At 58.1% G+C, this 55130-nt stretch carries 57 protein-coding genes and 1 pseudogene (1 of these 58 running past the window's edge); 27 read left to right on the forward strand and 31 right to left on the reverse strand.

What is annotated here, in order from left to right:
- Nucleotides 1–248: the 3' portion of an intermembrane transport protein PqiB gene (gene pqiB, locus ACTG2G_RS07835; protein ID WP_005335774.1), read on the forward strand. 1402 nt of this gene lie to the left of the window's left edge; only the last 248 of its 1650 coding nucleotides appear in the window; its start codon lies off the left edge, out of view; it ends in the stop codon at nt 246–248.
- On the forward strand, nt 245–814 hold the full coding sequence (locus tag ACTG2G_RS07840; protein ID WP_139410114.1) for a PqiC family protein: 570 nt from the start codon (nt 245–247) through the stop codon (nt 812–814). Before pqiB ends, ACTG2G_RS07840 begins: the two co-directional genes overlap by 4 nt.
- 78 nt (nt 815–892) lie before the next feature.
- On the opposite strand, the gene rlmD is transcribed toward ACTG2G_RS07840, so the two are convergent.
- Complete coding sequence (rlmD, locus tag ACTG2G_RS07845) at nt 893–2245, reverse strand: 23S rRNA (uracil(1939)-C(5))-methyltransferase RlmD (RefSeq protein ID WP_421386904.1); 1353 nt, start codon at nt 2243–2245, stop codon at nt 893–895.
- Nucleotides 2246–2520: 275 nt separating this feature from the next.
- On the opposite strand from rlmD, the gene ACTG2G_RS07850 reads away from it, so the two are divergent.
- Nucleotides 2521–4245 (forward strand): proline--tRNA ligase, encoded by a 1725-nt coding sequence (locus ACTG2G_RS07850; protein ID WP_421386902.1) that lies wholly within the window; start codon nt 2521–2523, stop codon nt 4243–4245.
- A gap of 92 nt (nt 4246–4337) precedes the next feature.
- Here the strand turns inward: ACTG2G_RS07850 and ACTG2G_RS07855 are convergent, their stop codons facing one another.
- The 3 genes from ACTG2G_RS07855 to ACTG2G_RS07865 form a co-directional block, all read right to left on the reverse strand.
- Nucleotides 4338–5018: an SDR family oxidoreductase gene (locus tag ACTG2G_RS07855; protein ID WP_252655803.1), complete on the reverse strand. Its 681-nt coding sequence runs from the start codon at nt 5016–5018 to the stop codon at nt 4338–4340.
- Nucleotides 5019–5049: 31 nt separating this feature from the next.
- On the reverse strand, nt 5050–5682 hold the full coding sequence (locus ACTG2G_RS07860; protein ID WP_252655804.1) for a TIGR04219 family outer membrane beta-barrel protein: 633 nt from the start codon (nt 5680–5682) through the stop codon (nt 5050–5052).
- Between the two features lie 95 nt (nt 5683–5777).
- A complete protein-coding gene (locus ACTG2G_RS07865) occupies nt 5778–6227 on the reverse strand; it encodes a copper chaperone PCu(A)C (RefSeq protein ID WP_005335782.1) in 450 nt (149 codons plus the stop codon).
- Nucleotides 6228–6317: 90 nt separating this feature from the next.
- Here ACTG2G_RS07865 and ACTG2G_RS07870 point away from each other — a divergent pair, with 90 nt between their 5' ends.
- A complete protein-coding gene (locus ACTG2G_RS07870; protein WP_439985345.1) occupies nt 6318–7067 on the forward strand; it encodes an enoyl-CoA hydratase-related protein in 750 nt (249 codons plus the stop codon).
- Nucleotides 7068–7084: 17 nt separating this feature from the next.
- On the opposite strand, the gene ACTG2G_RS07875 is transcribed toward ACTG2G_RS07870, so the two are convergent.
- Nucleotides 7085–7513 (reverse strand): DUF2753 family protein, encoded by a 429-nt coding sequence (locus ACTG2G_RS07875; RefSeq protein ID WP_005335785.1) that lies wholly within the window; start codon nt 7511–7513, stop codon nt 7085–7087.
- 285 nt (nt 7514–7798) lie between these two features.
- Here ACTG2G_RS07875 and ACTG2G_RS07880 point away from each other — a divergent pair.
- Nucleotides 7799–8457 (forward strand): annotated as a pseudogene (locus ACTG2G_RS07880) (CatB-related O-acetyltransferase).
- Between the two features lie 94 nt (nt 8458–8551).
- Here the strand turns inward: ACTG2G_RS07880 and ACTG2G_RS07885 are convergent.
- The gene (locus ACTG2G_RS07885; RefSeq protein WP_439985346.1) at nt 8552–9259 is read right to left on the reverse strand and encodes a ParB-like protein; all 708 of its coding nucleotides are present in this window, start codon (nt 9257–9259) and stop codon (nt 8552–8554) included.
- 184 nt (nt 9260–9443) lie between these two features.
- Here ACTG2G_RS07885 and ACTG2G_RS07890 point away from each other — a divergent pair, with 184 nt between their 5' ends.
- The 3 genes from ACTG2G_RS07890 (at nt 9444) to ACTG2G_RS07900 (ending at nt 13162) form a co-directional block, all read left to right on the forward strand.
- Nucleotides 9444–11048 carry a peptide ABC transporter substrate-binding protein gene (locus tag ACTG2G_RS07890; RefSeq protein ID WP_323876111.1) on the forward strand — a complete coding sequence of 535 codons (1605 nt, stop codon included), beginning with the start codon at nt 9444–9446 and terminating at the stop codon, nt 11046–11048.
- Between the two features lie 117 nt (nt 11049–11165).
- Nucleotides 11166–11465, forward strand: a complete 300-nt coding sequence (locus ACTG2G_RS07895) for a hypothetical protein (RefSeq protein WP_439985347.1) — start codon at nt 11166–11168, stop codon at nt 11463–11465.
- A gap of 137 nt (nt 11466–11602) precedes the next feature.
- Nucleotides 11603–13162, forward strand: coding sequence for a methyl-accepting chemotaxis protein (locus ACTG2G_RS07900; protein WP_439985348.1), 1560 nt, complete (start codon nt 11603–11605; stop codon nt 13160–13162).
- Nucleotides 13163–13225: 63 nt separating this feature from the next.
- Here ACTG2G_RS07900 and dusA read toward each other — a convergent pair whose 3' ends face one another.
- Nucleotides 13226–14212, reverse strand: coding sequence for a tRNA dihydrouridine(20/20a) synthase DusA (gene dusA, locus ACTG2G_RS07905; RefSeq protein ID WP_124928509.1), 987 nt, complete (start codon nt 14210–14212; stop codon nt 13226–13228).
- A 137-nt stretch (nt 14213–14349) separates the two neighbouring features.
- Here dusA and zur point away from each other — a divergent pair, with 137 nt between their 5' ends.
- From zur to ACTG2G_RS07920, 3 genes are read left to right on the forward strand one after another with little or no spacing between them, the layout of a single operon-like run.
- Nucleotides 14350–14808, forward strand: a complete 459-nt coding sequence (zur, locus tag ACTG2G_RS07910; RefSeq protein WP_005335805.1) for a zinc uptake transcriptional repressor Zur — start codon at nt 14350–14352, stop codon at nt 14806–14808.
- A complete protein-coding gene (locus ACTG2G_RS07915; RefSeq protein WP_005343179.1) occupies nt 14798–15259 on the forward strand; it encodes a chemotaxis protein CheX in 462 nt (153 codons plus the stop codon). The genes zur and ACTG2G_RS07915 overlap by 11 nt, the downstream gene beginning before the upstream one ends.
- A 4-nt stretch (nt 15260–15263) precedes the next feature.
- The gene (locus tag ACTG2G_RS07920) at nt 15264–15494 is read left to right on the forward strand and encodes a hypothetical protein (RefSeq protein WP_005335809.1); all 231 of its coding nucleotides are present in this window, start codon (nt 15264–15266) and stop codon (nt 15492–15494) included.
- Between the two features lie 73 nt (nt 15495–15567).
- Here the strand turns inward: ACTG2G_RS07920 and brnQ (ACTG2G_RS07925) are convergent, their stop codons facing one another.
- The 3 genes from brnQ (ACTG2G_RS07925) to ACTG2G_RS07935 all read right to left on the reverse strand — a co-directional run bounded on the left by brnQ (ACTG2G_RS07925) (nt 15568) and on the right by ACTG2G_RS07935 (nt 19501).
- Nucleotides 15568–16845: a branched-chain amino acid transport system II carrier protein gene (brnQ, locus tag ACTG2G_RS07925; protein WP_421386913.1), complete on the reverse strand. Its 1278-nt coding sequence runs from the start codon at nt 16843–16845 to the stop codon at nt 15568–15570.
- 449 nt (nt 16846–17294) lie between these two features.
- Nucleotides 17295–18599 (reverse strand): branched-chain amino acid transport system II carrier protein, encoded by a 1305-nt coding sequence (gene brnQ / locus ACTG2G_RS07930; protein ID WP_439985349.1) that lies wholly within the window; start codon nt 18597–18599, stop codon nt 17295–17297.
- Nucleotides 18600–18790: 191 nt separating this feature from the next.
- On the reverse strand, nt 18791–19501 hold the full coding sequence (locus ACTG2G_RS07935; RefSeq protein WP_439985350.1) for a tRNA1(Val) (adenine(37)-N6)-methyltransferase: 711 nt from the start codon (nt 19499–19501) through the stop codon (nt 18791–18793).
- Between the two features lie 119 nt (nt 19502–19620).
- Between ACTG2G_RS07935 and srmB the strand changes: the two genes are divergently transcribed.
- Entirely contained in the window at nt 19621–20844 is a 1224-nt protein-coding gene (gene srmB / locus ACTG2G_RS07940) for an ATP-dependent RNA helicase SrmB (protein WP_058059701.1), read from the forward strand.
- 72 nt (nt 20845–20916) lie between these two features.
- Here srmB and ACTG2G_RS07945 read toward each other — a convergent pair whose 3' ends face one another.
- The 3 genes from ACTG2G_RS07945 to rlmB form a co-directional block, all read right to left on the reverse strand.
- Complete coding sequence (locus tag ACTG2G_RS07945; protein WP_047434518.1) at nt 20917–21372, reverse strand: GNAT family N-acetyltransferase; 456 nt, start codon at nt 21370–21372, stop codon at nt 20917–20919.
- Nucleotides 21373–21561: 189 nt separating this feature from the next.
- Entirely contained in the window at nt 21562–22134 is a 573-nt protein-coding gene (locus ACTG2G_RS07950) for a Crp/Fnr family transcriptional regulator (protein WP_439985351.1), read from the reverse strand.
- A gap of 2 nt (nt 22135–22136) precedes the next feature.
- Nucleotides 22137–22886, reverse strand: a complete 750-nt coding sequence (gene rlmB / locus ACTG2G_RS07955; protein ID WP_201902524.1) for a 23S rRNA (guanosine(2251)-2'-O)-methyltransferase RlmB — start codon at nt 22884–22886, stop codon at nt 22137–22139.
- A gap of 900 nt (nt 22887–23786) precedes the next feature.
- Between rlmB and ACTG2G_RS07960 the strand changes: the two genes are divergently transcribed.
- The 3 genes from ACTG2G_RS07960 to ACTG2G_RS07970 all read left to right on the forward strand — a co-directional run bounded on the left by ACTG2G_RS07960 (nt 23787) and on the right by ACTG2G_RS07970 (nt 26396).
- Nucleotides 23787–24737 carry a hypothetical protein gene (locus ACTG2G_RS07960; protein ID WP_407957557.1) on the forward strand — a complete coding sequence of 317 codons (951 nt, stop codon included), beginning with the start codon at nt 23787–23789 and terminating at the stop codon, nt 24735–24737.
- Nucleotides 24738–24881: 144 nt separating this feature from the next.
- Entirely contained in the window at nt 24882–25676 is a 795-nt protein-coding gene (locus ACTG2G_RS07965) for a hypothetical protein (protein WP_407957558.1), read from the forward strand.
- An 81-nt stretch (nt 25677–25757) separates the two neighbouring features.
- Complete coding sequence (locus ACTG2G_RS07970) at nt 25758–26396, forward strand: hypothetical protein (protein ID WP_421330544.1); 639 nt, start codon at nt 25758–25760, stop codon at nt 26394–26396.
- A gap of 217 nt (nt 26397–26613) precedes the next feature.
- Here ACTG2G_RS07970 and rnr read toward each other — a convergent pair whose 3' ends face one another.
- Complete coding sequence (gene rnr / locus ACTG2G_RS07975) at nt 26614–29013, reverse strand: ribonuclease R (RefSeq protein WP_439985352.1); 2400 nt, start codon at nt 29011–29013, stop codon at nt 26614–26616.
- A gap of 134 nt (nt 29014–29147) precedes the next feature.
- Between rnr and ACTG2G_RS07980 the strand changes: the two genes are divergently transcribed.
- Complete coding sequence (locus ACTG2G_RS07980; RefSeq protein WP_019445736.1) at nt 29148–30170, forward strand: GGDEF domain-containing protein; 1023 nt, start codon at nt 29148–29150, stop codon at nt 30168–30170.
- Between the two features lie 131 nt (nt 30171–30301).
- On the opposite strand, the gene ompA is transcribed toward ACTG2G_RS07980, so the two are convergent.
- A complete protein-coding gene (gene ompA, locus ACTG2G_RS07985) occupies nt 30302–31336 on the reverse strand; it encodes a porin OmpA (RefSeq protein WP_108614112.1) in 1035 nt (344 codons plus the stop codon).
- Between the two features lie 265 nt (nt 31337–31601).
- Nucleotides 31602–32639 carry an SGNH/GDSL hydrolase family protein gene (locus ACTG2G_RS07990; RefSeq protein WP_421386894.1) on the reverse strand — a complete coding sequence of 346 codons (1038 nt, stop codon included), beginning with the start codon at nt 32637–32639 and terminating at the stop codon, nt 31602–31604.
- 254 nt (nt 32640–32893) lie between these two features.
- On the opposite strand from ACTG2G_RS07990, the gene ACTG2G_RS07995 reads away from it, so the two are divergent.
- Nucleotides 32894–33280 carry a YgiW/YdeI family stress tolerance OB fold protein gene (locus tag ACTG2G_RS07995; protein ID WP_005335826.1) on the forward strand — a complete coding sequence of 129 codons (387 nt, stop codon included), beginning with the start codon at nt 32894–32896 and terminating at the stop codon, nt 33278–33280.
- Between the two features lie 85 nt (nt 33281–33365).
- Here ACTG2G_RS07995 and mltC read toward each other — a convergent pair whose 3' ends face one another.
- The 3 genes from mltC to mutY all read right to left on the reverse strand — a co-directional run bounded on the left by mltC (nt 33366) and on the right by mutY (nt 35920).
- Nucleotides 33366–34469, reverse strand: coding sequence for a membrane-bound lytic murein transglycosylase MltC (gene mltC, locus ACTG2G_RS08000; protein ID WP_042052484.1), 1104 nt, complete (start codon nt 34467–34469; stop codon nt 33366–33368).
- Nucleotides 34470–34586: 117 nt separating this feature from the next.
- On the reverse strand, nt 34587–34859 hold the full coding sequence (locus ACTG2G_RS08005; RefSeq protein WP_058056466.1) for an oxidative damage protection protein: 273 nt from the start codon (nt 34857–34859) through the stop codon (nt 34587–34589).
- Between the two features lie 8 nt (nt 34860–34867).
- A complete protein-coding gene (gene mutY, locus ACTG2G_RS08010; RefSeq protein WP_421386892.1) occupies nt 34868–35920 on the reverse strand; it encodes an A/G-specific adenine glycosylase in 1053 nt (350 codons plus the stop codon).
- Between the two features lie 237 nt (nt 35921–36157).
- Here mutY and ACTG2G_RS08015 point away from each other — a divergent pair, with 237 nt between their 5' ends.
- Nucleotides 36158–37396, forward strand: a complete 1239-nt coding sequence (locus ACTG2G_RS08015) for a multifunctional CCA addition/repair protein (RefSeq protein WP_421386891.1) — start codon at nt 36158–36160, stop codon at nt 37394–37396.
- 118 nt (nt 37397–37514) lie between these two features.
- On the opposite strand, the gene ACTG2G_RS08020 is transcribed toward ACTG2G_RS08015, so the two are convergent.
- Both ACTG2G_RS08020 and ACTG2G_RS08025 read right to left on the reverse strand, forming a co-directional pair.
- The gene (locus ACTG2G_RS08020; protein ID WP_421386890.1) at nt 37515–39113 is read right to left on the reverse strand and encodes a BCCT family transporter; all 1599 of its coding nucleotides are present in this window, start codon (nt 39111–39113) and stop codon (nt 37515–37517) included.
- 9 nt (nt 39114–39122) lie between these two features.
- The gene (locus ACTG2G_RS08025; protein WP_005335836.1) at nt 39123–39650 is read right to left on the reverse strand and encodes a hypothetical protein; all 528 of its coding nucleotides are present in this window, start codon (nt 39648–39650) and stop codon (nt 39123–39125) included.
- Nucleotides 39651–39813: 163 nt separating this feature from the next.
- Here ACTG2G_RS08025 and ACTG2G_RS08030 point away from each other — a divergent pair, with 163 nt between their 5' ends.
- Nucleotides 39814–40293 carry a MarR family winged helix-turn-helix transcriptional regulator gene (locus ACTG2G_RS08030; RefSeq protein ID WP_421386889.1) on the forward strand — a complete coding sequence of 160 codons (480 nt, stop codon included), beginning with the start codon at nt 39814–39816 and terminating at the stop codon, nt 40291–40293.
- Between the two features lie 71 nt (nt 40294–40364).
- Here ACTG2G_RS08030 and ACTG2G_RS08035 read toward each other — a convergent pair whose 3' ends face one another.
- A complete protein-coding gene (locus ACTG2G_RS08035; RefSeq protein ID WP_005335839.1) occupies nt 40365–40946 on the reverse strand; it encodes a YjaG family protein in 582 nt (193 codons plus the stop codon).
- Nucleotides 40947–41108: 162 nt separating this feature from the next.
- On the opposite strand from ACTG2G_RS08035, the gene ACTG2G_RS08040 reads away from it, so the two are divergent.
- The gene (locus tag ACTG2G_RS08040) at nt 41109–42053 is read left to right on the forward strand and encodes a D-2-hydroxyacid dehydrogenase (RefSeq protein ID WP_421386887.1); all 945 of its coding nucleotides are present in this window, start codon (nt 41109–41111) and stop codon (nt 42051–42053) included.
- A 71-nt stretch (nt 42054–42124) separates the two neighbouring features.
- Here ACTG2G_RS08040 and mepM read toward each other — a convergent pair whose 3' ends face one another.
- Nucleotides 42125–43462: a murein DD-endopeptidase MepM gene (mepM, locus tag ACTG2G_RS08045; RefSeq protein ID WP_005354854.1), complete on the reverse strand. Its 1338-nt coding sequence runs from the start codon at nt 43460–43462 to the stop codon at nt 42125–42127.
- Nucleotides 43463–43722: 260 nt separating this feature from the next.
- Here mepM and ACTG2G_RS08050 point away from each other — a divergent pair, with 260 nt between their 5' ends.
- Both ACTG2G_RS08050 and ACTG2G_RS08055 read left to right on the forward strand, forming a co-directional pair.
- Nucleotides 43723–45021, forward strand: coding sequence for a LapD/MoxY N-terminal periplasmic domain-containing protein (locus ACTG2G_RS08050; protein WP_429205540.1), 1299 nt, complete (start codon nt 43723–43725; stop codon nt 45019–45021).
- Nucleotides 45018–45959, forward strand: coding sequence for a TAXI family TRAP transporter solute-binding subunit (locus ACTG2G_RS08055; RefSeq protein ID WP_429205538.1), 942 nt, complete (start codon nt 45018–45020; stop codon nt 45957–45959). The genes ACTG2G_RS08050 and ACTG2G_RS08055 overlap by 4 nt, the downstream gene beginning before the upstream one ends.
- Here ACTG2G_RS08055 and ACTG2G_RS08060 read toward each other — a convergent pair.
- Both ACTG2G_RS08060 and znuA read right to left on the reverse strand, forming a co-directional pair.
- On the reverse strand, nt 45954–46628 hold the full coding sequence (locus tag ACTG2G_RS08060; protein WP_005335848.1) for a transglutaminase-like cysteine peptidase: 675 nt from the start codon (nt 46626–46628) through the stop codon (nt 45954–45956). The two genes, ACTG2G_RS08055 and ACTG2G_RS08060, sit on opposite strands and share 6 nt — an antisense overlap.
- Before the next feature lie 67 nt (nt 46629–46695).
- Entirely contained in the window at nt 46696–47634 is a 939-nt protein-coding gene (gene znuA, locus ACTG2G_RS08065; RefSeq protein ID WP_429205536.1) for a zinc ABC transporter substrate-binding protein ZnuA, read from the reverse strand.
- Nucleotides 47635–47727: 93 nt separating this feature from the next.
- Here znuA and znuC point away from each other — a divergent pair, with 93 nt between their 5' ends.
- The gene (gene znuC, locus ACTG2G_RS08070; RefSeq protein ID WP_005354861.1) at nt 47728–48504 is read left to right on the forward strand and encodes a zinc ABC transporter ATP-binding protein ZnuC; all 777 of its coding nucleotides are present in this window, start codon (nt 47728–47730) and stop codon (nt 48502–48504) included.
- A 21-nt stretch (nt 48505–48525) separates the two neighbouring features.
- Nucleotides 48526–49305 (forward strand): zinc ABC transporter permease subunit ZnuB, encoded by a 780-nt coding sequence (gene znuB / locus ACTG2G_RS08075; protein ID WP_005354863.1) that lies wholly within the window; start codon nt 48526–48528, stop codon nt 49303–49305.
- 9 nt (nt 49306–49314) lie between these two features.
- On the opposite strand, the gene ACTG2G_RS08080 is transcribed toward znuB, so the two are convergent.
- Nucleotides 49315–50205 (reverse strand): LysR substrate-binding domain-containing protein, encoded by an 891-nt coding sequence (locus tag ACTG2G_RS08080; protein WP_107682801.1) that lies wholly within the window; start codon nt 50203–50205, stop codon nt 49315–49317.
- 91 nt (nt 50206–50296) lie between these two features.
- Here ACTG2G_RS08080 and ACTG2G_RS08085 point away from each other — a divergent pair, with 91 nt between their 5' ends.
- Nucleotides 50297–51154: a DMT family transporter gene (locus ACTG2G_RS08085; RefSeq protein ID WP_307896215.1), complete on the forward strand. Its 858-nt coding sequence runs from the start codon at nt 50297–50299 to the stop codon at nt 51152–51154.
- Between the two features lie 3 nt (nt 51155–51157).
- Here ACTG2G_RS08085 and ACTG2G_RS08090 read toward each other — a convergent pair whose 3' ends face one another.
- On the reverse strand, nt 51158–51745 hold the full coding sequence (locus tag ACTG2G_RS08090; RefSeq protein ID WP_421279988.1) for a uracil-DNA glycosylase family protein: 588 nt from the start codon (nt 51743–51745) through the stop codon (nt 51158–51160).
- Between the two features lie 99 nt (nt 51746–51844).
- Between ACTG2G_RS08090 and rarD the strand changes: the two genes are divergently transcribed.
- Nucleotides 51845–52735 (forward strand): EamA family transporter RarD, encoded by an 891-nt coding sequence (gene rarD / locus ACTG2G_RS08095; protein WP_042052465.1) that lies wholly within the window; start codon nt 51845–51847, stop codon nt 52733–52735.
- On the opposite strand, the gene ACTG2G_RS08100 is transcribed toward rarD, so the two are convergent.
- Complete coding sequence (locus ACTG2G_RS08100) at nt 52717–53451, reverse strand: substrate-binding periplasmic protein (RefSeq protein ID WP_108541231.1); 735 nt, start codon at nt 53449–53451, stop codon at nt 52717–52719. The two genes, rarD and ACTG2G_RS08100, sit on opposite strands and share 19 nt — an antisense overlap.
- 44 nt (nt 53452–53495) lie before the next feature.
- Between ACTG2G_RS08100 and ACTG2G_RS08105 the strand changes: the two genes are divergently transcribed.
- Nucleotides 53496–53840, forward strand: coding sequence for a GIY-YIG nuclease family protein (locus ACTG2G_RS08105; RefSeq protein ID WP_139735541.1), 345 nt, complete (start codon nt 53496–53498; stop codon nt 53838–53840).
- 90 nt (nt 53841–53930) lie between these two features.
- On the opposite strand, the gene pspG is transcribed toward ACTG2G_RS08105, so the two are convergent.
- Genes pspG through pspA form a run of 3 tightly spaced genes read right to left on the reverse strand, consistent with a single transcriptional unit; the run spans nt 53931 to nt 55069 of the window.
- Nucleotides 53931–54149: an envelope stress response protein PspG gene (pspG, locus tag ACTG2G_RS08110; RefSeq protein ID WP_005335871.1), complete on the reverse strand. Its 219-nt coding sequence runs from the start codon at nt 54147–54149 to the stop codon at nt 53931–53933.
- A 48-nt stretch (nt 54150–54197) separates the two neighbouring features.
- Complete coding sequence (locus ACTG2G_RS08115) at nt 54198–54404, reverse strand: PspC domain-containing protein (protein WP_005335873.1); 207 nt, start codon at nt 54402–54404, stop codon at nt 54198–54200.
- Between the two features lie 2 nt (nt 54405–54406).
- Nucleotides 54407–55069, reverse strand: coding sequence for a phage shock protein PspA (gene pspA, locus ACTG2G_RS08120; protein WP_439971253.1), 663 nt, complete (start codon nt 55067–55069; stop codon nt 54407–54409).
- Between the last annotated feature and the right edge of the window lie 61 nt (nt 55070–55130).

Consider the following 55130-nt stretch of genomic DNA (forward strand, 5'->3'; position numbering starts at 1 on the left):
CCGCCAAGGATTCCACCCAGCAGCTGCCGGCCTCGCTCAACGAGAGCCTCAAGCAGTTGCAGGAGACCTTGCAGGCCTATGATGCCCAATCGCAGACCAATCAGGACCTGCGCCAGTCGGTGCAGACCCTCAATCAGTTGATGCGCGAACTGCAGCCGCTGGTGCACTCCCTCAACGAGCAGCCCAGCTCGCTGATCTTCGATCGCGCGCATCCATCGGACCCTGAGCCCAAGCGAGGCAAACAATGAAAAAAGAGATCCTGACGCTGGCCCTGCTGGGCCTGCTGGCGGGTTGCAGCAGCCAACCAAGCCTGCACTACTACTCGCTCGATGCCAATAGTCAGCAACCCGTGACGGCCCCGGCCCAACCGCAGCACCAGCTGGTGCTGCGCCCGGTGGCGCTGGCCAGCCAGCTCGACCGGATCAGCCTGGTCTATCAGCTGGAAGGGCAAGAGCTGCACTTCACCGAATACCATCGCTGGGCCGGTGCGCTGGACGATCAACTCAACCAGCTCACCCTCAATGGCCTCTCCACCCGCCTGCCGGGCTGGGTGGTACGGCAGGATGGCGCCCGCAAGGGGCCGGTGCTGACCATTCTGGTGGAGCGCTTTCAGGGCCGTCATGACGGCAGCGCCGTGCTGAGCGGCCGCTGGCGCCTGCTGGCGGAAGATGGCACCGTGTTGCGCGATGCCCCCTTCCGTCAGGAGCGGGTGCTGCCGGCCGATGGCTATAACGCGCTGGTGAACGAACTGGGTCAGGGCTGGCAACAGCTGCTCGACCAGATCGCCGCCGAGGTGCGCCAGAGCGCCAGCTAATCGCCCATCCGCCGATTGCAGAGATAAAAAAACGACGCCAGCTGGCGTCGTTTTTTATGGGCAAGAGTCGGGAGCGACTTATGCCTTGGCAGGCAGGCTCAGGCGGGCAACCGCTTCCACATGCATGGAGTGCGGGAACATATCGACCGGTTGCACTTCGTCCAGCACGAAGCCCTGCTTGACCAGCCAGGCAAGGTCGCGGGCCAAAGTCTGCGGGTTGCAGGAGACATAGACCAGACGACGGGGCGCCATGGCGACCAGGGTCTGCAATACGGCCTTGTCACAGCCTTTGCGGGGCGGATCCATCACCACCACGTCAGCGGTCACGCCCTGGGCGTGCAGCTCGGGCATCAGCTGCTCCGCCTTGCCGACGTGGAATTCGGTGTGCTCGATGCCGTTGAGGGCAGCGTTGCGGCGAGCATCGCTGATGGCGCTCTCCACCGACTCGATCCCCACCACCTTGGCAGCCTTACCAGCCAGGAACAGGGAGATGGTGCCGATACCGCAATAGATGTCGAACACCGTCTCGTTGCCGGTCAGCTCGGCATACTCGAGGGCGCTGGAGTAGAGCACATCGGTCTGGGTCGGGTTGTTCTGAAAGAAGGAGAGCGGCGAGATCTCGAACTCGAGCTCATGGATCTTGTCGCGGATCACCCCTTCGCCGAGCAGCACACGGTTGGTGGCGCCCAGAATGCGGTTGGTACGCTCGTTGTTGATGTTCTGCACCAGAGTAGTAACCGGCAGATCGCTCAGAGCAGCCAACAGTTCGGCTTCGAACGGCAGCTCCTCGCCCAGGGTCACCAGCACCACCATCAGCTCGCCGCTCTTGAAGCCCTTGCGGGTCATCAGGTTGCGCACACAGCCGCTGTGGTTTACTTCGTCATAGGCTTTGATCTCGTGCGCGCGCATCCAGTTGCGCACCCGTGCGTTGAGCTCGACATGCAGCGGATCCTGCACCGCACAGTCATCGGCGGTGATGAGATCGTGGGAGTGCTTGCGATAAAAACCGATCTCGGCACCGGCATCGCAGCCACGCACCGCATATTGCGCCTTGTTGCGATAGGCGAACGGACTCTCCATGCCGAGGATGGGATTGACCACGGCATCACCCAGCCCGACCTGCTCCAGTGCGCTCTGCACCAGTGCCTGCTTGAGCTTGAGCTGGGCCGGATAGGCCAGCGGACGTACCTGACAGCCACCACACTCGGTGTTGGGGCAGAAATCGGCAACCCGATCGGCAGAGGGCTGGAGCAGCTCGGCAACCTTGCCGTGCAGATAGTTCGGCTTGACCTCGGTCAGCTCCACCAGCGCCTGCTCACCGGGCAGCAGACCTTCGACAAACAGGGGGCGATCGAACAGGCGTCCTTTGCCATCTCCTTTGTCGGTCAGTTCCAGGATCTCGATCTGGTGTTGATGTCCCACTAACGGCATGAGCGGCTCCAAAAGTACTAAAAATGGGGGGGTGATGAACGCGGAAAAACCATGCCCATCGAGAAAAGGTGGCAGAGTTTAGCGGAGATCCGGCCAAATTGCAGGCATAAAAAGCCTGCGTGTTGCAATGGTCATTGCCCCTGGCCATCTGCCGGGCGTTGCCACCTTTCGGGCTGCGGCAAATTTAGCCCTTGGGCCGCAACGCCCAGCCTGCTAAAATTCCGCCCTTGAAATTATCCTGGGCCCCGCGCCCGTTCTAGCTAAGGTCTACCGCGATGCGTACCAGCCAATATCTGCTTTCCACTCTCAAGGAAACCCCCTCCGACGCTGAAGTTGTCAGCCACCAGCTGATGCTGCGCGCCGGGATGATCCGTAAACTGGCCTCCGGCATGTATGCCTGGTTGCCAACCGGTCTTCGGGTACTGAAGAAAATCGAGCACATTGTTCGCGAAGAGATGAACAATGCTGGTGCCGTCGAAGTCTCTATGCCGGTGGTTCAACCCGCCGAGCTGTGGCAGGAGTCTGGCCGCTGGGATGACTACGGTCCCGAGCTGTGCCGTCTGACCGACCGCCACAACCGTCCCTTCGTGCTGGGCCCGACTCACGAAGAGGTGATCACTGCGCTGGTGCGTTACGAAGTGAACAGCTACAAGCAGCTGCCGCTCAACCTCTACCAGATCCAGACCAAGTTCCGCGACGAAGTACGCCCTCGTTTCGGCGTGATGCGTGGCCGCGAATTCCTGATGAAGGATGCCTACTCCTTCCACATCGACAAAGCGTCTCTGGTCGATACCTACGAGAAGATGCACGCCGCCTACTGCAAGGCGTTCACCCGCATGGGCCTGAACTTCCGTCCGGTGCAGGCCGATACCGGCTCCATCGGTGGTACCGGTTCCCACGAATTCCAGGTGCTGGCCGAGAGCGGTGAAGATCTGATCGCCTTCTCCGATAGCTCCGATTACGCCGCCAACATCGAGATGGCCGAAGCGCTGGCCCCGGCTGGTGAGCGCGCTGCCGCCACCGCAGCCCTGACCAAGGTTGCCACCACGAACGTCCACACCATCGACGAAGTGGCTACCTTCCTGAAGGTGGCGCCGACCGCCATCGCCAAGACCCTGCTGGTACTGGCAGAGGAAGATGAGCACGGCAAGCAGGCCGTCATCGCGCTGGTACTGCGTGGCGACCACGAGCTGAACGAAATCAAGGCTGAGAAACTGGCTGGCGTTGCCAACCCGCTGACCTTCGCCAACGACGAGCAAATCAAAGCTGCCGCCGGTTGCGATGCAGGTTCCATCGGCCCGGTCGGCTTTGCCGGTCGCATCATCGTCGATCGCAGCGCCGCCCATCTGGCGGACTTCGTCTGCGGCGCCAACGAGACCGGCTTCCACCTGACCGGTGCCAACTGGGATCGCGACATCGCTTCTTACGAAGTTGCCGACCTGCGCAACGTGGTAGAAGGCGACCCGAGCCCGTGCGGCCAGGGTAAGCTGCTGCTCAAGCGCGGTATCGAAGTGGGCCACATCTTCCAGCTGGGTACCAAGTACTCCGAAGCGATGAAGGCGAGCGTGCTGAACGAAGCTGGCAAATCCGTCACCATGGAGATGGGTTGCTACGGTATCGGGGTTTCCCGTCTGGTGGCTGCCGCCATCGAGCAAAACAACGACCAATACGGCATCATCTGGCCGGATGCCATCGCCCCGTTCGAAGTGGCCATTGTGCCGATGAACATGCACAAATCCGAGCGTGTGGCCGAGCAGGCACAACAGTTCTACGCCGAGCTGAAAGCCGCTGGTGTGGACGTGCTGTTCGACGACCGTAAAGAGCGCCCGGGCGTGATGTTCGCCGACATGGAGCTGCTGGGCATCCCGCACGCCATCGTCATCGGCGATCGCGGTCTGGACAACGGCGTGGTGGAGTACAAGTGCCGCCGCACCGGCGAGAAGCAGGAAGTGGCCATCAGCGACATCATCGCCATGCTCAAAGCCAAGCTGGGCCGTTAATTCCGCCCTCTTCCCGATATAAAAAAGCGCGCCATTTGGCGCGCTTTTTGTTTCTGTATTCTGACGATGGCAACCGGATGGCGGGCTTCGCCTCAGGGATTGCGACCGATAAAGAGGTCGGTCACGTGGCAACTGCTTCTGGCTTCCAGTGCGTCGAGCATATAGGCCGCCGCATCTTCCGGGGTCATGAAGCCACTCGGGTCCACGTGATCCGAGTTGTCCCAGAATTCGCTGCGGATCCCGCTCGGGTAGAGGTTGACCAGCCGCAACGGCGAGCCTTTCAGCTCGGCGCGCAAGGATTCGAGAAAGCCGCGCATTCCCCATTTGGAGGCGCAGTAGAGGCTCTCGTTGGCCTTGCCCACCTGCGCGGCGGAGGAGAGCACATTGGCCAGCACTCCGCCTTTCTCCCCGATAAGCCGCACCGTCTGCTGAGCCACCAGAATGGTTGAGATGAGATTGCTCTCCACCACCCGGCGGATCTGCTCAGCGGTGTAGACACCGACCGGGCCAAACTCGCCCACCCCGGCGCAGTGGATCAGCATGTCGGGCAGCCCGCCCCACTCCACCGCTGCAGCGAAGGCGACGTCGACCTCTTCATGGTGCGCCAGATCGGCGGCAATGCCGATCACCGCGCTGCCGAGCAGTTGTTCCTGCTCCTGCAGTCGCTGATAACGGCGCCCCATCATGGAGACCTGATGGCCCCGCTCAACCAGTCCGATAGTCAGCGCCCGGCCGAGACCGGAGCCGGCACCTGTCACTATGATGTGGCCCATTATCGCTCCTCGTCATCAGTTGACGGTCAGATTAGAAAGTGAATTCGCCGCCCATGAACCAGCCATCGATACGCTGGTCAACGTTGTCGAAGTCGACCTTGGCTTCACGCCAGCCCGCACGCAGCTTGATCGGCATGGAGGAGAACTTGTAGGAACCACCCAGACGGTAGTCATAGTTGTCCGCATCGTGAGTGCGCAGATCGCCGAAGAAGGCGATGCCGGTGCCCGGGATCTTCACTTCGCTGCCGGCATAGGCCATCAGGGTATCTTCGTCATAACCCTTGCGACCGAAGTAGACCTGCTCGCCATCGTAGTGACGGCCGGTCATACCCAGATCGATCTTGAACAGATCGTTGTTGAACAGACGGTAGTAGAGGCTCAGATCGTAGGCGGTCAGATCGTTTTTGAAGTTACCGCCGGAGGTGCTGAAATCGGAGACTTCAAACTTGGCGTTCGGCAGGAAGATGATGCCGTGTTCCAGTTGCAGATAGCCGTTCCAGTTGTAGCTGTCGTCATAGCTGCCATCAGCACTGGTGCCATAAGCCTGACCACTGCCCTTGGCGGCCCATACGTCGGCACCGGCGGCAAAACGCCAGTCGTCAGCGGCCATGGCACTCTGGCTGCACAGAGCCAGCACAAAACCGGCAATCAGCGTCTTTTTCATTACGTCACTTCCTCTTGCATACATGGAAAAGAGCACTATTTTACTCGGTGCAGCCAAAATACCCAGCGTCAATCCTGAACAAACGACGACAAATGTCAGTGCTTCATATGCTTCATCTCTGCCATCGGCTCAATCGGCTTCACCGGCAGTGACAGATCCAGCTTCTGACCATCGTCCATGGTGAGGGTGAGCGGGAAAGGAGTCTGCTCGGAGAGCGTGCCCACCTCGAACAGCATGATGTGCAGGCTGCCCGGTTTCAGCACCGCCTCGCCCTTGGCCGGGATCTCGATATTCTCGACCTGGCGCATCTTCATCACGCCATTTTCGTGCAGATGAGTGTGCAGCTCGGCACGCCCCGCCGCAGCAGAAGCCGCCGCCACCAGCTTGACAGGCTGGTCGGCGTCATTCTTCAGCACCATAAAGGCGGCAGTGTTGGGGGAGCCCGGCGGCAACAGGCGAACATAACCGTCGACAGCCTCGACCTTGGCCAGTGCAGGCGCCGTCATACCCAGAACCAGCAGAGAATAAAACGCACGTTTAAACATGATTAAAATCCTTTTATGATGTTGTTAAACGGCGCCAAGGTTACCCCAGCAGCAACCTTTTTTGCACCTTTCAATAACAAGGATTTAGACATGGCCCCCATTCTCATTGCCGAGCAGCAGGATGGCTTGCTCACCCTGACCCTCAACCGCCCCGACAAACGCAACGCTCTCAATACCGAGCTCTATAAGCAACTGGTGGCAGTGCTGCGAGAGGCGGCAGCCGATGAGGAGGTGCATGTCCTGCTGTTGCAGGGGCAGCAGGATTGCTTTACCGCGGGCAATGATCTGGCCGACTTTATGGGCAAGAGCTCGCTGGAGCCCGACGACCCCATACTGCAGTTCCTCCACACCCTGGCCGATTTCCCCAAACCCGTGATCGCTGCCGTTGCAGGCCCGGCGGTGGGGATTGGCACCACCATTCTGCTGCACTGCGATCTGGTCTATCTGGCGGATAACGCCCGCTTGCAGCTTCCCTTTGTCGAGCTGGGGCTGGTGCCGGAGTTCGCCTCCAGCCTGCTGCTGCCGCGTCTGGTGGGGCACCTCAAGGCGGCCGAGCTGTTGCTGCTGGCCGAGGCGATTGATGCCGAGGAGGCGCTGCGGCTCGGGCTGGCCAACAAGGTGGTAGCGGCCGATGGATTGCTCTCCTTTGCCCGCGAGCAGGGACTGAAGCTGGCGGCCAAGCCGCCCAGAGCGCTGCAAAAGAGCAAGGCGCTGCTGAAACAGGAGCTCAAACAGGCGGTACACTTTGTCATCGATCTGGAGGCGCGCGCCTTCGCCCAGGCACTGCAAGGGGAAGAGGCGCAGCAGCGCATCGCCCAGAAACTCAAACGGCGGGGCTGAGCCTCGCCCACATCCGTTCAGTTGAGACGAAAACGGCCGATCAGCTCGCAACCCTGCACCTTGTCCTGCAACTGGATCAGCCGGGCAATTTCCGGATTGGGGTGGCGCTTGAGAAAGGCGAGCAGGGCACCACGACAGCAACCCAGCTCGCTGATCAGCGCCTCGCATTCCCGGTTCGGGCATTGTGGCACCAGCGCCGTCACCAGCTCGGAGGCAAGCTTCAGGTAGCGCAACTCGTAAGTCGGCTCATCCATCGCCCGCCAGAAGTCAGCCAGCCGGTGACAGGTGGCGACCCGCATGGTGGCCAGTTCGGTCAGCTCGACCTGGGTCATCTCGTAAACATCCCCCAGCGCCTGCTGATAAAAGCAGATCGCCGCCCCCAGCGAACCGGCCTGCCAGGCACGCTCCGCCTCCAGCATGTATCGTTGCCAACTTTGCGGTGTCATTTCGCTCTCCCGAGTCCGTCATGGTGGGAGTGTTATCATGGCTAATTGAGAATAAATATCAACCAGAGGGTTAGTGCAGGATCTCTGCGCAACCTTGGCAAACCCGGCGCCCGACCTTATGATCGTGCCCTTCCCCCCTTCTTTGGAGCACACCACAATGCGACCACGCCTCCCGCAGATGCTGGGCTGCTCCCTGCTCTGCGTGCCCCGCATGCTGGTCTGGATCTATTAGCTGCGCTCAAGCGAACGCAACCCATCCGATCCATTCAGCAAAGGAGTACCAGCATGAACACCTGCCAACACTGGTCGCAGGTCGAATACCTGCACCTGACGGTGACCAACCCCAATATCTGCCTCAAGGGGCAACACAGCTACTACTCGGGTGCCTGGGATGGCCCCTTCGAAGAGGTGGCAGTGCGCTACCTCCATGGCGATCCCTTCAGCCGCAGCCCGGAAACCGGCTGGGAGCCGCTCTGGCATATCGACCGGCTCCATATCGGCGACTATGTGCAGATTGCCGCCGGGGTGAAGATCATCATGGGGGGCACCACACCCACAACACGTCCTTCATCAGCACCTATCCGTTCGCCGATCTGGCGGCGCTCAAGCGCAGCTACCACCCCGCAGGTGATACCCGCATCGGCAACGATGTCTGGATCGGCATGGAGGCGATGATCATGCCCGGCGTCACCATTGGCGACGGCGCCATCATCGCCGCCCGCTCGCTGGTCAATCAGGATGTGCCGCCCTATGCCATGGTGGCGGGCACCCCGGCCAGGGTGGTGCGGATGCGCTTTGGCGAGGAGGAGATTGCCCGGCTACAGGCCCTCGCCTGGTGGGATTGGCCGGATCAACAGGTCAACGATCTGCTACCGCTGATCCAGCAAGGTGACGTCGCCCTGCTTGAGCAGGCGGCTGCCCACTGGGCGGAGCGCCATGAGTGACCACCGCTAACCAGTAGCTGACAGCAGAAGGGCGACCCCGGAGTCGCCCTCTGTTATCTCCGGCATGCTCTGGACGCAGTCATCGCACATCCACTCACTGCGCGCTTTTGGACTGGTTGAGGCTGCACTGCTTGCCGGGATAACCGGGTAGATCCTTGGCATCGCTGCCGCAGGCGAGCCGTTTGGCCTGTTGCAGGCGAGCCGCCAGATTGGCGCTGTCCACCGGCATCCACTGCATCTGCTTGCCGAGCCAGCTGGCCCAGGCAAACTCGACGAAATAGACCTGTTTGTCCTTGCGAAAGTAGCCCGCATTCTGCAGCAGTCCGGCGAGGGTGCGATAGGGGTAATCAGGCAGCTTGTCGATGCTGGTCGGCAACTGCTCCGGGGTCAGCGGTTGCCCCTTCTCATCCTTGAGCCAGGCCCAATGGTTGTTCTGCATCTGGCTCCAGAAGTTGGCTTTGTCCTGCAGACGGCCAATCACCTTGACCCGGGCATCCTTGACGCCCTGCTGCCACAACGCCTTGGTGAGATGGTGGCGGTCCACCAGCCAGTAGTTGCCATCCGGCGCAATCACCACGGGGATCTCTTTCTTTTTCATCAACTTGTCGAGCTGCTTTGCGCTCATGCCCGCCAATGTGGCCTGGGTCTCATCGACCTGGATCTGGCCGACGCCCCCCTGAGTCGGGTGCAAGGCATCGATGCCGATCTCGCACCAGTTGCCCACCGCCGTGTCGCTCTGGCACGGGGCCAACGCCCAGGCACCCTGGCTCAACACACAGGCCAGCAATAACCATGCTTTCATCGTTTGACACTCCTCACCACATTGAACTGCACAGACGCCGGGAACGCTCTTCTACCCCGATTGGGAGTGAGAGTCGAATGCTGGCGGTCAGACCAGCAAACGGGATATCATGATTTCCCATCTGTCGGCGATATTTTCTCGCCGAGTTTTCTCCCCGCTTCACACTATTTGAAGGATCCGACCCATGAAAGGATGGAGCCCCTTGCTGGCCCTGCTGGGCTGTGCTGCTGTCCAGGCTGCCGATATTCCCGCCGGAACACAACTCGCCGCCGAGCAGATTGTCGTTCGCCACCTCAAGGATGAACCTGCCAGCCTGAGCCCGCTCAAGCTGGTCGGCCTGCCGGAGTTGCAGGTACTGCGGGATCTGTTCGAGGGGCTGCTGACCCAGGGGCCGGATGGCAAACCGGTTGCCGGGGTGGCGGCCAGCTGGGAAAACAAGGGCAACCAGTTCTTTACCTTCCATCTGCGCCCGGATGCGCGCTGGTCCAACGGCGATCCGGTCAAGGCCGGCGACTTCGTCTACGGCTGGCGCAAGCTGGTCGACCCGAAAGAGGCGGCCACCTTCGCCTGGTTTGCCCAACTGGCCCGTTTCGACAAGGTGGACGAAATAGTCGCTGGCAAATTGCCTGCCAGCGAGCTGGGGGTCAAGGCCCTCGATGATCACACCCTGCAGGTGACCCTCTCCCAGCCGGTGCCCTACTTCCTGAACCTGCTGAGCCACCCCAGCCTGTCGCCGCTCCATCAGGCCAGCATCGAGCAGTACGGCAACCTGTGGACTCAACCCGGCAAACTGGTGGGCAACGGTGCCTTTGTGCTGAACAACCGGGTGGTCAACGAGAAGCTGGAGCTGACCCCCAACCCTTATTACTGGGATCGGGCCCATACCGTATTGACCAAGGTGATATTCATGCCGATCAATCAGGAGAGCGCGGCCACCAACCGCTATCTGGCGGGCGATCTGCATATCACCGAATCCTTCCCCAAGGAGCAGTACGACAAGCTGAAGCAGCAGATCCCGAATGAGGTCTACACCCCGGATCAGCTCGGTACCTACTACTACGCCTTCAATACCCGTCAGGCACCACTGAACGATGTGCGGGTGCGCAAGGCGCTCTCCTACACCATCGACCGCGCCCTGATCGCCGACAAGGTGCTCGGCACTGGCGAGAAACCGGCTTATCACTTCACTCCGGATGTGACCGCCAGCTTTACCCCGGCCGCCAACTTGCTCTCCACCAGCAGCCAGCCGGCGCTGGACAGCAAGGCCAAGGCCCTGCTCAAGGAGGCCGGTTACGGCCCGGACAAGCCGCTCAAGCTGACCCTGCTCTACAACACCGCGGAAATTCACAAGAAGATGGCGCTGGCCATCGCCAGCATGTGGAAGCAGAAGCTGGGCGCCGAGGTCGAGCTGACCAATCAGGAGTGGAAAACCTATCTCGACAGCCGCCAGAGCGGTCAGTTCGAGGTGATCCGCTCCTCCTGGGTTGCAGATTACAACGACCCGTCAGCGTTCCTTGGTCTGTGGGGCTCTCGTCACAGCGGCAATATGGCTGGCTTTGCCAATGCCCGTTATGACCAGCTACTGGCAGAGGCGGCCAGCACTCAGGATGCCGCCAGCCGCAGCAAGCTGTTTGGCGAGGCGGAGGCGCTCCTGCTGGATCAGGCCCCCATCGCCCCCATCTACCAGTACACCAATGCCCGCCTCATCAAGCCATGGCTCAAGGGCTACCCCATCAACAACCCGGAAGATGTGGCCTACAGCCGCCAACTCTACCTCGTCAAACACTGAGACCGGCCACAACGATGCGAGGCCCGCTGGGCCTCGCTATTGATACTGTTCACACCACGATTTCCAGCCTAAAATGCCGCCCCTTCTGTTCAATTAATCTCCAATAGCCAGTCAGACATGCGTTATTTGATACTGCTCTCGTTGTTGTGGGCCCTGCCTGCGCAGGCCAATAGCGAATCCCAATGCCAGCAAGAGTTTGTCGGCTGGATGCTGCACCAGCAGCAACAGTTCAGCGATCGCAAGTCTGACAAGATGGAGCGGCGCCGGGCCGAACGGGCCATCGAGTTGGCTCGTCAGGAGTACGACAAACAAGCCAGCTTCTGCAAAACCATGCAGCTTGTACATGACTACAAAGATGATGATCCTCGCCTCTCCCCAAGAAAGGGCGAAGTTCACGATTTCACACCGGCCAGCTGACCCTCACTTCATCAATTCATTGTGTTGATTAATTGACCCAAGCCAAGTTCGGGGCACTGAAGAGCCTTAGAATGATTAACTGAGAACGACAATAAAAAATATATTTATCAGTTATTTGGCTTTTTCAGGAACGACACATGACCAAACTCCATCAGGAGGGGGAGATACACTTCCCCGACAACATCGCACTCATCTCGACCACGGATCCCGCCAGTCATATTACCTATGCCAACCAGCACTTCTGTGATGTGGCCGGGTATGGTGCGGCCGAAATGGAAGGGGTGCCCCACAATCTGGTGCGACACCCCGACATGCCCAAGGTGGCCTTCGCCGACATGTGGCAGCGGCTGCGACAGGGCAAAAGCTGGATGGGGCTGGTCAAGAACCGCGCCAAAAGCGGTCAGTTCTATTGGGTAAACGCTTACGTCACCCCGATCCTCAATGCGCAGAAGGAGATCGTCGAGTTCCAGTCAGTGCGCACTAAACCCGCCGCCAGCGATGTGGCCTGGGCCGAGCAGCTCTATGGCCTGCTGCGCAGCGGCAAGGCGCTTCCCTGGCTGAGCCGCTTTCACATTGAACCGGGTCGGCTGACCCTCTGGCTCTCCGTTTCTGCCTTGTTCACCACCCTTGCTACCTTTGCCACCGGCAACCTGTTATGGCTGCTGCCCACCACCCTGTTGCTGTTGGCACAGGCAACCCACGGCTGGCGATTGCAGCAACGGCTGGCTCATCTGCTCACCCTTGCCGATCAAGACAAGGGAACCCGCCTCTGTCAGGTGCTCTACACCCGACGGCGCGACACCCTGGCGGCCGTCGAACTGGCCCTGCGGATGAAGCAGGCCGAGCTCAAGGCCGTGGTCGGGCGCAGCGCCGACACCAACCAGCAGATCCTGCAGGCAGCCGAAGATGACCGGGGCAATATCCAGACCATTGATACTCATCTGCAGCAGCAGCGTGCCCATAGCGAGCAGCTGGCGACCGCCATCACCGAGTTGAGCCACTCCATTCGCGATGTGGCCCACAGTGCCCATGAGGCAAGCAATCTGGTCATAGAGGTACAGCAGGTCTCTGACGAGGGGCTGCAAGCATTGGCGACCACCCGATCTGCCGTCAACCAACTCCATCAGGAGCTGGATGCCAACCACGCCGTGCTGGCCCAGCTCACCAGCGACAGCCAGAAGATCAACGGTATTCTGGAGGTGATCAGTCAAATCGCTGACCAGACCAACCTGCTCGCCCTCAATGCGGCCATCGAGGCCGCCCGGGCGGGCGAACAGGGGCGCGGTTTTGCCGTGGTGGCGGATGAAGTGAGGGCGCTGGCCCAGAAGACCCGTGCCTCGACTAGCGAGATCCACGAGATGATCCAGGCGCTGCAACAGACTACACGACAACTGTCGGACGGGATGACACAAGGGGCGCAGACCTCGGTGCGCTGCCAGCAGCACGCGGGCACCACCGCCGATGTGCTCACCCAGATCAACCGGATGTTGGGGCAGGTGACCCGCACCAGCGACGAAATCGCCCAGGCGGTAAGTCAGCAGGCCGACGTCACGGCGACCCTCGATGAAGGGGTACACCAGATCCACCAGCTGGCCAGCCACACCGCCGACAACAGCAGGCTGGCCCTCGATGGCATCACCCTGCTGGTAGAGCGGCTGCAGGATCTCTCACGGCTGATCAACCAGTTCAGATATTGAAGCGACAGCGATCAAAAAAGCGCGTCAACTGACGCGCTTTTTTCGCTTTGCCTGACAGGAGAGTTATTCGCCCTGCTCGCTGGCGGCAAACTCCGGCACCTTGGCCATGGCATCCAGCACCACCTGAATATCCGCCCCCGGTTTGCAGGCGTTCTCGCTCAGGTGACGGCGCCAGGCGCGAGCCCCCTGCATGTTCTGGAACAGCCCCAGCATGTGGCGGGTCATGTGGGAGAGGTAGTTGCCCTTGGCCAGCTCCTGCTCGATATAGGGCAGCATCATCCGCACCACCTCGTGGCGGCTCGGCACGGCGTTGTTCTGACCAAACACCAGATTGTCCACCTGCGCCAGAATGTAGGGGTTCTGATAGGCTTCGCGCCCCATCATGACGCCATCGACGTGTTGCAGGTGCTCGAGAGTCTGCTCCATGGAGGTGACACCGCCGTTGAGGGCGATGGTGAGATCCGGGTAATCCTGCTTGACCCGATAGACGCGAGGATAATCGAGGGGCGGGATCTCGCGGTTCTCCTTGGGGCTCAGGCCACTCAGCCACGCCTTGCGGGCATGGACGATGAAGGTGTCGCAACCAGCATCGCGCACCTGTTCGATAAAGGCCTGCAAAAACTCGTAAGAGTCCTGATCGTCGATACCGATACGGGTCTTCACCGTCACCGGAATATCGACCACATCGCGCATCGCCTTGACGCAGTCCGCCACCAGCGCCGGTTCACCCATCAGGCAGGCACCAAAACGACCGTTCTGCACCCGATCGGAGGGGCAGCCGACGTTGATGTTCACCTCGTCATAGCCGCGCTCCTCGGCCAGCTTGGCGCAGTGGGCCAAATCGGCGGGATTGCTGCCACCCAGCTGCAGGGAAATGGGATGCTCCTGCTCGCTGTAACCCAGATAATCACCCTTGCCGTGGATGATGGCGCCGGTGGTCACCATTTCGGTATAGAGCAAGGTCTGGCGGCTCATCAGTCGATGAAAGTAACGGCAATGCCGATCAGTCCAGTCCAGCATGGGGGCGATGGAAAAACGCTGCGCCTGCATAAAAATCATCCGGGTTGGCTAAAGAAAGGGGCGGATTTTATCACAACGTGAAGCAGCCCCAGAAAATGAATTTTGTCGCCGCGCCATGCGAGGCCCTGTGATAGTATCCGGCTAATAGAAAGGGTATCTGCGCGATCATGAATCAAGACCAACTTTTACAACGAGCCGAGCGACTCTGTATACAGCGAGGGATCCGCTTCACCCCGACCCGACGTCAGGTATTTCGCCTGCTGGCGGCACACGGCAACGCCATCAGCGCCTATGATTTGTTGGCCCAGCTGCAACAAACCGAAGCGAATGCCAAGCCGCCAACCGTCTACCGGGCACTCGATTTTTTGCTCGAACAGGGCTTTGCTCACAAGGTGGAATCTCTCAACGCGTTTATCTTCTGCTGCCACTTCGATCACGCTCACCCGATGCAGTTGCTGATCTGCGACGAGTGCGGGGATGTGGTCGAGCTTCACGATACGGCGATCGATAGCGCGTTTTCCGAGCAGGCCCACTTGCATGGTTTTACTATTACCAATAAGACGATAGAGGCACATGGCCAATGTGCCCGTTGTACGCCCACTGTAGGAAGTCATCATGAAGGCTGATTTTGTAAATCCGTTCCTGCTATCCCTGCTCAATGTGCTCTCGACCATGGCACAGCTGGAACTCAAACCGGGCAAACCGAAACGCAAGATGGATGAGCTGGCGCGCGGTGACGTCTCCGGCCTGATCGGCATGGTCGGCCCGCAGACCCGTGGCTCCCTCTCCATCAGCTTCGAGAAGGGGCTGGCGCTGGAGATCATGCGCCGCATGCTGGGGGAAGCTCCCGCCTCCATCAACGAAGAGGTGACCGACATGGTCGGCGAAATCACCAACATGGTGACCGGCGGTGCCAAGCGGATGCTGGGCGAGAAGGGCTACGAGTTTGACATGGCGACCCCCATCATCGTCTCCGGCCCCAACCACACCATTACCCACCGTGCCGATGGCACCAAGATCATGATGCCGTTCGAATCGGATTTCGGTCGCGCCACTATCGAAATCTGCTTCGAGTAACCCTATGTGGAAAGCATTGAAATGGATTTTCATCTGCTGGGCCCTGCTGTTGATCCTGTCGGACATTCAGATCAGCACCTCCCTCTACAAGTACGAAGATAACCGGGTGCTCATCAACTTCCCGCGCTGGGAAGCCAAGCAGCCCTGGGGCACCTTCGAGTGGCATGCCGGACGGGTAGAAACCCACTGGTATGGTCTGGAGGGCAAACCCAAGCCGAAAGGCCCGCAAATCTGATCCGGTAACGGATCCGGCAGAAACAGAAGAGGCCAGCAGCTGCTGGCCTCTTTGCTATCTCGTTGTTTCTGAATCAAGCCGCTTCGGCAGCCAGCTTACCGCTTGGTCGCACCAGGATGCCGACGATGCAGGCCAGCAGAGTCGGCAGCAGCCAAGCAAGCCCCTTGTCGAACAGCGGCAGGAAGGCAAAGCCGTCCATCGCCATCCCGGCAGCCCCCAGCCCATCGAGGCAACCAAACAGAAAGGCGACCGTCAGCACGCCGCGAAACGCAAGCCGTGGCTGGGCAAACCATCCCTTGAGGAAGGTCACCAGCACCAGCGCGATGGCCACCGGATAGATGGCCACCAGCACCGGGATGGAGAGGCCAATCAGCTCGCTCAGCCCCACATTGGCCACCACTGCACAGAGCGCCCCCAGCAGGATCACCCAGCTGCGATAGGCACAGCCAGTCAGGCCATGGAAGTAGTCGGCACCGGCACAGAGCAGGCCGACCGCACTGGTAAAACAGGCCAGGGTGATGATGGCAGCCAGAATAAACTGACCCGGTTGACCAAACAGACTCTGGACGTAGGCATTGACGATGGCCCCACCATTGCTGATATCGCTCGCCACCCCACCGGCGTTGTTGCCCAGCTGAAAGAGCGAGATATAGACAGCCGACAGCCCGACCGCCGAGATCAAGCCTGCGATGGTCAGATATTTGAACTGGCTGCGATAATCCTCGATCCCCTTCTGGCGCAGCAACCCGATGATCAGGGCGCCAAACATCAGGGAGGCCAGGGTATCCATAGTGTTGTACCCCTCCAGCATTCCTTTGGTCAGGGCTGCATCTATGTACTCACCGCTGGCATCAGGCATGGTGCCCTGCGGCGTCATAAAGACCCCGACCGCCAGAATAAGCAGCATCGCCATCAGGGCTGGGGTCAGATACTTGCCGACCGCATCGAGCAGCTTGCCCCGATCGAGCGCCACCAGGATCACCAGCGCAAAGAAACTCAGGGTGTAGATCAGCAGCCCCTCATGACCGGCATCGCCGAGCCAGGGTTTGAGCCCCATCTCGTAGGCGACCAGACCGGTGCGGGGAATGGCAAAGGCGGGTCCCATGATGATATAGATGGCGATGGCCAGCGCCGTCGCCGCCCCGGCGGGCAGATAGCGGGTCATTCCGGTCCAGCCACTCGCGCCGCCCCCCGAACTCCCCTTGGCCACCGCAATCAGGGTGATCAGCGGCAAACCCACCGCCGTCAGCAAAAAGCCGCACATGGCGGCCAGCAGATGCTCACCGGCCATAAAACCGGCCAGCGGCGGAAAAATGATATTGCCTGCCCCCAGATAGAAGGCAAACGTCATAAACCCCAATCCGAATACGTCGGACAACTTCAATGATTTCGTCAAACTCAACCTCATCTGCCTTATCAGCTTGTTATTGATTGCACCCACTGCCTGGCAGATAACCGGTAACAATACCTCTTTCCCCCACACGGCCCACGGACCGGATGAGGCGCACCACCTTTAGCATAAAGAAGAGGAGTTCGATCTCAATCACCAATTAATATCTTGAAACAATTTACCGCTGTGGAATTAATCGCCGAATAACTCAGCGCTCCATAAACAGGTGTCGCATGTGGCGTATGGGAGGTGAGAAGGGGGGACAGGTTATAGCGGCCAAATACGGCTGCTCAGGTGCTATCTGCGTACGGTGACAATTACGGCAGCAAAGCGAGGTGAAATGCGAGGCTCACAAAAAAACAAAAGAGCCTGCACGGGGCAGGCTCTTGGCAATATCACATCAGGTGTGATCAGGCAGCTTCGGCAGCCATCTCGGTCGGACGCACCATCACGCCAACTACGCAGGCCAGCAGGGTCGGCATCAGCCAGGCGAGGCCCTTGTCGAACAGCGGCAGGAAGGCAAACGCATCCATCTTCATACCGGCAGCACCCAGACCATCCAGGCACCCGAACAGGAAGGCAACCATCAACACGCCACGGAACACCAGACGGGGACGGCCGAAATAACCCTTCAGGAAGGTGACCAGTACCAGCGCCACGGCAACCGGATAGATGGCAACCAGCACCGGAATGGAGAGGCTGATCAACTGGCTCAGACCCACGTTGGCCACCACGGCACAGATAACGCCCAGCAACACCACCAGCTTCTTGTAAGCCATGCCGGTCAGATTGTGGAAGAAATCGGAACAGGCAGAGATCAGGCCCACGGCAGTGGTGAAGCAAGCCAGAGTGATGATGGCCGCCAGAATGAACTGACCCGGCTGACCAAACAGGCTCAGTACGTAGGCGTTGACGATGGCGCCACCGTTGCTGACATCGGTCGCCACACCGGCCGCAGTGTTGCCCAGCTGGAACAGGGAGACGTACACCACGCTCAGACCAACGGCAGAGATGAGGCCGGCAATGGCCAGATACTTGAACTGGCTCTTGTAATCGTTGATGCCTTTCTGGCGCAGCAGATCGACGATCAGAGCGCCAAACATCAGGGACGCCAGGGTGTCCATGGTGTTGTAGCCTTCCAGGATCCCTTTCACGAAGGGGCTGTTCTGATAGTCACCGGACGCATCAGGCATGGAGCCTTGCGGTGCTACGAATACACCGATCGCCAGAGTCAGCAGCAGCAGCATCAGTACCGGAGTCAGGTATTTGCCGATGGCGTCCATCAGCTTGCCCTGGTTCCTGGAGACCAGAATGGCCACACCAAAGAAGATCACGGTATAGGCCGCCAGACCCGCCTGCCCCATGTCACCGATGAATGGCTTGAGGCCCATTTCATAGGCAACCAGACCGGTACGGGGCGCGGCAAAAGCCGGGCCGATGATGATATAGATGGCAACGGCCAGCGCAGTCGCGACACCGGCAGGCAGCAGTTTGGTCATGCCAGCCCAACCGTTACCGGCTTTCGCCACGGCCAGAATGGTCACCAGAGGCAGGCCCACGGCTGTGACCAGGAAGCCAAACATCGCCAAGGAGAGGTGCTCACCAGCCATGTAACCGGCCAACGGCGGGAAAATGATGTTACCGGCGCCCAGGTAGAAGGCGAAGGTCATAAACCCTAATCCGAGTACATCGGACAATGTGAGTGATTTCGTCAAGTTCAACCTCGTCTGTCTTGTAAATTATTGCTTGTTATAGTTTTTATCGGTCGCTGACCGGGTGTGTTCAGGGGGTATAAAAAAAGAGCCCCGCATGTTTTTTCATCGCAACCAGTGGTTTTAGCTGGTCTGGAGCGGGCGCTCGATCTGGAACCAGCATAATGGCGTGAAAAAATAGTTCAAGACGAAATTTACATCTTCAAATAGAAGGGGTTGGTCAGTTGGATATATCTGTCGGAATAGGCCCCATCAGCAGAATGGATCACAATTTCACCCCTCTCACACCTGTTTAATCCTCTGCCAAGTAGCAATAAAACACGATTTGCCTCTTTACCCTCTCTGGTGATAACAGCTGTATAACAAATGCCATGCAGATCATAATTCGCCGAAATGCATAAAATTTCATCAGCCATCGCCGTCGGCAGCACCAGCGCCACCTGCCCGTTCGGGCTCAGCAAACGATCGCAGGCCGCCAGTAATGCGTGGCTGTCGAGGGCGCCGGTATGGCGGGCCAACGCCCGCGCCGGATCGCTAAATGACTGGCCTGCCAAGAAATAGGGAGGGTTGGAGACGACAAGATCATAAGGGTCGGCCTGATAATCCTGAATGGCACCCTCTATGACGGTCACCCGATCGGCCCAGGGAGAAGCAGCCGCATTCTCCCGCGCCTGACTGGCCGCATTAATATCCAGCTCAACCGCATCAAGACGGCAGTCAGATCTGCTGCGCTGGGCCAGCATCAGGGCGATCAGGCCGCTGCCGGTGCCGATATCGAGCACTCGACGCGCCTGTTCGACCGGCGCCCAGGCACCGAGCAAAATGCCATCGGTGCCTACCTTCATGGCGCAGCGATCGTGATTGATATGGAACTGTTTGAAGGTAAATCCGCGACTACGTCCCATCTGGCCCCCGTCATCTGCAAAAATGGTGGGCGATTATAGCGGCTAAGACACACTCACCAATAGGAGCCGACGAGATAATCGCCTATAATCTGCCGTTTCCTTAATGACCGAGTATTGCCATGAGCCAGTCCTTTGATGATTTCGACCTGCACCCAGCCCTCAACCGGGCCTTGGCCGAGATGGGATTCACCCGCCCCACCACCATCCAGCAGATGGTGCTGGAGCCAGCCCTGGACGGCCGCGATATTCTGGCATCCGCACCGACCGGTACCGGCAAGACCGCCTCTTTCCTGCTGCCGGCACTCCAGCACCTGCTGGACTTCCCGCGCCGCAAGCCGGGCCCCTGCCGCATGCTGATCCTGACCCCGACCCGCGAGCTGGCTCTGCAGGTGACCGCCCACGCCAAGGCGCTGGCGGCTCACACCAACCTCAGCATCGAGACCATCATCGGCGGCGTCAGCCATGAAGAGCAGCTGCCTGCTCTGACCAAGACCACCGACATCGTGGTCGCCACCCCGGGCCGTCTGCTCGAGTACATCGAGAAAGAGGAGTTCGAGAGCCACGACATCGAAGTGCTGGTGCTGGATGAAGCGGACCGCATGCTGGACATGGGCTTTATCAAGGATGTGAACCGCATCGTGGCCGAAGCGCGCTACCGCAAGCACACCATGCTCTTCTCCGCCACCCTGGAAGGGGCCGGCCTTGAGAAGTTCGCCAACGAGATCCTCAAGGATCCGGTGGAGCTGCACGCCGAGCCGCCCCGCAGCGAACGTCGCCCCATCACCCAGTGGATCCATCTGGCCGATGACGCCACCCACAAGCTGGCGCTGCTGACCCATATCCTGAAAGATCCGGAAACCCAGAAAGCCATTATCTTCGTCAAGACGCGCGAGCGTCTGGCGGAGCTCTCCGGCCAGCTGCAGGCTGCAGGTATCTCTTGCGCCTGGATCCGTGGCGAGATGGAGCAGAGCAAGCGTATCGAATCGATCCGCAAGTTCCACGAAGGGGAAGTACCCTTCCTGATCGCCACCGACGTCGCCGCCCGCGGCATCGACCTGCCGAACGTCAGCCATGTCATCAACTACGACATGCCCTACGGCGCCGATGTCTACGTCCACCGTATCGGTCGTACCGGCCGCGCCGGCAACCGTGGCTGTGCCATCAGCCTGGTGGAAGCCCACGACATGGCGATGGTCGCCAAGATCGAACGCTACACCGAAGAGCGCCTCAAGCGCCGGGTGATCGACGAGCTGCGCCCGAAACACAAGGAAGCGCGGGTACCGGTGAAGAAGAAAAAGCCGGTCGACAAGAAGAAGTCCGCCAAGAAGAAAAAGAAGAAGTGATCTCCTGGCGATAAAGAGAAGGGCCATCCCGCGGGATGGCCCTTCTGCATTCTGAATCACTCTGACAAGTGGTTATGCCACCACTCTGCGCATCCCCATATGGGGGATATCGTCTTCGAGATAGCCTTCCCCTTCCGCCACAAAACCGTGTTGGCCATAGAAGCCTTGCAGATGGGCCTGCGCCCCCAGCCAGATGCTGTGAGTCGGCCAGCGCGCCTCGCACGCCTTGACCGCCTCGCCGATCAGCTGGTGACCGAGACCGCCGCCGCGCGCCTTGGGTGAGGTCACCACCCGGCCGATGGCGGCGCCGCTCTCGTCGCCGATGCCGGGCGCCATGATCCGCGCATAGGCGGCCAGCAGCTCACCCTGATAGCCGAGCAGGTGCCAGACCCCTTCGCGGCGATCGAGCCCGTCCAGATCTTGAAAGGGGCAAGTCTGCTCCACCACGAACACCTCGGCCCGCAGCGCCAGCAACTCATACAACTCGTCAGTGGTCAGTTCAGACCAGGGTTTCAGGATCCAGTTCATCGGCAACTCCTTATCAGTTCGGCCTGCCAGCATAATCGTGGCGCCCGCCCCCTGCATTAACCTTTGTTAAGTTCTTTCAGCCGTTTGTGAATGCGGCTCAGACTGACTGGCTGGCGTAATGCCGAGACGGGCTCTATGAAAGGTCTGAAATCTGGTGGCAACACAGCCCCTCATGGCGCCTCGGCGACACTACTCCTTGTTCAGCGCTCTCAACCGCTTGCGAATGCGGCTCAGGCTGATGGGAGTAATGCCGAGATAGGCGGCGATCTGGTGATCCGGCACTCTGGCATCGAGTGCGTGAAAGCTGTCGAGAAAGTGCTGATAACGCGTCTGCGGGCTGCCGGTCAGCAGCAACTGCTCCTTCTCCTCCTTGATGCGCAGCTGCACCTCCAGCAGGTGCTGGTACCAGCGCGGCCAGCCGGGCAGCTGGCGCAGGTCAGCCAGACTGAACAGCTGCAGATGGCAGGGTTCCAGCGCCTCCACGCTGTAGCGGGCCGGATCGCCACTAAGCAGGTGGTGGAAGTCGAGAAACTCGTCCCCCTCCCAGTAGAACTCCTTGATGTACTCGCGGCCATCCTCCAGCACCAGCTTGGCCCGCAGCAGCCCCTGCTCCACCCTGACCAGCAGATCCGGGCTGTCACCGGCGTGCCAGAGGCAGCTTTTCGGGCTGAGGGTCAGCGGGCGGGCAAAAGAGAGGAGGCGCGCGGCCTCCTCTTTATCTGCGACCTGCGCCCAATCGAAGGGGGGTCTGTCAGTCAGCATGATCAAGCGCGGCGCTGACGCACGGCTTCAAACAGGCAGACACCGGTTGCCACCGAGACGTTGAGGCTGGATACCGCCCCCGCCATCGGGATGCTCACCAGCTCGTCGCAGTGCTCGCGGGTCAGACGGCGCATGCCTTTACCTTCAGCACCCATCACCAGCGCCATCGGGCCGGTCAGTTTGGCCTGATAGAGATCGTGATCGGCCTCGCCAGCGGTGCCGACGATCCAGACGCCGCGCTCCTGCAGCTCGCGCAGGGTGCGGGCCAGGTTGGTGACCTGAATCAGCGGCACCACTTCAGCGGCGCCACAGGCGACCTTGCGCACGATCGGGGTGAGACCCGTGGCCTTGTCCCGCGGCACGATGACCGCATGAGCCCCGGCAGCATCGGCGCTGCGCAGGCAGGCGCCGAGGTTGTGCGGATCGGTCACGCCATCCAGCACCAGCAGGAAGGGCTGGTTCTGTTGTGCCGCCAGCTCGTCCAGCAGGCTGGCCAGATCGTGCTCGGCCAGCTTCGGCGCCTCTTTCACCCGGGCCATGATGCCCTGGTGATTGTTGCCTTCCGCTTTGTCATCAAGGGTCTTGCGGTTCACGCTCTGCACCTTGAGACCGAGGGACTCCAGCTCGGCCAGCAGGGGTTGCAGCCGGTCGTCATCCCGCCCCTTGAGGGCCCACACTTCGATGAAGCGCTCGGGAGTGCGCTCCAGCAGCGCGGATACAGCGTGAATGCCGTAGATCAGTTCAGTACTCATGTTCAAGATCCGTAGGTCGGGTCGCATAAATGCGCCCCGAAGAAAAAAGGCCGTACCGGCAGCCTGACCACCATGATGCTGGCGTCGTCACCGGTCGCTAAATGATGACGCATCATACCAGAGAGACCGGCATCTAGGGAGGAGGAAGCTGCTCGGCCAAGCTCCGAAACTATGACAGGCCTCTTGACCCGGCGGCGCCATCATCCTTAATGGCGCACCTGACCCTACTCTTGGCTGATTGCAGGAGGACAGTACCCTGCCCGGCAGTGACTAAGTGGACTCGCTACGCGACGCTCAACACGGTAGCGGTCCCAATTTCAGCCCTTGGAGATCAGCCCTTTCGTTGTGGATGTTCGACTTCAACACGGCTCAGGATGACTAATTTATTGATCTTGCCCAGAAAACTATCATCTCCCGCTTCCCTCTCCAGCATCGCTCGCTAACATAGCCGTTTGGCAACAGCCTCGTCGGAGTCACCCATGAGCCAGGCCAGCGAAACCACGCAGGTAAAAAGCAGCAGACTGGAAGCTGGAATTCAGGGTGCGGTAGCCTTGCCGAATGGAATGGATAGGCGAGTAGCACGAGTGGCGCGATCACTGAACATGGTGACGGCCTTATGTTCATTTCTGAGCGGCTCACGCCGCCGTGGCTTGGCCGCGCCGTCCATAAGCACCCCATGAGCTGTTTTTTATACAGTCGTAATGATGGCGCAAAAGAGGAAGTCAAGCGAATACGCTCAGGTACATTAGGTGAGCTGGTAATGTTTGATTTCATAATTATTTTTACTTTTCGGCGATCAAGATGTTATGGGGTTATATGGAACTCTTTGCTAACGAATTAGTACCGTCTTCCATCTAATCACTATTACATAACAAAGAAGTTATTTGGTTGGAATAAGATATGAAAGAAACAAAGCTGTTATTAGCATTAAGAAAGAAAAATGGACAGATTGGATACTTATCCGAAGGCGTAACTATTCCGGAGTTTTTTGACTTGGTTACGCCGAAGTCAAATAATATTGTTGTTTTGCCTGATTTCTCTCCAGTAATTAATACGCTTTATAGCATCCATAAAAATTATAGAGATGAAGAGTTAACCAGAAAATATAATTCCCTGATTAATTATTGGGCGGATGCATCGACGTATTCAATTAAGGATATAAAGCTACAAAAAAACGTTCAGCTTGCAAGTTTTGCAAATGAAATGCTCAACTCAATTCAATTGAGAGTTAATGAAAAAATTCCTTCGTTTGTAAGGAATATTAATGAGATAGGTAATGTCATTCGAGATATAACACCAGAGTGTAACATGTATATCGACACGCTGCTTTGTTTTATACACTCAAAGGCGTCTCTTGAAATTGAATCATTTAAAAGAGACTGCTTATTAGTTCAGTATTGTGATTTTTTATATGATAAAGTATTAAGACTTTATAACTTAGCCACAAAAAACTGTGACTTTAGCACTCGATTAAATGAGTCATTATTGTGCTACCTATCATTTAATAAGCCGGAAGTTCTGAATGAATTCCTTATTCTTCACCCTGAATATTCAAGCGCAGAAGATATTAAACGGAAATATATATCTCAATGTCAGCCTGAAGATGTATATGACGAGAATTATGGGTATGTACAACAGTTTGGTATTCGTTATCGTTGCTATGAAGACCGTGAAATTAACACTTGCAAATCAATTAAAGCGATACTGACTAAGATTATTTCTATCAAAGAATTGCTTAAAAAGCTCAGAGATGAAGATGTTATCTGGGACGATAGCACTGATTTAATGAATGAACTTCAGGAGTTCATTAACCAGCCCATCCAAAAGCAGCACTGTTTAAATGTCATGTAACAAATTGTTCAGAGGGATTCACAACGCTTGGCATTCTCACTGTGCGATAGCTTGTGTGTATAAGGTGATGTTAGCAACTTCGGTATTGCGTTGCTCACACCTTAACAGGGCGTTAACTGGCTAGTGGTAAATTAGTTTGGAGTTATGATGTATCTGAATACAAGAATAAAAAGTCACCATCATGTGCTTACCGATAGTGCATTTGAACTGTTTTCTAAGGACCGCTATTCATTTCAAATCTCTCAAGTTACAGAAGATGCGTTCACCTTAAGTATCAAGAGTGTTGAAGGAGAGGAGAAAGAAGCTTTTGTCGCTCGATCTCATTCAATAATTTCCTTTTACCTTGTAGCTTTAAATGTAGCGACAATGGGTCATTTTTCTTGGGATTTCCAAATGGTATCTCCCGTACCATATTTTTATTCAGAAAAGCCAGATGAGCTACAGAACTACTTGATGTTACATAAAGGAACTGACTATTTGTACGACGAGGAGAAAATTGATATATCCTCTGAATTAGTGTGGCGCTCATTGAAAATAATGTTAGCGCTAGCAAGCGAAAAAGATGATGTATTTATAAGCGAGTACATCAAAGGCATTTACTCTCTACATAATAATTTTTTCAATATTAACTTTACGATTGAATCATTCGCTAGTTTCTATAGAGCGTTTGAGTACTTTTGCACAGTTAAAGTCTTGAATAAAAAAAGATTACACAATGAAAAAAGGCAGCTCAAAGCTATACTGGCAGATTTTGGTTTCAATGATCTTATCTTAAATGACTTTGACCGAATTTATGCGGCTCGATGTAGTGAAGTTATGCATGCTCAGTGTCAGCTAGCCGAGCAAGTAGATATTGACTTAATCATGCGGTTAAAAATCTTTCTGGACGCTCTATTGCACAAACATTACGAGCCGATATGGGATAAGTCCGCCAGTTAATAAGGTGGCATGCGGCAACTTCAGTATTTCGCCGCCCCTTAACAAAGCAACGCATCAATAACAGAGCATTTTGAGAACGACATGAATAAACTGAGTTTAGAAGAATCGTTGGTAAGCACTATGGGGCAGCAAATGAGTGGTACCGGAACTGAATTGGCTGAAATTGCAATAGACTCGGTACTAGAAGATGGTGTACTTAAAGATCTACCTGTCGTAGGGACTGCGCTTGCCTTGTACCAAACTGGTGTTGCGGTACGAGAAAGGCAATATGTTAAAAAGCTTGTCACCTTTTTAAGTGAGTTGAATAAAACTGACGAAGAAGCTCGCTTAAAGTTCATTGCAGAAGAAATGCTAGAACCTAAGCAAAGAGAACGGTTTGGTGAAACCATTTTGTCCCTTATCGACAAAGTTGATGATAATAGAAAGTTTGAGTTGTACGCTAAGGTATTTGAAAGACTTTTCATGAATGCATGTAGTTACGACGATGCTATTCGAATTTGCCTGATGATCGAACGTACGTTCTATAGTGATCTCCAGTATATATTGGTTTTTGAGGATGGGTGTGCAAAAGACCAACTGACAGCGAGTGAGTTATATAAAGTTGGTTTCTTGAGCTTTGGTGGCATGAATGGTGGTTCGTTTGAAGACGAAAATTCAGGTGGTGTTATATACAATCGAAACAAATATGGTCAAATATTGTTCGAACTACTTAAGCATTGATATAACGGTCTCTAGCCACAGGCACGTAGCTTGGCCGAACTCAGCCCAGAATCTAAGCCCCTCCCCTTTTCCGCTGACCATAAAAAATCCGACCCCCGGTAGCAGGGTTCGGATTTTTTTCGTCGTCAGGACTATCGGGCACTAGTGAAGTTAACCCGAGGCATCAGCCCGTTACAGCCTAGCCCCAAGTCGCCGGCCCCAGGCCATTGCCGAGGGCTTACCCCTTGGCCTTCACCTTATCGCGAGCTTTTTTGCCCGGTCGTCTGTTGCTGGGTTTGGCACGGCCACCCTTGGCGGGTTTGCCGCTCTCCTTGCCATCTTTCTCTTTACGCTTTTCGTGGCGCTCGGCGCTCTTGGCCTTCTCTTTCTTGATCTCGGCCATCTTGCGCACCGCCTGCTTGGCGTTCTTGCCGGTGATCTTGAGGGGCTCTTCCACCATCACGAAGTCGATCTTGCGATCGTCCAGGTTCACGCCCATCACCTTGACCCGCACCTTGTCACCCAGACGGTAGCGGCGGCGGAAGTTCTCGCCGATCAGCTGCATGTGCAGGGGATCAAACTGGTAGTAGTCGTTGGTGAGGGTGCTGACGTGCACCAGACCATCGATGTGGATCTCCGCCAGACGCACGAAGAAGCCAAAGCCGGTGACGCTGGCGATAACGCCGTCAAACTCGTCACCCACGTGATCCAGCATGTACTCGCACTTGAGCCAGTCGGCCACGTCGCGAGTGGCATCGTCGGCACGGCGCTCGGTCATGGAGCAGTGCTCGCCCATCGGGTCCACTTCTTCCAGCTGGTAGTGATAACCACCGCTCGGGGTCCACTTGTGGCGCAGGTTGCCCTGTTGCTCCTTGGCAGTCTGGTACTTGATCGCCCGGTGCAGGATCAGGTCGGGATAGCGACGGATTGGCGAGGTGAAGTGCGCATAGGACTTCAACGCCAGACCGAAGTGACCGATGTTGTCGGCCTGATAGATGGCCTGACGCATGGAGCGCAGCAGCATGGTGGAGAGCAGCTCCGCATCCGGGCGCCCTTCAAACTTGGCGGCCAGCTCGGCAAAGTCTTTCGGCTCGGGCTCGAGACCGCCTTTGAGCTCCAGACCCAGTTCGGCCAGGAAATCGCGGAAACCGGTCAGACGCTCTTCGCCCGGACGGTCGTGCACCCGGAACAGGGCGGCGGCTTCGTTCTTCTCGATGTAACGGGCAGCAGCCACGTTCGCCTGGATCATGCACTCTTCGATGATCTTGTGGGCATCGTTGCGCACCAGCGGCACGATGCGGTCGATCTTGCGCTGGGCGTTGAAGATGAAGCGGGTCTCCTCGCTCTCGAACTCCACCGCACCGCGCTGGTGACGGGCATGCTTGAGCGCCTTGTAGAGGTTGTTGAGCTCCTCAATATGGCCCACCAGCGGATCATACTGCTGGCGCAGCTTGGGATCGCCATCGAGGATCGCGGCAACCTTGGTGTAGGTCAGACGGGCGTGAGAGTTCATTACCGCTTCGTAGAACTTGTAGCCGGACATGCGGCCAGCGGCGGAGATGGTCATCTCGCACACCATGCAGAGGCGGTCAACTTGCGGGTTCAGGGAACAGAGGCCGTTGGAGAGCACCTCCGGCAGCATGGGCACCACGAACTCGGGGAAGTAGACGGAGTTGCCGCGCTGATAGGCTTCGGCATCCAGCGCCGTGCCGGGCTTCACGTAAGCGGAGACGTCAGCAATGGCAACCCACAGGCGCCAGCCGCCACCACGTTTGGCTTCACAGAAGACGGCGTCATCGAAGTCACGGGCATCTTCCCCGTCGATGGTCACCAGCGGCAGAGCGCGCAGGTCGATGCGGCCCTCTTTGGCCGTCGAAGGCACCTGCTCGCCGAGACCGGCAACCTCTTTGGTCACCTCTTCCGGCCAGGTGTGCGGGATACCGTGGGTACGCAGGGCAATTTCGATCTCCATGCCCGGCGCCATGTTCTCGCCCAGCACTTCCAGTACGGTGCCGACGGCATTGATGCGGGAGGTGGCGCGCTGGTTAATGCGCACAACCACGACCTGGCTCTGGCGAGCCCCTTTGTTTTCCCCTTCCGGGATGATGATATCCTGGCCGATACGGCTGTCATCCGGCACCACGAAACCAACGCCATTCTCGACGAAGTAACGGCCGACAATGTCTGCCTCACGGGACTTGAGCAGGCGCACCAGACGCGCTTCCTGACGACCCTTGCGGTCGATCTCGGTCGGTTGCACCAGCACGTAATCGCCATGCATCAGGCGTTGCATCTCTCGGTTGTTCAGATACAGATCCGGACCACCACCTTCCGGACGCAGAAAACCGAAGCCATCCTTGTGGCCGATTACATAACCTTTGACCAGATTCAGGCGATCCGGCAGGGCATAACATTGGTTGCGAGTGAATACCAGTTGTCCATCACGCTCCATGGCGCGCAGACGACGACGCAAGGCTTCCAACGGCTCTTCATCTTTCAGCTTGAGGACCTTGGCCAACTCTTCACGGGACATGGGCTTTTCATGGCCCTTGATGAGTTCCAGGATCAACTCGCGACTGGCGATGGGGTTATCGTATTTTTCGGCCTCGCGTTCGAGGAAAGGATCTTTTTGAGACATAAGCAGGCCTTAGGGTAGGTGGTAACGGTGCCATTATATCGGAGGGGGGGGCGAATGGCATCCATCGGCTGCCTTTTGGCCAATCTCTCTGTCATACTATCTTCAGTTCGCTGGCATGATGAGACACAGAACTCATGAGTAAGGACACATTTGCCCAATCTGCCGCCTATCTCAAACAGGCGGTCCCTTTGATGATCAAGTACCAGATCCCCACGACGCCGGACAATTACCACCTGTGGTACAACTATGTCTCGGCCAGCATGCCCGAGCTCAACCAGGCGATCGATCAGGCAGTAAAAATGCAGGGAACCTGCTCGCTCACCACCTGCGAGCGGCTCTATCACCAATATCTTGCCGCTCAGGACGAGAAGCAGATGGAGGCGATGAAACTGAGCCTCGCCGCCATGGCCAATGAGCTCGGCCACTCCATGCAGGACGCCATCTCCGATACCGGCATGTTTCAGGAGATGCTCGACAAGAGTTTTGACAAGCTCAGCCGCATTGATGACGAGGGCTTCAGCCTGGAAGACACCATGGGGATCCTGCGGGAGCTGGTGCGCGAATCGCGGGATGTACGCATGTCCACCATGCACTTTCGCAACCAGCTCAGCAATGCGGAGAAAGAGATCAAAGAGCTGCGGGCCGCGCTCAACGAGACACGCAAGCTGGCCAACGAGGATGCCCTCACCAACCTGCTCAACCGCCGCGCCTTCGACCTGGAGCTGGAGGGGTTGATCCGCAGCCAGCACCCCTTCTCGCTGATCCTTGCTGATATCGATCGCTTCAAGAACTTCAACGACGAATATGGGCACCTGCTCGGCGATCAGGTGCTGCGCGCCTTCAGCAAACGGCTGCGCGATGCCTGCAAGGAGGGCGTCACCGCCTATCGGCTGGGTGGGGAGGAGTTCGCCATGCTGGTCCCCCATCGCTCGCTGGCGCTGGCCAGACAGATGGCGGAGAGCATGCGCCGCGCCATCGAGCGGATGTCGATTCTGGATCGCAAATCGGGCCGCCGCATCGACCACATCACAGCCTCGTTTGGCGTGGGTGAGTTCAACGGTCAGGAGAGCGCAGACTGTCTGGTCGAACGTACCGACAAGCTGCTCTACAAGGCCAAGGAGCTGGGGCGCAACCGGGTGATGCCACTCCCTTCCTGATTTAGTCCCCTGCCCGACCGCAATGCCAATGTAAAAAGCCAGTCAGATCAAATGACTGGCTTTTTGGTCTCTCTTGCTCCGACAGGGGCTGTTCCTTCCAGCCCCAGTGGAGATCTGCTCAGTGTGAAGGATTACTCCTGCACCTCGCTGACACCTTCGACTTTCACATCAACACGGCGATCCGGGGCCAGGCAGACGATCAGCTCACGCTTGGACTTGCTGACGCAGCTGTCGCCGGTAACCGGTGAGGATTTACCACGCCCTTCCACATTGATCTTGGCGGCCGGGATCCCTTTACCAACCAGATAGTTGGCAACGGTCTGGGCACGCTGCTCGGAGAGCTTCTGGTTGTAGGCATCAGAACCGATACGGTCGGTGTGACCAATTACGGTTGCCACGCCATCTTTGGGTCGCGCCTCTTCAATCTGGCTATAGAGGCTATCCAGTGCCTGACTGGCCTCTGGCTTGAGGGTCGCCTTGTTGAAGTCAAACAGCACATCGGAGCTCAGGGTAAACTGCTTCTCAACCATCACAGGTGCAGGAGCAGGTTCCGGAGCCGGAGCGGGCGCCACAGGGGCAACCTGACCAAAGCGATAGACTGCGCCCACAGAGAGCAGGCCATTGTCCATACGCAACCCGGTATTGTCTCGACTGCCGTAGGGGGTAGTGTATTGATATTCAAGACGGGCAGCCCAATCACGATTGAAGGCATACTCGGCACCCAGCGCGCTGACAAAGTTGAACCGGCCATCACCGCCTTTCAGATCACTATTGGCGGCCGCATAACCGCCGCCGATACGTCCGTACAGGTCGAGGCTATCAGTTACAGGGAAGCCCAGCTTCAATGATAAATGAATAAGTTGGGCCTGAACTTCATCTTGAAACGCTGCGCCCGTGGCTGAGCGGGCATCATATTTGTACTTCCCCAGATAATCGTAGCCATATTCGATGCCCAGGTTCTTGTTAAGCTGATAGCCGGCAAATACACCAGCCCCAAGAGCATCATTGGTCTCATTGCCGAGGGTAAAGCTGTTGCTTTCATCAATGCCGTAGAAGTTGGACCAACCCAGTTTGGCACCGCCATACCAGGTGTTATCTTGACCGGCAGCCTGGGCATTGGCCGCCAGCAAGCCGGTAACCAGCAAGGTAATCAATGATTTTTTCATGTTTGAGCCTCTGCAACTTTATGTAGGAGGAGGTTGATTGATATCACCTCGTCTTATAGGTGCAACCACCCAAAAGCGATCGCAGCATATCAACGTTAGCCTATTTTCAAGTCACTGATATCAATTAACAAAAAACACTCTAACGCAACCGCGTTACAAAAACAGCAACAAACGTTTGTTATTTGAACTGAATGTGACGCAAAAAGACGCATAAATGAGGGCAGATAGGAGAAAAAGGCCAGCAACATGCTGGCCCGAAGCGATATCAGTGACGAACAAACTCGTAGTGCTGATCGATAAAGTCAGCAACACGCTGGCTCAATACCTTGTGCACCGTCCTGGTCGGATGCACCTGATCCCAGAACATATGCTCATCGCAGTTGAGAGTCGCTGCTCGCCCTTTTGCCTGCCCGCTCACCACCGCCTGCGCCAGGATCGGGTTACCGGCAATAGCCACTCTTTCGGAGACACTCAAAGCCGGGGTCGCAGCCACCTCGGCAGCGCTGCCGGAGAATGGCTTCCACGTATAGCCGCCACCGTAACAGGCGTGTTCTGTGTCACTCAGCCCGAACTGCTGGGGATCGCGCATCATCTCGTCAAACTGCTTGTCCACTTCGAACAGCTTCACAATGCCAAGTGGAGCCAGCTCGCGAGTGAGGTTCTGCAACTTCTGGTTGTGGTAGCTGGCCACATGGCGCACCTTCTCCACCACCTTCATGCTGCGGGCTGACGGGGTCTGCCCCAGATCAGGAATGTTGAACAGCAGGATCTGCTGCGCGCCGTTGAGCACCAACCGGTTGGATGCCAGCCGGATGGTATCGATCACCCGATCCGCATCCCGCTCGGTGTTCCAGCCATAGGCCAGATAGTCGTTGGCACCGACCCAGATCACCACCAGATCATCGGGGAGGAACTTGTCCTTTTTCAGGAACTGATCGATCTCGTAATCGAGATTATTGATCACCTGATATTTGGGATCCCAGGACCAGAAACCGAGCCAGCCGTTCAGGGCACCCAGATGGTTATAGGCCACCGCGGTTGCACCGCCTTCCGCCTCGTTGGCCACGACCAGACCGGGAAAACGTTCGTCACCCAACTGCTCCAGCCACACCGGGCCGTTGCTGAAGCGCCCGTTGAAGTAAGGTGGGCTGGAGGGGAGATACCCCCGCATCTTTTTGTACATCTTGCCGGTGTCGGAGAGGCTGTCACCAAACATCACGACCCGGGAAAATGGTTGGCGTCCCTCTGCCGCTTGCGCGGTCAATGCCATTAACCCCAATAAACAAACAAGCCATTTTTTCATATTGTTATGCTCTTCGATTAAGCAGGTGAGACCTGCGGACTTCTCCTCGAGTGGCGACAGGCATGGGAAGAGTCTGCTACCACTGACTTATGGTGAAGGCGACAGATTACTGTTCCAGATGAAATCACACATGTTCCGCCACCGATGAAATCGCTTGCGCTCACAAAACAGACAATCACACCAGCCTATTTCTTTCACGCTTGTTTCACGCCCCCCCCGGCACAATGCCCCCATACCAACGACAGGAGTATGAAATGAACAAGGCAAGCGCAAGCGTAATCGGACTGTTGACCCTGATGTCTGTCTCCTCTTTTGCCATGGCGGCCTATACCGGCCCGCAAGAGCAGAACAAGGTTTCCGTTGCTCAACTGAAAGATCTGGCCGATGACAGCTGGGCCACCCTGGAAGGGAAACTGGTCAAGCACCTGGGCGGCGAGAACTATCTGTTCCGTGATGCCAGCGGTGAGGTGGAGGTCGAAGTGGATCAGGATGTGTGGCGTGGCACCGAAGTGGGCCCGGATGATCAGATCCGCATCCGTGGTGAAGTGGACCACAGCTGGAACAAGACCGAAGTGGAAGTGAAAACCCTGGAGAAAGTGGGCGCGGCCCCGCAGACCAAGGGCGGCTTTATCGCCAAATAAGGCCACTTCAACGACGAACTGGCCAGACGTTAAAAGGGCGCTTGATATCAAGCGCCCTTTTGCATGGTTAACCCAGCGTCACCGCTTAACCGGCCCGACTGGCAAAGGCTCTCTTGAACCCCTTCTCGGCCTGATTGACCTTGTAGAGGTAACGGCGCGCCTCCTCTTTGGGATGTTGCTCCGTCAACACCTGATAGACCGCCTCGGGGGAGAGCCGGTTGATCCGGCCCGGCGCCGCCTTGCGATCGCTGGAGAAGGTATTGAGCACCCCGCCAGCGCCACCGTTATAGGCGGAGATCACCGCATAGCGACGGGAGCGCGGGTCCTCGATATCCGCCAGATAGACGGTCTGCAACAGGTGCAGATAGGCGGTACCAACATCGATGTTGTAGGCCGGGTTGAACAGCTCCTCCCGGGTCGGCTGACCGTTCTTGCCCTTGACCCGCACATAGACGTCACGACCGGCAGTAGCCGGGATCACCTGCATCAGGCCATAAGCGTTGGCATGGCTCACCGCATAGGGGTTGAAGCTGCTCTCGGTCTTGATCACCGCATAGATCAGGCTCTCCGGCACGCCGTATTTGCGCGACGCTTCCCGGATGATCCCCGCATACTTGTAGCCCCGTCGATCTTCATGGTTGGCCACCATGGGTATATCGACGAAGAAGATGGTGCGAATACCCAGAGTGCGCTTCTTCATCGCCGTGTTGAGCAGGTAATCGGCATAACGCTCGGCGCGCCAGGAGGCGCGGATTGGCTGGCGCTGATTGTCCAGCACCTGACCGTAGAGGAAGGGCTCGCCGCCGGTCAGAATTTCCCGGTCGGAGTAAAGATCCACTTCGGCCGGATCGTCCGGCGTCAGCAGGGTCTCGATGATGGCGCGACGCAGGTGAGCGCGGGGATCGATGCCCGAGACCGTCTCCACCATGATGTGACCGCTGGAGAAGTCGATGTGGGCCCGGCTCTTGTACTGATCCGTGTATTTGACGTAGTCAAACTTGCCCGCAAACAGCGCCTCCCGCCCCCATATCTCGTTCACGTTATGGGAGAGCGCGCTGATCATGTGTTCAAAACCGCGGATGTCCTTGCCGTTGACCAGATCGTCATCCTCACTCCCGCTGGGCTTGGGGGAAGATGAGCAGGCAGAGAGAAACAGCAGGGTGCACAGCAGCCAAAAAATTCGGCCCATAGGATCCTCAAACCGGGCAGCAGAGCTGCCCATCATTCATTTGCTGCGACTTCAGGAGCGGTCACGCCAGTGTGGCGCCATTCCCGCACCTGTTCACACGTACAACAGCCGGAGAGCTTACTTGGCAGGCGGGGTGTAACCTTCGATCTGCACTTCACCTGCATCAAACAGGTAGCTGACCATCTCTTTTTCCAGCAGTTGGCGATGCTCAAGATTCATCATGTTGAGCTTTTTCTCGTTGATCAGCATCACCTGCTTCTTCTGCCACTCGGCCCAGGCTTCCTTGCTGATGTTGTCAAAAATCCGCTTGCCGAGCTCACCGGGATAGAGTTGGAAATCCAGACCCGGGCCCTCTTTTTTCAGGCGTTGGCAAAATACAGTACGGCTCATGTTGACCTCTATGGTTGTAACTCTGGATAGGCGAGCAGACGGGCCGTGGCGGCCGCCAGCCCCACCTCGGCAGGATGGCGTAAGTTATACCAGAGTCGGTTATCTGCTTCCATGAGCCGCAGCGGCTGCGCCTCATCAATGTCAATCAGCAGCGGCTGAATATCGAGATGGAAGTGGCTGAAGGTATGGCGAAAACCGGCCAGTTCACGATAACCGTGATGGCTCAGGCCGAGGGATGCCAGCAGACCATCCACCTCCGCCAGCGAGGCCACCTGCGGGAAGCAGTAGAGCCCGCCCCAGATCCCCTGTGGCGGCCGCTTCTCCAGCAGCAGCTCATCGCCGTGACGGATCAGCAGCATGACGCCGTCACGGGCCGGAATGCTCTTCTTGGGCTTGCTGTTGGGATAAGCGGTAGGCTTGCCTTGCGACAGCCCCTGGCAATCGGCCCGCACCGGGCAGCGATCACAGGCAGGCTTGCTGCGGGTGCAGATAGTGGCCCCGATATCCATCATCGCCTGATTGTATTGCGCCACGCCCAGCTTGGGGGTGAGCCGGATGGCGATCTCCCACAGCTCGTTCTCCACCTGTTTTTGGCCGGGCCAGCCCGGCAGCGCCAGCCAGCGGGTGAGTACCCGCTTCACGTTGCCATCAAGGATGGCATGAGGCAGACCCAGAGAGAGCGACAGCACGGCCCCGGCGGTAGAACGGCCAATGCCCGGCAGCGCCATCACCTCGTCAAAGCGCTCGGGAAAGAGGCCGTGGTGATGATCGCGGATTTGCTGGGCCGCCTTGTGCAGGTTGCGAGCCCGGGCGTAGTAGCCAAGCCCGGTCCAGTGGTGCAGCACCTCATCAACAGGGGCCTCGGCCAGCGCCACCACATCGGGGAAGCGCGCCATAAAACGCTGGTAATAGGGGATGACTGTGGCGACCTGGGTCTGCTGCAGCATGATCTCCGAGACCCAGACCCGGTAAGGGGTCTTCTCCTGCTGCCAGGGCAGGGTTTTGCGGCCATGAAGCTCGTACCACTCCAGAACCCGGCTTGCGAAGGTTGATTGATTCACGTTGTTCTCATGTCGTTGATATATGGGGAACTCTGCGGTTCCTTCGGCTCATCTGGCCTGCGCGGGCATAAAGTCATCCCGCAGCACAGCGCCAGCTGTCTGGTGCGGCAGCGTAAGGCCTCGTCACGCCCAAGTCAAAGCCGCGCTGACTGGCACTGCGGGCAGGTGGTGGTCAGGCAGCAAATCGGTAACAAAGACGATATACTCGGCCCCACGATTGATGACGGGAGAGACGGTTTGCAGACTTATCTGGTTGGGGGCGCAGTGCGGGATCGCCTGCTGGGATTGCCGCAGGGCGACAGGGATCATCTGGTGGTCGGTGCCACCATGGAACAGATGCTGGCGCTGGGTTTTACCCAGGTCGGTCGCGACTTTCCGGTATTTCTTCACCCCAAAACCCAGCAGGAGTATGCCCTCGCCCGTACCGAACGCAAACAGGGTCAGGGCTACACCGGCTTTGTCTGCCACGCCGCCCCCGATGTGACGCTGGAGCAGGATCTGCTGCGCCGGGATCTCACCATCAACGCCATCGCCGAAGATGAACAGGGAGAGCTCCACGATCCCTACGGTGGCATTGAGGATTTGAAAAAACGGCTGCTGCGCCACGTCTCCCCCGCCTTTGCCGAAGATCCGCTGCGCATCCTGCGGGTCGCCCGCTTCGCCGCCCGCTTCCACGCTCAGGGCTTTACCATCGCGCCGGAGACCCTCACCCTGATGAGCGAGATGACGGCCGCTGGCGAGCTGGCCCACCTCACGCCGGAGCGAGTCTGGAAGGAGCTGGAGAAGGTACTGCTGGGGCCGACCCCGCAGATCTTTATCGAGGTGCTGCGCCAGTGCGGCGCCCTCAAGGCACTCTTCCCCGAAATCGACGCTCTGTTCGGCGTTCCCGCCCCGGCCAAGTGGCACCCGGAGATCGACACCGGCATCCACACCCTGATGGTGCTGGAGCAGGCGTGCCGGATCTCCCCCGAGCTGACCGTCCGCTTTGCCGCCCTCTGCCACGACCTTGGCAAGGGAGTAACCCCCAAGGAGTTCTGGCCAAGCCATCACGGTCATGGCCAGAAGGGGCTGCCGCTTATTCGCGCTCTGTGCGAGCGGTTCCGGGTACCCAATGAGTGCCGGGATCTGGCGCTGCTGGTGAGCGATCTGCACACCCACATCCATATCGCCTTTGAGCTCAAGCCTGCCACCCTGCTCAAGGTGTTCGACAAGGCTGATGCCTGGCGTCGCCCCGAGCGCTTTGCCCAGCTGCTGGATGCCTGCCGCGCCGACTTCCACGGCCGCACCGGTTTCGAGGAGCGGGTCTACGCCGAGCCGGACTATGTGGCAGAAGCGCTGGCAGCCGCCCAGGCAGTGCCGGTGAAAGAGATAGTGGCGGCCGGTTTCAAAGGGGAAGAGATCAAGGAGCAGCTCGCCAAAAAGCGCACTGATGCCATCAGCCGCATCAAGGATGAGTGGACCTTTATCGAAGAGTAACCTCGGCCCCATAACAGACGGCCGCTCTGATGATGAGCTCCGCAAGGAGAACATCGCCAGGGCGGCCGTTTTGCATCCAGGTTTATATGTGAAGGGGTGCTAACCCCTGCTGGTGCCGTTATGCCGGACCAATTCGCTCCATCAGGCTCATATGGGATGAGCCATCGTGACGCTTGAGGTTCTGGCGATACTCGAACTGGCGCTGGCTCTCTTGCTTGAGCCCCAGTATCAGCGAATAGCACATCGCCAGCATGATCACCGAGAAGGGCAGTGCCGCTATGATGCTGGCCGCCTGCAAGGCCGCCAGGCCGCCGGAAACCAGCAGGATGGCCGCAACCAACCCCTGCCCCAGACCCCATACGGCGCGGTGCAGCACCGGCGGCTCCTGATCACCGATAGAGAGCAGGGTGGTGATGACCAGCGTGCCCGAATCACTGGAGGTGATGAAGTAGGTGCAGATGAGCAGGGTCAGCACGGCCTTGGCGATCCAGCCGAAGGTATCCCAGTGCAGCAGCTCGACCGTCTTGTAGAGCGCCAGCGTCACATCCTGATTGACCGCAGCGACCACGCCGCCACCGCCAAACAGCTCCAGATTCATCGCCGTACCGCCAAACACGGTGAGCCAGAACATGCCGAGCAGCGAGGGTACCAGCAACACACCGAGCACAAACTCGCGAATGGTACGCCCCTTGGAAATGCGGGCGATAAACATGCCGACAAACGGCGCCCAGGCAATCCACCAGCCCCAGTAAAACGCCGTCCAGCTCGACTGCCAGGCCGAAGTACCGTTGGCTTCAGTGTTGGTCCAGAAGCTCAGTTTGACGATGTTCTGCAGGTAATCACCTATGTTCTGCACATAGGCGTTGAGGATATAGGTGGTCGGCCCCAACACCAGAAAGAGCGCAAGTACGAAGACGCTCAGCCAGATATTGAGCTCGGAGAGGATCTTCACCCCTCGCCCGACCCCGGAGACCGCCGACAGAGTGGCGATCAGGCTGATGCCACCAATCAGCCAGAGCTGGTTGGACTGCGACACTGCCATACCGAACATCTGGTTGAGGCCGGTATTCATCTGGGAGACCCCCAGACCAAGGGAGGTCGCCACCCCGAACACGGTGCCGAACACCGCCAGCACATCGGCCGCATGGCCCCAGAAGCCGTAGATGCGCTCACCGAGAATGGGGTAAAGCACGGAGCGAATAGCCAGCGGCAACTTGCGCCGGTAGCTGAAAAAGGCCAGCGATAGGCCAACGATCACATAGATGGCCCAGGGGTGCAGGCCCCAATGGAAAAAGGTGAGGCGCATGGCGATCTGGGCCGCTTCCGGGGTCATCCCTTCGGTAATGAACGGATTGCCCTGCAGATGGTTCATCGGCTCGGCGATGCTCCAGAACACCAGACCGATCCCCATGCCAGCGCTAAAGAGCATGGAGAACCAGGCAAAGTAGCCGAACTCCGGTACCTGGTCGTCGTCACCCAGCCGGATGCTGCCAAAACGGCTGAACATCAGGTAGACAGCGAAGAACAGGAACAGGGCAACCACCAGAATGTAGTACCACTTGAACCCGGCAATGATCTGATCCTTGGCACCGACAAACCAGGCGGCCGCGGTATCGGGAACAAAAACGCCAAACAGCAAAAACAGGGTGATCACGGTGAGGGCCGTCATGGCCATGGTGGGGTTGAGGCCTTTCAATAGCCCTTTGCTTGCTCGCATCCAGCCTCCTTAGTCGTTGTTGAAAAAGTCTTCGCCCACATGATCACCGGCCCCGCCGATGGCGCGATAGACCAGCTTGCCAGCTGCCTGTTCGCGGTGATCCACCAGCGAAACCGAGGGCTGGCCATTCACGGCGTGACGCTTGCCAAGGAAGATGGCCATGGGGACGCCCAGATTGGAGATACCGCTGGTGATCCAGAGGCGATTAAAGTCGTAAGAGCCACCGATGAACTCCAGCTGGGCCAGGCCGGTATCGAGGCCAGTCAGATAGAAGTTCATGGCACTTTCGTCAGGAAAGAGGTGCACCAGCACATAGGCGTAGCGCAATTCATTAACCAACTCCTTTAGGTTGAAAGTACCTGTCTCACTGCAAGAGAGGGGTAACTCACCATCATAGTGGTGTACCTTGAGGTTGTTCGGGTCTTCATCATAGGCAGGCTGATAGCGCACAAAAGCCGAGGTATCCGGCAGTTCATAGCGCACTCTGACCACACGTAACTCGGCCACCAGAGACTTGATATCCAGCTCGTCATTCATCATTTAGCTCCTCAAATGTCAGGGTGAATTCCGTGAAATGCCCGTCAACCTAACACAAAATTAATTAGAGCAGAAATTATTACAACAAAAACCATATTGACCTTGTGACGAATTAGGCGGAAAATTTTGCCCCTCTCCATAGCCCTCCAATGACGCACACCCCATGGAAAAACATGATGAAGTGCTGGTCGCCCTGCGCCAGATTATTCGTGCCATCGACATGCACTCCAGGCGCTTAATCAAAGAAGCCGGGCTCACCTCCCCGCAACTCTTGCTGCTCAAAGGGATCGACGAGTTGGGACAGATCTCCATGCGCCAGCTAGCCGATCACACCAACATGAGCCAGGCCACCGCCACCACCATCATGGACCGATTGGAGAACCGCCAACTGGTGCAGCGCGTTCGCAGCAATACCGACAAGCGCAAGGTTCACGCGACACTGACTGACGCAGGCCGCACCCTGCTGGCCCAGGCCCCGACCCCGCTGCAAGAGCGCTTCATCCAGCGTTTTCAGGCGCTGGAAGCGTGGGAACAGACCCTGCTGCTCTCCTCCCTGCAACGCATCTCATCCATGATGAATGCAGACGAAATCGACGCGGCCCCGGTGCTGAGCGTCAGACCCCTCACCGAAGAGCAGGCATAAGCTGCTGAACAATTTCAGGCATAAAAAAAGCTCCCGAAAGGGAGCTTTGTTCTATCAGGGGTCGTAGAGGATTACTCTTCCAGGCTGATCCCGATATTGGAGACGCCATCCTGAGAGGCGAATACTCTGATGGCCAGAATACGATCGCTGTCGCGCTCATGAGCAACCCGCTTGAGCAGTTCGACCTGGAACTCCAGCTCGGCTTCCATGTACTCGTGCTCGTAGAGCTCCTCTTCGGTCAGATCCCGCTCTTCCAGCAGCTCGATAAAACCGGCCACAGTACCGACTGAGGCATGACTGGCATCGTTGGCCTCTTCGCCAACCCGGCAGATCACCGAGTTATAGGCGCAGCCCAGCGCAACACAGGCATCCAGCGCGGGATAGGCACCGTAGGATTCAAACTTGCGGGGATCCGGAATGTGAGACTCGAACTCTTCGAGAATGGCACCCAGATTGACCCGGGATCCCTTGACGGTGAGGTAGACCCACATCTGATCCAGCGCATGCCGGAAAGCGCCAGCATTGCCAAAGCCGGAGGCCTGACAGAACAGGGCATAGTTGGGGTACATGCGCTCTGCCAGCGCCAGGGTGTAGACGGTCTGTTGCCAAGGCTGTAGCTCGGCCAGTCGCTTATAAAACTTGTCACCAAACACTGGAGTCGGATCCTTTGCAAAATGTGGGGCAGATTGTAGCCCACGAGGGGCGCGGCGAAAACGAAAAAGCGCCCTGGTCGGCTATGTTGCGATATGAAGTCAGGTAAGATGGGTCGAGAGCGGCATCTTGTTGCGCCGCAAATTCTGATAAGGAACAAGAGTATGAGCCAACGTACCCTTCTTTTGCTCAGCCAGGATAATGCTCACTACGAACGGCTGCTCAAGGCCGCCAATCTCCCCCATCTGCGCATTCTACGAGCCGATAACCAGAGCGATGCCGAGAAGCTGATCGGCGAAGCCCATATTCTGATGGCCGAACCAGCCCGTGCCAAACCGCTGCTGCCCAAAGCCAACAAGCTGAGCTGGTTCCAGTCCACCTATGCGGGAGTCGATGTGCTGCTCGACCCTGATAGTCGCCGTGATTATCAGCTCACCAATGTGCGCGGCATCTTCGGCCCGCTGATGAGCGAGTATGTCTTTGGTCATCTGCTCAGCCTGATGCGCCAAATCCCCCTTTATCGGGAGCAGCAGAAACAGCGACTGTGGCAAAGCCACCCCTATCAGGGCCTCAAGGGGCGCACCATGCTGATCCTGGGGACCGGCAGCATTGGTCAGCATATTGCCCACACCGGCAAACATTTTGGCATGAAGGTGCTGGGCATCAGCCGCAGCGGTCGGGAGCGGGCCGGGTTTGATCAGGTTTATCAACTACCTGCGCTCAACAAGATGCTGGTGCAGGCCGATGTCATCGTCAGCGTGCTGCCAGCCACCCGCGATACCCGTCATCTGTTCAATGCCGCCCGCTTCGAACACTGCAAACCGGGCGCCATCCTGTTCAACGTCGGTCGTGGCAGCGCCGTGCACTCGGGCGATCTGCTCACCGCACTGCGTACCGGCAAGCTGGCGATGGCGGTGCTGGATGTGTTCGAGCAGGAGCCGCTGCCCGCCGACAGTCCGCTGTGGGGACAACCCAACCTCATCGTCACCCCCCACAACAGCGCCTACAGCTTCCCGGATGATGTGGCCCAGATCTTTGTGCGCAACTACATCCGCTTTATCGATGGCCAGCCACTGGATGGCAAAATCGACTTCGACAAGGGTTATTGACCCTCACTGCGCATGTAAAAAGGCCCCGCCAATCTGGCGGGGCCTTTCATTTCAGGCTGTGACGACAGGAATCAACCCGCGGCCAGCTCCTTGCGATAGCTCTTCACCTTGGCAAGGAACTGACGACGCTCCTTGCCGCTGAGCGGTTCAGCCATAGGCAGCTTGGCTGTCATGGCATTGACCGGGCGGTTGTTGATCCGCAGCTCGTAGTGGAGGTGAGCACCGGTCGAGCGACCTGTGTTGCCGGAGAGGCCGATCTTGTCGCCCATCTTCACTCGCTGACCGGTTTTGACCAGCAGCTTGCTCAGGTGCAGATAACGGGTAGAGAGAGTACGGCCATGCTTGATGACGATATAGGTACCCGCCAGCGGGTGGCTGGTTGCCTTCTGGACGATACCATCGCCAGTCGCCAGCACTGGCGTGCCTACCGGCACCGCAAAGTCAGTGCCCTCGTGAGGACGCACCATACCGGTTACCGGATGTTTGCGCGCCGGGTTGAAATTGGAGCTGATCCGATAGCGGCTGTGGGTCGGGTAGCGGCGGAAACCGCGCTCCAGACTGTTGCCCTGACCGTCGTAATAGTTGCCGTCATCGGAGAGCCAGGCCGACACCGTCTTGCCCTGGCTAGTCACTTCCACACCCAGCAGCTGGCTGTTGCCAGTGCTCTTGCCTTCCACCGTCTCCTGGCGTACCAGCACTTTGAACTTGTCGCCCTTCTGCAGATCCTTGGCGAAATTCATTCGCCACTGGAACAGGTTGGCAATTTTCTGGATATGGTTGGCCGGAATCCCCGCATTGCGGGCACTGACATAGAAGCTGCCGTTGATCACGCCGTTGTAACGCTGCGGTTGCCACTCGACCTTCTCATTGATCATGGAGGCGGTATAGGCATCATCGCTGCGCGCCATCACCAGCGTCTGCTTGATGTTCAGGCGGATTTTGAGTTGCTGCAGGATGTTGTCCTGATCGATCAGCAGCTCGATATTCTGGCCCGGCTTGAGGCGCGCCAGATAGTTCTTATTGTCCGCGTCCAGCACCTTGTAAAGGGTGGTGGTGGAGAGACCGAGATTGTTAAAAATGGCGGTCAGGTTTTCGCCGTTGCGGACCCGGTAATCCTGCCACTGGGGGGTGGTGTCAACCGGGATGTCGTCATCCGGCGCACTTTGATCAACCAGTTCGTGATCGGGAATTTCGTTAAAGTCGGTGTTGTTTTCGTTGGTTGCCGTACCTGCGGTATCAATGGGCAACTCAAGACGCAGCGGCCGCTCAAGGATGTCACCCGGAGCTGGCAATAATGCCACTGCTGACAGGGTCATGGCCGTCAGCATCAGCATGGCGTAAAAGTGTTTGCGGGGAACCGGTGGTTCCCAATTGGCAGCCTGTACTACCAAGGGACGGAGACGTTTCATCCGCTATCCTGTATTTAGATCTAAAGAGTGTGAGTTGCGATGTCAGTTGTGACAAAACCGTATAAAACTGTTTGTTGGACACAAATAGTTACAAATAGTTCATCACAATCTGCATGAACCTCACATTTTATGCATAACCCGCCCGGATGGGCAGAAATGATCGTCTTTTTTAACCATTTTTTCCTATTTTTAAGAACCGGGTCGGATTCGATACTGAATAGAAACCCAAAATGTTGCGATAACTTTTCCATGGAGTGGATATGTCGTTAGCAAAACTGTTAATCAGAATAATTGTCGTCCTGTTCCTGATCGGTGCAGTGCTGCTGTTTGCACTGGAAGTCACGACGGTCCGCCAATCCATCCTCGACCAGATGTCAGCCAACCTGGAAACCGCCATCACCGCTCTCGGGCTGGTGCTGCAAGGAACCCTGCTCAATGACGACAATGTGCTGGCGGAAACCATCGTTAATGCCATGTTCGATGGCGGCTTCGTCAGCTCGGTCACCCTGATCGATCCCGATGGCCAGTTGCTGTTTCAGAAGGTCTTCCACTCTACCCAGCAAAATGTCCCAGGCTGGCTTCCCTCGGTTATCGGCATGCCCCCCGTCAAGATTGAGCAAGAGTTGACCGATGGCTGGCGCATGCTGGGCACTCTGACCCTTGAGGGGCATAGCGGCTACGCCTATCAGCATCTGTGGAATGCCATCAGTCGCACCGGCATAGCCCTGCTGGCGGGGCTCGTCGTATTTACCCTGGTCATCTCTCTGGTCTGCAAGCGCCTGCTGCAACCACTGGAACAGATCAACCTGCAGCTGATCCGCATCCGCAAACACCAGTTCAACAGCACCCTGCCCACTCCCTGGTTGCAAGACCTCAAAGAAGTGGCCCTTTCTATCAACCAGCTGCTCTCCGAACGCAAACGGGATCTGCTGCAACAACGACTCAAGATCACCCAACTGGGAAAACAGCTGCCACTGACAACCCCACAGCCGTTGCAAGGAGTGAGTCCACTGCCGGAAGGTGGGCAACTGCAAAAATTTGTCTCCACACAAGGGGAGATCGCGCTCTATCAGCGTTTCTTGCCCAGTCAGCCCCTCGGTGCCGACAGCGATCTCGCAACCATCCAGAGCGCCCTGCAACAGTGGCAGCACTCTCATATAGAAGGGGTCTTGCTGCCCCTCTCCCTGCTCAATCACCCGCAATGGTCCGAGATCGCCCCTCTGCTAAGCCAGGGGCGAGGAAAAACACTGGATTGGCGCTGGGATGTAGCCACCTTTCCCGCCCACGGCCAGTCTACCTTGGCTGCGTTGCAGGAACAGGGGGGTGAGCTCGCCTTCAGCGCCATTCCCCTCAATGCGGATACCTTCAATCAACTTGACCCGCTCAATCCCATTTTTATCAGCTGTCAGCTGACCAATGAGCCGCTCTACTGGAATCTGCTCTCCCAGACCATGCATGCCGCTGGTTATACCCTGCTAGCAGAATCGGGAGAGTGTAACGACATCGACAAACTACGGACCTGGGGTATCGATGGTTATGCCAAGGAGGCGCAATCATGAAAAAGCTCGCCATGCTGTTGCCCCTGCTGTGGCAACCCGGCCTGATGGCTGAAACCGTCACTATCACCACCGGGGGTGAGCAGGGGATTTATCACCAGATAACCAAAGAGTTTTGCCGTCTGGCCCATGAGGTCGATGAGCAACTTGCGTGCACATTGCAGAGCTCATCGGGTTCAATAGAAAACCTGAAGCGGCTGAAGAGTGGCGAGACATCCTACGCCATGGTGCAGTCAGACTGGCTATATCAGGCAAGCCAGGGCTTGGGCCCTTTTGCCACCCAGCCGCAACCTGAGCTACGCGCCCTGTTTGCCACCCATGCCGAGCCCTTCACCATAGTGATCCGTGCCGATGGCGATATCACTTCACTGGAACAGCTCAAGCTCGCCCCCATCGACATGGGGTTGAAGAGTTCGGGTACCCGCCAGACGGCCCTGACCCTGTTCAACATCTTGGGAGCAAAAGAGCAGGATCTCGATCTGAAGAGCATGGCCAACCTGCCGGATGCGCTCTGCAGCAAGCAGATCGACGCATTTGCATTGGTGATGGGGCATCCCAACCGGATTGTGCTCGACACCGCCAAACGTTGCGCGGTCACTTTCCTCCCCATCGATGGGGCCACCCGGGATCAGCTACTCAAGGGGGTCAAATATTACCAACGTAGTCAGGTGCCCGCTCGTATCTACCCCGGCAATCTGAAGGCAACGCCCACCTTTGCCATTGCCGCCACTCTGGTTACCAATGCCACCATGCCGGAAGAGTCTGTCTATCGCCTGACCAAGGCCATGCTGGCCCAGCAGACCAAGTTCAATGAGCTGACTTATGGCTACGCCAATATGTTTCACCGGGCACGCAATAAAACCGGCCCGGTGCTGATTATTGAGCAGCATCCGGGCGCAGCGAAATATTTCGATGAGTTGAAGGCGGCGGGCAAGCTATAGCTGACGACGGGGAGAGCGCAGTTGCTCGCTGGAGAAGCGGGTCTTCATCGATGTCCACTGCGCCAACCGATCGGCACTCCCCGCCAGCGTCCCTTCCCGCCGTGACTTCATGATCCAGATGCTTTTGGCATCGAAACTGTAAACGGGAATGAGGTCGGTACGCTTACTGCCCGGCAGGATCCGGCTGTTGATGTTGTCGAGCACCAGTGGGTCAGCCTTGGGTGTCGGGAAGTAGAGCGTCACCATGTGGAACTGGTTGTAACGCACAGCCTTGACGTAGGCCAGCCGCAGCTTCTTCTCATCCACCCCCAGCTCCATCAGGGTATAGTACTTGGAAATGCTGTAATCCTCGCAATCCCCACCCCGGGCACCGATGAACTCCAGCGGATTGGCCCAGTAATCCTCATCCCCCCACAGCTTGGGATCCTCGCTGTAGGTCAGATTGTTGAAGTAGTTGTTCACCAGCTCGATCTTCTGCTGGTCGGTTGTACCCGCTCTGGGGGTGAGCAGGCGAGAGAATGCCTCGGCCCGTTGAATGGCGCGGCCACCATACACTTCCTGCAGCTTGGCCCGCAGATCCGGACTGGCAATATATTCGGAAAGACGCGAAGCCTGCACGTTGGCGCAACATAGCGCCAACGTGCAAGCCGGGATCAACAACCATTTCATACCGGACACTCCATGTCAGATGCTGGAGGTCAGTATAGCCCCTCCGGATGAGAGGCTCAGCCGCTGATCAGCGACACTGGGCGAATGCGTCTGCCAGTTGCTGCATGAATTGGGGATAACCATCCGGGCCGAGCGGTACCTGCTCACCCACCTCATCAAGCAACAGCACCTTGGCGCCGGTATTGCGTGCCACCGATTCGATCACAGCCGGTGAGAATTGCGGCTCGGCATAAATGCAGCTCGCCTGCTTCTCTTCCAGCGCCTTGCGAATATCCACTAGCGTCTTGGCGCCAGGGCGACGCTCAGGGCTCACGGTAAAGTGACCCTTTGAACTCATGCCGTAGTGGCGCTCCCAGTAGCCATACGCCTCGTGGAAGACAAAGTACCCCTTCTCATTCACCGCCTTCATCTGGCCAGCAATCACCTTGTCTTTGGCATCCACCTTGGTAACAAATGCCGCGAGGTTGGCGTCATAACGAGCCTGATTGGTCGGATCCAGCTTGCCCAATTCACTTGCGATCGCCTTGGCAATCACCTTGGCCTGCGTCGGGCCAAGCCAGATATGGGGATCGACCCCTTCGTGATGATGTCCCTCATGCCCTTCATCATGATCATGGTTACCGTGCTCGTGGGCGGCATGATCGTGATCATCATGGTCATGGGAGTCATGACTATCCTGAGTCGCGTAGTTGAACAGCGGCATCCCCTCAACCTGAGTCAGGGCCAGAGCATGGGGATGATTAGCCAGCGGCTTGGCCATAAAACCTTCCAGCTCGGGGCCAACCCACACCACCAGACCAGCACCGTTGATGCTGCGAATATCGGAGGGGCGCAGGGAGAAATCGTGGGGCGAGGCGCCGGTCGGCAACAATACCTTGGGCTCACTCACGCCGTCAGTGATCGCTGCTGCGATGAAGCCTAGCGGCTTGATGGTGGTCAGTACCTCAATGGCACGAACAGGCAAACTCACCGCCAGCAGGGCAGTGAAAAGCGCAATAATTCTCATTGGTGAATCTCGTCAGGGGGTGAGTATGTGATAATATAACAGCCGCTTTTTGTTATATTATAACTCTTACTGGCTGTAAACCCCGGAGTTGTCATGAGCCAACTGGTAGAGCTGAAAGAGGTCTCTCTCTCGTTTGATGGACGCTCTGTGCTCGACAAGGTCTCCTTTACTCTCAATAAAGGCAAAATCACCACGCTCGTCGGCCCCAACGGGGCTGGCAAGAGCACCCTGAGCAAGCTGGTGCTGGGCCTGCTCACGCCGGATTCAGGCAAGATCACCCGCAGCCGCGATCTGAGAGTCGGCTATGTACCGCAGCGCCTCTATCTGGATCCCACCCTGCCGCTGACGGTGCGTCGCTTCCTGCAACTGGGCAAAAATAGCCGCCTCTCCATCGAGGAGGCGCTGGCCCGGGTGGGCGCAGAGGGATTGCTGGAGAACCGGATGCAAAAACTCTCCGGCGGCGAGATGCAGCGCGTGCTGCTGGCTCGCGCCCTGCTGGTCAAGCCCGAGCTGCTGGTGCTGGACGAACCGGTGCAAGGGGTTGATATCACCGGCCAGATCGAGCTCTACGCCCTCATCGGTCAGCTCGCCGCCGAATTTAATTGTGCCGTGCTGATGGTCTCCCACGACTTGCATCTGGTGATGGCCAGCACCCACGAGGTGATCTGCCTAAATCGCCACGTCTGCTGTCATGGCGAGCCGGAAAGCGTGGCGCGCCACCCCGAATTTGCCCGTCTGTTCGGGCGACCGGAGCAGGAGGTGCTGGCTGTCTATACCCACCATCACCACTGCGACGGCGAACACCATCATCATGAACCGCAGGCCCCCGTCATCCGCCTGCCCTCTCGCAACAACGCTCACAGCAAATAGCGCAAGCAACAGGACATTCAAGTGGACAGCTTTTTGTTATACGCCCTCGCGGCCGGTCTCGGCATCGCCCTGCTGGCCGGCCCCCTCGGCAGCTTCGTGGTATGGCGCAAAATGGCCTATTTTGGCGACACCCTCTCCCACGCCTGCCTGTTTGGTATCGCGCTGGGCATTCTGCTGCAGGTCGATCTCACCCTAGCGGTAGTGGTCTGCTGCCTCGCCATGGCAATGCTATTGGTGATCATGAGTCGCAACCAGCAGGTGGCAACTGATACCCTGCTCGGCATTCTGGCCCACAGCGCCCTGTCCCTCGGTCTGGTTACCTTGAGTTTTATGGATAACGTGCGGGTGGATCTGATGGCCTACCTGTTTGGCGACCTGCTCTCGGTACAACCGATGGACCTGCTCTGGATCTACGGCGGTGGCGCGCTGGTACTGCTCACCCTCTGGCGACTGTGGGATCCCCTGCTCTCCATGACCATCTCGGAAGAGCTGGCACGAGTAGAGGGGATCCGGGTCGATGTGCTGCGCTGTGTGCTGATGCTGCTGATCGGGCTGGTGATTGCCGTGGCGATGAAGTTTGTCGGGGCGCTGATCATCACCTCCCTGCTGATCATCCCCGCCGCTACCGCCCGCCGCTTCAGCCAGACGCCGGAGCAGATGGCCGGCTTTGCCGCGCTGATTGGCTGTCTCGCCGTGCTGGGTGGATTGACCCTCTCCTGGTATCAGGACACCCCAGCTGGGCCTTCGGTCGTCGTCTGTGCCACCAGCCTGTTTGTGCTGAGCCAGTTCAAGAGAGCGTAACGGTGCAGGCTAGAGCGGCATGCTCTGGCGTGTCTCCATCATCAGCCACTGGCGCAATCGGCTGATGGCGGGCTCATGGGCCCGCGAGCGCTTGCAGGTAAAGTAGAAGGCATCCCCCGTCTCCAGCTGGTGTACCGGCAAAGCCACCAGCTGGGGATCATCGGGCCGCAGCATGTAGTCATTCACGAACGCCACCCCCTGATCCCAGGCCGCAGCCTCCATCGCCAGCAGCACATGGCTGAAATGGTGCATCCGCGCCTCGTCCGGGATCACCAGCCCGCCCGCCTTGGCCCAGCGCTGCCAATCCTCCCCCCGCGCCTTGTAAATGGACTGCACCGAGAGCAGCGGCAGCTGCCAGATGGCCTCAGGCCACTCCCCGCTGATCTGCTGCAACAAGCGGCGGCTGCAGACCGGAAAGAGCCGCTCCTGATAGATAAGATCGTGGCAATAGCCTCGCCCGTGGGGTGAGACTGTGATAAAGCAGTCCGCCACTCTATCGGAGAGTTCGGGGTCTTCAGCCACCATCTCCAGACTCAAATCCAGCTCGGGGTAGAGCTGGCGCAATCCAGCCAACCGCGGGATCAGCCACTTCACCGCAAACGAGCTGTAGACCGCGAGCCGGACTCGCATCTCGCCACCACCACGCAGCTGTTCGCTGCTTTGGGCAATCTGGCTGAGCCCGGCGGCAATCCCTTCGAAGTAGCTCTCCCCCTGGGTTGTCAGCGAGAGCAGCCGACCCTGACGCAGCAGCAAGCGCTCACCCAGAAAATCCTCCAGCAGGCGGATCTGGTGGCTGACCGCACTCTGGCTGACGTTCAATTCAAGGGCGGCACGGGAGAAGCTGAGCAGCCGGGCCACTACCTCGAAATATTGCACCGCACGCAGAGGAGGAAGCTTCATTATCTAAATATCTCATGAGTGGTCATTTTTTATCATTTTACTGGATAACGTCCCCCGCGCTACCCTCCCCTCATCTGAAGTGGGAGGTGGTATGAATGCAGTAGGGGTCGGCATCCTTTATCTGGTGCTGGGCAATATGGTGGCGGTCTTTTCCGATGCACTGGTCAAGGTACTGGAGCCGGATCAGCCCATCTTCCAGTTTGTCTTTTTCCGCCAGCTCTCGGCCGCCATTCTGCTGATGCCCTGGCTGCTCTGGTCATGGCGCCGCAATCCACCGGTGGCCATCAAGTGGCACCTGCTGCGGGCCCATATCTGGGCGGTCGGCGTCTGTCTGATGGTAGTGGCCCTCACCCGCTTGCCGCTCGCCACTGCCAACGCCCTCTTCTATGCCGCGCCGCTGATGATGGTACCGCTGGCGGTGTGGATGGCGGGGGAAGCGATCTCGCGCCAGAAGGTGCTGACCGCAGTCATCGGATTTATCGGGGTTTTGATCGTGCTGCGCCCGACCGAGGTTAACTGGGCCGCACTCGCGGCGCTCGGGGTGGCGCTGTCGATGGCGCTCAACAACCTGCTAATCAAGCGGATCCCGCTCAAGCAGCCCATCGCCCAGACCCTGTTTTTCACCAACGTACTGAGCATGCCCTTCATTCTCGCGCTGGCCTTGTGGGAAGGGGGCGACTGGCAGTGGCAGATGTGGTGGCCCGCCTTCGGCTCCTCGGCGCTGATCATGGTCTATGCGGGATTGTGCGTGGTGGCCTATCGCAAGGCGGAAGCGAGCAAGATCGCCTCGGCGGAGTACACCGGCCTGTTGATGGCGGTGGCCATCGGGGTGTGGCTGTTTGACGAGCAGCCGGGCTTGCCGCTGCTGCTGGGCTGTATCTGCATCGTCCTGCCGCTCATCGCCATGGCGCGCAACAAGCCAAAGCCGCTGGCCGAGCCAGCGCTCTAATACTCAGGGTCGTTTCAGCAAAGGGGCGACCCTTTGCTGCAGATGAGGGATGACCTCCTGCTCGAACCAGGGATTCTTTTTGAGCCAGAGGGTATTGCGCGGGGAGGGATGCGGCAGCGGCAACCAGCCGGGGCTATAGTCGGCCCAGCTGCGCACCGTCTCGGTGAGCGATCCCATGGCCGCCCCCCGCAGGTAATGGGCTTGCGCATACTGGCCGATCAGCAGGGTCAGTTCGATATTGGGTAGCAGCATCAACACCTTGCCGTGCCAGGTGGGCGCACATTCGGGGCGCGGCGGCAGATCGCCGGATTTTCCCCTGCCGGGATAACAGAGCCCCATCGGCATGATGGCGATGCGGGATTCGTCGTAAAAGGTGGCCTTATCAACACCGAGCCACTGGCGCAAGCGATCGCCAGAGGGGTCATCCCACGGGATACCGCTGGCATGCACCCGAGTGCCAGGCGCCTGACCGATGATCAGCAGGCGGGCACTCTCGGCCCCGCGGATCACCGGACGAGGCCCCAGCGGCAGATGAGCCTCGCACAGACGGCAGGCCCTGATTTGCCCAAACAACTTATCGATTCGCTGCATGACGTTGATAGTACCAGCATTTCCCTGTTTTCCCTCTTGTGGAAACAGGGCGTGCCCCCTACTATCGCCATGGATGTTTAATTTAATAAACGGATAATAATGAAAAACTGGCTAGGTACCGGCACCGCGACCCTCTCCTTCATCCTGTGGGGGATGCTGCCGCTCTATTATCAATTCATGCCCGAGGTCAACATGTGGGAGCTGATCTCCCACCGGGTGCTCTGGTCTGTGGTGCTGCTGGGTGCCCTGTTTTTGCTGCTTGGCCACAAAGTGCCCTGGGCACAACTGCGCAGCGAGCCGCGCCAGCTCGGCCTCATTCTGCTGGCGGGCCCCGTCATGTCCATCAGCTGGTGCATGTTCACCTGGTGCCTCACCACCGGGCAGGTGCTGACCACCAGCCTCGCCTTCTTTATGACCCCGCTGTTCAATATCGTATTCGCCGTCATCTTCCTCAAAGAGCGGCTCACCCCGCAAAAGCATCTGGCGGTCGCCCTGGCGCTGGCGGGGCTCGCCTACATGCTCTTCTGCTACGGCCAGCTCCCCTGGTTCTCCCTCATCATGGGGGCCAACTTCGCCTGCTATGGCCTTATCAAGAAGAAGATCCACTACGACACCGGCACCAGCCTCTATCTGGAAGCCATGGTGCAACTGCCCGTCGCGCTGATCATCATCGGCACGCTGGCATGGCACGGGGAAGGGGCATTCGTGAACGGAGACCTGGCTGACAAGCTGCTGCTGATGGGCAGTGCGCCCGCCACCCTGCTGCCGGTGGGGCTGTTCTGCTACGCGGTGGCGAGAACCCGGATGAGCACTGTGGGACTGCTGCAATATATCGAGCCCAGCCTCGCCTTCCTGCTCGCCATCTACTGGTTTGGTGAGGCGCCGGACCCCATCAAGGCAGTCGGTTTCGCCTTTGTCTGGGCAGGTCTGCTGGTGAGCCTGTTGCCACTGCATCGGCTCAAGCGCCGCCCTCAGGGCGTACCGCGATAGGACTCCAACACCTTGTGCCAGCGGGGATCCCTGTCCATCTGCTCGGCGATGTCGTTGAGGGTGGCATGCAGCTCGGGACGGGATTTGGGCAGCAGGATATGGCGGGTATAGCTGGATTGGGGGAAGGGTGAGATAAACAGCTTGCCCTGATAGTGCTGTGAATCGATGAAAAAGCCCAGCGATGAACCACTCACCAGCGTCACATCGATGCGGCCGCGCACCAGCAGCTCAAGATTGGTCTTCACCTTCTTGGCATCCTGACGTACCAGCTCCCCGCGGCCAGCTGCATCATCGATCCCCTGATAGCGGTAGCCCTCCACCCCGCCAAACACCAGCCCCTTGAGGGAGTCTGGCCCGCGATAGGTGACCGGGTTGTCAATGTTCGAGACCAGCTCGTTGGTGTCGCGCATCACCGGAAAGGTCCAGAGATAGCGTTCGCGATGGGGATCCCCCACCCAGGCGGGATTGACCCAGACCACCAGACCGTCAAAGTCGGGATCAGCCATCTCCAGCGCCAGTCGGGCGCGATTGACCAGCCAAAGCTCGATTCTGGGTTCACCCCCCAGCTTTTCATTGAGATACTTGACCAGCTCGCGGCTCAGCCCTGCATCCACTCCGGTGTTGAAGGGCGGATGCTGATGGTAATCGTAGAGACGGATCGTCTCCCCCAGAGCCGGGACCGACAACAGTAACCACAACCAAAACCAGACTCTCATCGCACCTCCTTGAGCTGCCTCTGAGTTTGGCACAGAGAATTTGAATGAGAGAACCCGCGACCACCACTCCAGCGCCGCAACCATCCGCCCCTTCCCGCTGGTCTGTCTATATGGTGCGTACCGCCACCGGCCTGCTCTATACCGGGATCAGCACGGATCCGCTGCGCCGCCTGCGCCAGCACCAGAGTGGCAAGGGCGCTCGCGCCCTGCGCGGCAAGGGGCCACTGACGCTGGTGTGGCAACAGGAAGTCGGCGAGAAGGGGGCAGCCCTGCGCATCGAATATCGCCTCAAGCAGCAGCCGAAATCCTTCAAGGAGCAGCTGATCCACAGCCCGGCACTCTGGCAGAGCTGGAGCCCCCAGTGGTTACCCGCAGCCACCCAGCCTTGAGGACGACAGGCAAAAAAAGGCCACTCGATGAGTGGCCGGAAAGGGGAAATCAGGGAGCATCACACAACGTCTTGCACAACCTCAGGCGGGTTAGAGGTAGGTATTGGAACGCTTGCTGCGGTTGCTGATCAGCCAGCAAACCGCCAGCACCAGCAGCAACCAGGGGGCCAGCTTGATGATCAGAGCAAGCATGCCGCCCAGTGCCCCAAGCAGCACGAACAGGCCGCTCACCAGCAACATGGCTACCAGGGTAAAACCGGTCAGTGCCATGACCAGCAGCACCACCAGCAAGATGAAAAATTCCAGCATAACTTGCTCCTTATCAGTACCTTGTCTGCCGGCTGATCAACCCTTGGGTCAATCCAGCCAGCGCTTCAATTCATAACGGGGCGGCATCACCAGCACCGCCAGCAGATAGGCGGCCAGTGCCAGCGGCGGCATCAGGATCAGGGCGAGCAGTGCCACCACCCGCACAGTGACTCTGGAGACCCCCAACCGTCTGGCAATACCGGCGCAGACCCCGGTCAGCTTGCGATGCACCAGATCCTTGGGCCAGGGGCTCATGATTACACCTCCGCCTTCTGGCCTTTGAGGCGAGCCAGCTCGCGCTCGATCTCGTCATTGAGCTCCAGCTCGCGGAACTGGGCCTCCAGCGAGGGATTCTGCCCCAGAGTGGCCGCCTCCAGCTGGGCCTCCAGTTGATCGACCCGGCCCTGAAAACCATCAAAGCGCGCCATCAGCTCATGCATCCGCTGGTTGTCCACCTGGGCGCGGGCACGAATGCGGCTGTGGGCCGTCTGCTCGCGCAGGGTCAGCAGTTTTTGCTTCTCGCGCGCCTCGGTCAGCTTGGCTGCCAGCCGCTCGCTGTCGGCGGTGAGCTGGGCCAGCACCTCGGCCACCCGGGCCTTGTCCTGCTCCAGCTGTTCACCTTTTTTGACATCCGCCAGCTTCTCGGTGAGGGCGGCGCGGGCCAGATCCTCACGTCCCTTCTGGATGGCGAGCTCGGCCTTGGCCGACCACTCCAGGATCTGCGCCTGCAACGCCTGCTGGTGACGCTCCAGCTGCTTCTGTTCGGCAATCACGCGGGCGGCCTGGGTACGCATCTCGACCTGCACCTGCTCCATCTCTTCGATCATCAGGCGCAGCATCTTCTCCGGCTCTTCACTCTTGTCGAGCAGGCTGTGCAGGTTGGCATTAATCACGTCGGTCAGGCGGCTGAATACGCTCATGGTCTGGCTCCTTGTTGATGGGATGGCTATCTCTTCTCATAGCATTACAAGAGCCGTGCCA

It is taken from the genome of Aeromonas sp. 55A (assembly GCF_051919665.1).
Classification (GTDB): domain Bacteria; phylum Pseudomonadota; class Gammaproteobacteria; order Enterobacterales; family Aeromonadaceae; genus Aeromonas; species Aeromonas veronii.

Coding starts and splice junctions, on each gene's coding strand:
- ACTG2G_RS07840 (WP_139410114.1), top strand. CDS start 245: ATGAAAAAAGAGATCCTGACGCTGGCCCTGCTGGGCCTGCTGGCGGGT.
- rlmD (WP_421386904.1), bottom strand. CDS start 2,245: ATGCCGTTAGTGGGACATCAACACCAGATCGAGATCCTGGAACTGACC.
- ACTG2G_RS07850 (WP_421386902.1), top strand. CDS start 2,521: ATGCGTACCAGCCAATATCTGCTTTCCACTCTCAAGGAAACCCCCTCC.
- ACTG2G_RS07855 (WP_252655803.1), bottom strand. CDS start 5,018: ATGGGCCACATCATAGTGACAGGTGCCGGCTCCGGTCTCGGCCGGGCG.
- ACTG2G_RS07860 (WP_252655804.1), bottom strand. CDS start 5,682: ATGAAAAAGACGCTGATTGCCGGTTTTGTGCTGGCTCTGTGCAGCCAG.
- ACTG2G_RS07865 (WP_005335782.1), bottom strand. CDS start 6,227: ATGTTTAAACGTGCGTTTTATTCTCTGCTGGTTCTGGGTATGACGGCG.
- ACTG2G_RS07870 (WP_439985345.1), top strand. CDS start 6,318: ATGGCCCCCATTCTCATTGCCGAGCAGCAGGATGGCTTGCTCACCCTG.
- ACTG2G_RS07875 (WP_005335785.1), bottom strand. CDS start 7,513: ATGACACCGCAAAGTTGGCAACGATACATGCTGGAGGCGGAGCGTGCC.
- ACTG2G_RS07885 (WP_439985346.1), bottom strand. CDS start 9,259: ATGAAAGCATGGTTATTGCTGGCCTGTGTGTTGAGCCAGGGTGCCTGG.
- ACTG2G_RS07890 (WP_323876111.1), top strand. CDS start 9,444: ATGAAAGGATGGAGCCCCTTGCTGGCCCTGCTGGGCTGTGCTGCTGTC.
- ACTG2G_RS07895 (WP_439985347.1), top strand. CDS start 11,166: ATGCGTTATTTGATACTGCTCTCGTTGTTGTGGGCCCTGCCTGCGCAG.
- ACTG2G_RS07900 (WP_439985348.1), top strand. CDS start 11,603: ATGACCAAACTCCATCAGGAGGGGGAGATACACTTCCCCGACAACATC.
- dusA (WP_124928509.1), bottom strand. CDS start 14,212: ATGCAGGCGCAGCGTTTTTCCATCGCCCCCATGCTGGACTGGACTGAT.
- zur (WP_005335805.1), top strand. CDS start 14,350: ATGAATCAAGACCAACTTTTACAACGAGCCGAGCGACTCTGTATACAG.
- ACTG2G_RS07915 (WP_005343179.1), top strand. CDS start 14,798: ATGAAGGCTGATTTTGTAAATCCGTTCCTGCTATCCCTGCTCAATGTG.
- ACTG2G_RS07920 (WP_005335809.1), top strand. CDS start 15,264: ATGTGGAAAGCATTGAAATGGATTTTCATCTGCTGGGCCCTGCTGTTG.
- brnQ (WP_421386913.1), bottom strand. CDS start 16,845: ATGACGTTTGCCTTCTATCTGGGGGCAGGCAATATCATTTTTCCGCCG.
- ACTG2G_RS07935 (WP_439985350.1), bottom strand. CDS start 19,501: ATGGGACGTAGTCGCGGATTTACCTTCAAACAGTTCCATATCAATCAC.
- srmB (WP_058059701.1), top strand. CDS start 19,621: ATGAGCCAGTCCTTTGATGATTTCGACCTGCACCCAGCCCTCAACCGG.
- ACTG2G_RS07945 (WP_047434518.1), bottom strand. CDS start 21,372: ATGAACTGGATCCTGAAACCCTGGTCTGAACTGACCACTGACGAGTTG.
- ACTG2G_RS07950 (WP_439985351.1), bottom strand. CDS start 22,134: ATGCTGACTGACAGACCCCCCTTCGATTGGGCGCAGGTCGCAGATAAA.
- rlmB (WP_201902524.1), bottom strand. CDS start 22,886: ATGAGTACTGAACTGATCTACGGCATTCACGCTGTATCCGCGCTGCTG.
- ACTG2G_RS07960 (WP_407957557.1), top strand. CDS start 23,787: ATGAAAGAAACAAAGCTGTTATTAGCATTAAGAAAGAAAAATGGACAG.
- ACTG2G_RS07965 (WP_407957558.1), top strand. CDS start 24,882: ATGATGTATCTGAATACAAGAATAAAAAGTCACCATCATGTGCTTACC.
- ACTG2G_RS07970 (WP_421330544.1), top strand. CDS start 25,758: ATGAATAAACTGAGTTTAGAAGAATCGTTGGTAAGCACTATGGGGCAG.
- rnr (WP_439985352.1), bottom strand. CDS start 29,013: ATGTCTCAAAAAGATCCTTTCCTCGAACGCGAGGCCGAAAAATACGAT.
- ACTG2G_RS07980 (WP_019445736.1), top strand. CDS start 29,148: ATGAGTAAGGACACATTTGCCCAATCTGCCGCCTATCTCAAACAGGCG.
- ompA (WP_108614112.1), bottom strand. CDS start 31,336: ATGAAAAAATCATTGATTACCTTGCTGGTTACCGGCTTGCTGGCGGCC.
- ACTG2G_RS07990 (WP_421386894.1), bottom strand. CDS start 32,639: ATGAAAAAATGGCTTGTTTGTTTATTGGGGTTAATGGCATTGACCGCG.
- ACTG2G_RS07995 (WP_005335826.1), top strand. CDS start 32,894: ATGAACAAGGCAAGCGCAAGCGTAATCGGACTGTTGACCCTGATGTCT.
- mltC (WP_042052484.1), bottom strand. CDS start 34,469: ATGGGCCGAATTTTTTGGCTGCTGTGCACCCTGCTGTTTCTCTCTGCC.
- ACTG2G_RS08005 (WP_058056466.1), bottom strand. CDS start 34,859: ATGAGCCGTACTGTATTTTGCCAACGCCTGAAAAAAGAGGGCCCGGGT.
- ACTG2G_RS08020 (WP_421386890.1), bottom strand. CDS start 39,113: ATGCGAGCAAGCAAAGGGCTATTGAAAGGCCTCAACCCCACCATGGCC.
- ACTG2G_RS08025 (WP_005335836.1), bottom strand. CDS start 39,650: ATGAATGACGAGCTGGATATCAAGTCTCTGGTGGCCGAGTTACGTGTG.
- ACTG2G_RS08030 (WP_421386889.1), top strand. CDS start 39,814: ATGGAAAAACATGATGAAGTGCTGGTCGCCCTGCGCCAGATTATTCGT.
- ACTG2G_RS08040 (WP_421386887.1), top strand. CDS start 41,109: ATGAGCCAACGTACCCTTCTTTTGCTCAGCCAGGATAATGCTCACTAC.
- mepM (WP_005354854.1), bottom strand. CDS start 43,462: ATGAAACGTCTCCGTCCCTTGGTAGTACAGGCTGCCAATTGGGAACCA.
- ACTG2G_RS08050 (WP_429205540.1), top strand. CDS start 43,723: ATGTCGTTAGCAAAACTGTTAATCAGAATAATTGTCGTCCTGTTCCTG.
- ACTG2G_RS08055 (WP_429205538.1), top strand. CDS start 45,018: ATGAAAAAGCTCGCCATGCTGTTGCCCCTGCTGTGGCAACCCGGCCTG.
- ACTG2G_RS08060 (WP_005335848.1), bottom strand. CDS start 46,628: ATGAAATGGTTGTTGATCCCGGCTTGCACGTTGGCGCTATGTTGCGCC.
- znuA (WP_429205536.1), bottom strand. CDS start 47,634: ATGAGAATTATTGCGCTTTTCACTGCCCTGCTGGCGGTGAGTTTGCCT.
- znuC (WP_005354861.1), top strand. CDS start 47,728: ATGAGCCAACTGGTAGAGCTGAAAGAGGTCTCTCTCTCGTTTGATGGA.
- ACTG2G_RS08080 (WP_107682801.1), bottom strand. CDS start 50,205: ATGAAGCTTCCTCCTCTGCGTGCGGTGCAATATTTCGAGGTAGTGGCC.
- ACTG2G_RS08085 (WP_307896215.1), top strand. CDS start 50,297: ATGAATGCAGTAGGGGTCGGCATCCTTTATCTGGTGCTGGGCAATATG.
- ACTG2G_RS08090 (WP_421279988.1), bottom strand. CDS start 51,745: ATGCAGCGAATCGATAAGTTGTTTGGGCAAATCAGGGCCTGCCGTCTG.
- rarD (WP_042052465.1), top strand. CDS start 51,845: ATGAAAAACTGGCTAGGTACCGGCACCGCGACCCTCTCCTTCATCCTG.
- ACTG2G_RS08100 (WP_108541231.1), bottom strand. CDS start 53,451: ATGAGAGTCTGGTTTTGGTTGTGGTTACTGTTGTCGGTCCCGGCTCTG.
- ACTG2G_RS08105 (WP_139735541.1), top strand. CDS start 53,496: ATGAGAGAACCCGCGACCACCACTCCAGCGCCGCAACCATCCGCCCCT.
- pspG (WP_005335871.1), bottom strand. CDS start 54,149: ATGCTGGAATTTTTCATCTTGCTGGTGGTGCTGCTGGTCATGGCACTG.
- ACTG2G_RS08115 (WP_005335873.1), bottom strand. CDS start 54,404: ATGAGCCCCTGGCCCAAGGATCTGGTGCATCGCAAGCTGACCGGGGTC.
- pspA (WP_439971253.1), bottom strand. CDS start 55,069: ATGAGCGTATTCAGCCGCCTGACCGACGTGATTAATGCCAACCTGCAC.